Raw genomic sequence first — 57,671 nt, 5'->3', positions numbered from 1 at the left:
AAGGATTCGTTTGTCAATTAGAGGCCCATCTACCGGATTTGAACCAACGTCCAGATATACTTGTTTGGATAAATCAAACTAAGGCAATAGCCGTTGAATTCCAATGTAGTCCATTGCCTGTAAAAAGAATGCAAGAAAGAACCGAGGGGTATAAAACAAAAGGATACGAAGTTTTTTGGATAGTAGGATCTCAATTTAAACTTACAGATAGAGTGACTGCATTTCAGCGGCTTTTTATCTATAGTAATGCATACATTAGAAGAAGTCTTTTTTTTCTAGATGTTCCAAACAAAAAATTCTTTGTCTATTCAAATATTGACTACCAAAATTTAACGCAAGAAATAGAGTATGATAGGGTTACAATAAAATTAAATCAATTAATGCTAAGTAATGTATCTTCAGTAGTAAAAGAGTTAGCCAACAAAAATAGAATTCGAAAAAACAGAATTGTTCCACAACCAAAAGAACTAATTAAAAGTCATGACTATCTTAATCAAGGGAGAATGTATCGAAATCCAGAGATGGTCTCATTTCAAAAATATATCTACCAAAGAGGAGATTCATTGATTTCTCTTCCGATTGAAGTTTATTTTAAAGTTCAAGGTCAATTACTGATTAGGACACTTCCACATTTTTGGAAATACATTTTACTTAAATGGCTAACAAATAAATATATTGGATCAATAATTAATTTAAAAGAGCTAGACAACCAACTAAATAAGATGTTAGTTGATAAAACAGTAATCTTTTACACTATGCCTTTACTCACGATAGAAGAGCAAAAAAAACCGTTTTATGAGTATGTTAAGTTACTTGTGACAGTAGATATTTTAATGGAAACTAAAACTAATCAATGGATGTTAAAAAGAAAACCCTATTACTATAAGAATGAACAAGAAAAGATTAGTAGCTTTAAAAATGTACATTCTTTATTTAATTGAATAATATGGTAAAATTAAAAGTGGATAAAATATAGGGAGGTAAATTAATGAGCGATTTTAAAAAACTGCCAAAACGTAAAGACGTTCCTGAAAAATTAAGTTGGAATTTAAAGAATATTTTTGAAACAGATGAAGAATTTTATAAAGCTTATGAGGAATTAGAACAAAAGATAACACGTATATCAAATTTTAAGGGAAAACTAGGTCAAAGTTCGGACTTTCTTTTAGAAAGTCTTGAATGCATTTTAAAAATTTCAAATCAATTAGAAACAATTTATGTTTATGCTCACTTAAAAAATGATCAAGATACAACAAATTCGATTTATCAAGCGATGTTCGAACAATCCTCGCTTTTAGCAACGAAAATAAGCGAATCTACATCTTGGTTTGAGCCAGAAGTCCTAGAAATTCCAGAAGAAACGTTGAAGATATTTCTAAAAGAAAATAAAGACTTAAATATGTACCAACATTTTATTGATCAGTTGACTTCCTCAAGAAAGCATATTTTAACAGCTGAGGCAGAGTCTTTATTAGCAGGAGCAAGGGAGATATTTGGCGCTTCTAGTAAAACATTTAATGTTTTAAATAATGCGGATATACAGTTTCCTATTATAAACGATAAAGATGGCAAAGAGATCCAACTGACTCATGGTATATATGGTCAAGTAATGGAAAGTACAGATCGATTGCTGAGAGAAGCGGGTTATAAAGCTCTATACAAGGTTTATCAAGGGCTAAATAATACGTTTTCGAGCACTTTATCTTCTCATGTTAAGTACCATAATTATAACGCGACAGTTCACCATTATAAATCGGCAAGAGAAGCTGCGTTGGCTGCCGGACATATACCAGAAGCTGTCTACGACACATTACTAACAGTCGTTGATGATAATCTATTTTTGCTTCACCGCTACGTAAAATTAAGGAAAGAACTTCTTTCGGTTAATGAGTTGCATATGTACGATATGTATACACCAATTATGGGGGAAGCAACTCTTAAATTTACTTATGATGAGGCAAAAGAGACTGTTTTAGCAGCGCTAAAGCCATTGGGGGACGAATATCTGGCAGTATTAGAAAAAGCATTTGATGAACGCTGGATAGATGTAATAGAGAATGAAGGAAAAAGAAGTGGGGCATACTCATCAGGAGCCTATAGTACTAATCCCTATATATTATTAAATTGGCATGATTCATTAAACCATTTGTATACTTTGGTTCACGAATTGGGTCATAGCGTTCATAGCTACTTCACACGAAAAAATCAGCCGTATGTTTATGGAGATTATTCAATATTTTTAGCTGAGATAGCCTCAACAACTAATGAGAATCTTCTTACTGAATATTTATTGGAGACTCAAACTAAACCCGAGATACGTGCGTACATCTTAAATCACTATTTAGATGGATTCAAAGGAACAATTTTCAGACAAACACAGTTTGCAGATTTTGAGCATTTTATACATGAAGAATCAGCAAAGGGAACCCCATTAACTGCAGAATTTTTAAATCAGGCATACAAAAAACTGAATGAACGCTATTATGGCTCTGATGTTTCAGAAGATTCAGAAATTGCTTACGAGTGGTCTAGAATCCCTCATTTTTATTATAATTACTATGTTTATCAGTATTCTACAGGTTTCTCCGCAGCGACTGCGCTTGCTGATAAAATTTTAAAAGATAAATCTGGCAAGTCTTTAGAAAAATATTTAATTTATTTGAAATCTGGAAGTAGTGATTATCCAATCGATGTGATGAAAAAAGCAGGAGTGGATATGACTAAGAAAAACTATATACAAGAAGCGATGAATATTTTTAAAATTAGATTAGATGAATTGGAAAAAATTGCAAGTAATAAACTAACTAAATAATAGTTATTAATGTTGGTGTATAATCACCAACATCTATATATTTTATATAAAAAAAAAGCACCCCTCAGGTTGAAGGGTGCTTTTTTTAAAAACTATGATAGAGTGTATTTGTGTTGGAAATTAGAGAACATAAAAACTATTCTTTTTTTCAATTCCGTTTAAAAAAGTTGCTGGAAGATTATTATTGGTTTCATTACATAATAATTTCAGTGTATCAAAACTAATATCTTCTTCAATTAGTATACCATGGTTGGAACTCTGATCATTAAAAATCACACAGGAAGGATTAGAAAGAACGTGCATCTCACGAGCGACCTTTTGATCTGCTTCAAAAGCGGCTTTAGCAAATTCTGATTGTTTATCTTCAAAGAACATTTCAAGATCTAAGTTGCATTTAGTAGCGGTATCATGAAGTAATTTTTTTGAGAAAGGTTGTTTATCAACGGTAATTGCTTCTTGTAGACCCATTAAAAATAGACGACCTTTCTTTTTACCTTGCATTGATGCAGCAGCATACGCTAGGCATGCTTCATAAATTTGATAAAAATGCTTATTTCTTAATTCTAAGTCACTTTTCGGTAGTTTTTTTGCTTTCATATAATCAGAAAATGTTTTGAAATTGTGGACAGGGATAAAGTGAAAATGAATTTTATTTTCACTTGACTCGATAAAGTCCAACAATCCTTTTTCCGCTTGGTAACATGCAGATCCAATAGGGTTGATGAATAAATAAATTTCAGTCACTTGTTTAAATTGATTCCCTTTACTCGAATACATACGTGTCAACATGCTATTTCACCTTTACTTTGTATAGTATTAAAAACATTGTTGCTCTATTTGCAACACCCTTACTTTATCAAAGAATCAAAAAAAATAGTACCAAAAAGACTTAAGTTAAATTTTAATTTTTTTTTAGTAGTCACAGTTTTGCCACAATTTTACTTTTATTGATTCTTATTAGTCTTTAAGGATTCTTTAATCATCCTGACAATTTTATTTTGGGAAGGGGCTTTCTTTAAATGATGTTTCTTTAAAAATACTTCAAAATCAATTTTCCCAGTCATTGCATCCTTTACTTCGAATTCTAGTTCAAAATCTGTTTTGTTTCCGTAAAAACTTTGATCCAGTACGATTAAACCTTTTGAGGTTTGTTTTTCAAAGCGTTTAGTTTTTAATGAACCGATTAGATGAACAGTTGTAGGATCTATATTTAATTCTCTAAGTTTCTTAGCAACATGACCAGTAGAATCAATTTTATTTTTAAGTAACAAGGATTTAGACTCGGCTAATGATAAATAATCCGTTGTTTCTAATAAATGAGAGTTAAATGGAGTTTTAAGAGTTAATTCGCCAGAATTTTCAAGAATTCTAATTCTCAAACCGGCTTGTATCATCTTCAACTCCCAAAGAGCAGTATCGAAGTAATGGTTCTCTTGTTCGAAAAAATCTTTGTCTTCTACATTATAATAATCAAGAAGCTTATAATATTCTTGGGCGGTTAATTTATTTTTAAATTCTATTTCAAGTTCCTCGCTCATCGTTTTGACTCCTTTAATTGGTTTGATTATAAGATACTTTCTTTTATATTGAGTTATTTATAGGATAGCACATATCATAATTTAAGTGAATTTCGAATAGTTCTTATTTTTAACGGAATATGTTAAAATAAGTAAATATGCAATCTTTAAGCTAATGAGTTTAAAAATGAGTGATAAAGAAGGTTGAATTAATGGAAGAAGAAATGAATTGGAAAGAATTTTTAATACCTTACCAACAAGCAGTTGATGAATTGAAAGTTAAGTTAAAAGGAATTCGAAAGCAATTTGGGAAAGAAAATTTGCATACTCCAATTGAATTCGTTACTGGAAGAGTAAAACCGGTAGATAGTATCCTAGCTAAAGCAAAATTACGAAATGTCCCATTAAAACATTTAGAAACTGACATGCAAGATATAGCTGGATTAAGAATTATGTGTCAATTTGTAGAAGATATTCACGAAGTAGTACGTTTATTAAGAAACCGTAATGATATTAAGATTGTTGAAGAACGCGATTATATTACAAATAAAAAAGAAAGTGGTTATCGCTCATACCATATGGTTTTTGAATATCCGGTGCAAGTTATTGAGGGAGAAAAAATTATTTTGGCTGAAGTTCAAATAAGGACTCTGTCTATGAATTTTTGGGCTACTATTGAGCATTCTTTAAATTATAAATATCAAGGAGAGTTTCCAGAAGATATTAAAATACGATTAAAAAGAGCTGCAGAAGCAGTGTTTCAACTGGATGAAGAGATGTCTCAGATTAGAGAAGAAATCCAAGAAGCTCAGCAGATGTTTTCATATAATCAACGAGATAAAGAAAAGAACAAGCACACAAAATAACTATTATCTTGGCGGCATTAAGAGTGGAGGGAAGAGCTGTGAAAATAGCTATTGTTCATAACAATAACGAAAAGTCTTTAACATTAGCAGCAGAGTTAAGAATAATGTTAATCGAAAAGGGGATTCAAATAGATAGTAAAAGTCCCGATTTAGTTATTACTATAGGTGGTGACGGAACATTGCTATCGGCTTTCCATCGTTATGCGCATCTATTAGATCAAATTCGTTTTGTCGGAGTGCATACAGGACACTTAGGTTTTTACACAGACTGGCGTGATTATGAGCTTCCAGATCTAGTAGCAAGCTTGATTGAGGACAAAGGCGAAAGCATCAGTTATCCACTATTAGATATTAAAGTAACATACCAAGGAAAAAAAGAATCATCGCATTTTTTAGCATTAAATGAATCAACAATGAAACGTGTTGATGGAACGATGGTTTGTGATGTGTTCATTAAAGATGAGTTATTTGAAAGATTTAGAGGAGATGGGCTGTGTGTTTCAACTCCTACAGGTTCAACAGGATACAATAAGTCAGTCGGAGGCGCCATTATTCATCCTAGACTAGAAGCTATTCAGTTGGCAGAGATAGCTTCAATAAATAATCGGGTTTTTAGAACGTTGAGCTCACCCATGATTGTTGCTCCGGATGAATGGATTAGAATTAAACCTATCACAACAGATGGATTTATACTGACAGTTGATCAATTGTCATCATCTGAAAAAAATATCGTCGAATTACAATACCGAATAGCAAACGAGCGAATTCATTTTGCTCGATATAGGCATACCCATTTTTGGAGTAGAGTAGAAGACGCGTTTATTGGAGCGAAAAATAAATATGAAGTTTAATTGGTTATATGAGTTACCAGAAAAACAGCAAGTAAAAACATTTTTAAGAACTAAAGGTATTTCGAGAGGGTTATTAGCAAAAATAAAATTTCAAGGTGGTAAAATAGAGGTTAATGGTCATGAAGAAAATGCAGTCCATTATCTTGTAGCGAATGATAGAGTAGAAGTGACGATACCAGATGAAATTGGACACGAAACAACCGTTCCAATAAATATTCCTATAGATATCATATATGAAGATGCACATATCTTAGTTGTAAATAAACCCTATGGTGTGGCTTCAATACCCTCAAAAATCCACCCTGAAAATACAATGGCTAATCGAGTAAAAGGATATTATGTCCGACAAAATTATATTGACCAAGTGATTCATATCGTTACGCGTTTAGATAGAGATACAACTGGTTTAATGTTATTTGCTAAGCATGGTTATGCTCATGCTTTATTAGATAATGAACTAAAATTAAAGCAATTACATAAAAAGTATGTTGCTCTAGTAACTGGTAAAATGAGAGATAAAGGACATGGAATAATCCAAGAACCAATTGGTATGCCAGAAGATTCTATTATTAGAAGAATTGTTCATCCAAAAGGTAAAGCAGCTTTGACAGAGTATTGGACTAAAGAAAGCTTTGATGAAGCGACTCTTCTTGACGTCCAGCTACACACGGGAAGAACGCATCAAATCCGGGTTCATTTTTCGCATATTGGTTATCCTCTAGTTGGAGATGACCTTTACGGTGGTGAAAAGAATCAATTTATTAAAAGACAAGCTCTACATTGTCATCAATTAGATTTTATTCATCCGTTTACAGATGAAAAAATTTTACTGGAGTCAAATTATCCAGAAGATATAGCGGAATGGCTTAAATACAATAAATGAAAAAGTCTTTTAGAAAGGGGCGATATTATTGAATGAAGCACAATTAGAAATGGAAGAAAAATTAGCTTTGTTGAAGCTCTATCTAGAAGAAAAAAAACTAGAAGAATTTCGCTTGGAATTTTTATCGTTACATGTTTATGAACAAGGCCAATATTATTTGTCGTTAACTGAAAGAGAAAGACGACAAATGTATTTTTATCTCTCACCAAGAGAAATGGCAGATATGTTTGAAATTCTTGAAGAAGATGAAGAATCTGTTGAGGTTTATCTTAAAGAAATGGATCCTCAATATGCTGCTGACATGTTGAGTGAGATGTATACAGATAATGCAGTAGATATTTTAAATCAATTAGACAAAAAAGATTTACGTAAATATTTGAGTATGATGACCATCGATAATTCTGATGAAATTAAAGAATTGCTTCACTACGAAGATGAGACTGCTGGTTCAATAATGACAACTGAATATGTTTCGGTAACGGTAACGCAAACTATTGGAGAAGCTATGCGCACTTTAAAAAATAAGGCGTTAGAAGCTGAAACAATTTATTATATTTATGTTATCGATACGGCTGAGAAACTAGTAGGGGTCATTTCTTTAAGGGATTTGATTACTCATGAAGATAATGAATTAGTCTCTGATGTAATGGGAGATCGTCCAATTACAGTAAATGTAGCAGATGATCAAAACGATGTTGCTCAGACGATTAGAGATTATAACTTTCTAGCTGTTCCAGTTGTAGATAATGAAGATTATCTTTTAGGGATTATTACGGTTGATGACATCATTGATGTTATTGATGAAGAAGCTGCAAGTGATTACTCTGGTTTAGCCGGGGTTGATGTTGGCGAGCAATCAGAGAACCCTTTCGTAGCAGCTTCTAAACGGTTGCCTTGGCTAATTACACTATTATTTTTAGGAATGGGAACAGCAACGTTAATTAGTCGATATGAGGTTTTAGTAAGTGAAGCTAGTATTTTGGCTGTATTTATATCTCTAATTACGGGTACTGCTGGTAACGCAGGAACCCAGTCGTTAGCGGTAGCGGTTAGGAAATTAGCGGATAATGATGATAAAAATAAAAGTTTTGTACGTTTAGTTATTAGTGAAGCTTTAACGGGTGTTATAACTGGCTTAACAACAGGAATTACGATTTTTCTAGTAATTGGTATTTGGAAGCAAAATTTCATCTTAGGTTTTGTCATCGGAACAGCTATGCTTTTTGCAATAATTGTAGCAAACCTAGCAGGGAGCTTGATTCCAATTTTAATGGATCGTATAGGATTTGATCCTGCAGTTGCAAGTGGACCATTTATATCTACATTAAGTGATTTAACCAGTGTTTTGATTTACTTTAACATAGCAGCTTATTTTATGAATTTTTTTATCTAGCTATGATCTATAAACACGGAATAATAGAAAAAATAACAAGGCAACTTTCTTTATTGAAAGTTGTCTTTTAACAGTAAAGGATTGAAATAAAGTGGTTTATCGGAAAAAAAAGAGAAAACTAACGAAAAAGCAACAGAAGCAACAAAAGAAAATTACACTACTTGTTTCTATTATTCTTTTTTCTTTTATTTTTGGGTTATTTGTAGGGAAAAATGATAATCCAGGAAATACTCTCATTGAAAAAGCAGAACAACTTAAAAAAGAGTGGATAGCACTAATTCAAGAACGTTCTCCTAAAGTAAGTGAAAAAAATACAACAAAAAATCAAAAAGCTCAAATTCATTTTTTAGATGTAGAACAGGGATCCTCAACTCTAATTCAATCGGATGACGGAACGACTATCCTAATTGATACGGGTCGTTACGAAGATAAGGACAAAAGAATCATGACTTATTTAGATCATTATATTGGAACCGGTGGGAAAATTGATTTGCTTATTTTCACTCATAATGATTCAGATCATATTGGATATGGCGACTTAATACTGAAGTATTATGATGTTAAAGAAGTTTGGATGAATGGATATGATTCAACTAGTAAAATCTACGAACGTGTATTGGATGCAATCGAAAATAGTTCAACTCGGTATGTTGAACCTAAAAGTGGAGATACTCATCAAATAGGGCCATTCTACTTAGAAGTGTTTAATCCTACTCCTAAAGCAAGAAATAATCCTAATGATGACTCTATTGTAACGAAGATTTCATTTAATGAGTTCAGAGGACTGTTTAGTGGAGATGCTTCGTCTAGTGTTGAAAAAGATATAATAGAAACTAGGGAAAACTTAAATGCTGATTTACTTTTAATGGGACATCATGGGTCAAATACAAGCACGAGCGAAGAATGGATAAAAGCTATAAGCCCTGAAATTAGTATTTATTCAGCAGGGATAAATAATGGTTACCGTCACCCTGGACCAGAGGCAATTAGTCGGTTGGATGAGTTAAACATACCCACATATGGTACAAGTAAAGATGGAACTATTAGTATCGAAGTTAGTAAGAATGGAATGTTTACTATTGAAACTGAAAAGGAGGAATAAGTGATGCGAGCTATTTTTGAAGAAATAGAAGAGACTATTGCTCGATTGATTCCTGATGATGGAAGTAACCCAATAGAAATAAAAAGATGCGAATTACCAAAAGAAGCAGTTTTAGGTGATGTGTTTGAAATATATTTTGATTCAGAGCAAAGAATAATTAGTAATAAAATTTATTTGATTCCAAACGAAAGAATCCAACGGTTGGAAAAAATGAAGTTAAAAAGAGAAACTTTACTTAAAAAAAATAATGAAAAAGCTAAAAAATAAAGAATAAATTAAAAAAATTAATCTTAAACTAGCGTAAATAATAAATAAGAATAGAGGGTAAAAAATGAGAATCGCAATTATAGCGGCTATGGTAGAGGAAGTTAAGCCTTTACGCGAAAAGCTAGAAAATAAAAAAACGATTAAAATAGCTAACGCCATATTTGATCAAGGATTTCTAGATGGAAATGATGTTGTTTTAGTACAATCTAGAATTGGTAAAGCTAACGCTGCGATGTCAACAGCTATACTAATAGAACGTTTTGCACCTGATTTTATTATAAATACTGGTTCAGCAGGAGGAATGGATCGTTCTTTATCCATTGGAGATATTGTTGTCTCAACAGAATCAATTTTTAGCGATGTTGATGCAACGATCTTTAATTACGCTTTAGGACAAGTACCGGAAATGCCCGCTAGCTATAAAGTAGATACAAAGTATATTAAACTCGCGTTAGCTGTTTTTAAAAAAATGAAAACTAATAAAAAAATGGAATGTGGATTAATTCTCACAGCAGATTCATTTATGAGTAATAAAAAAAGAGTAGAAAATATCCGCAAACATTTTCCCACTGCGAAAGCATCAGAAATGGAAGGAGCTGCTATACACCAAACAGCCTATCACTATGGTATTCCGTTTATTAATATCAGAAGTTTATCTGATATAGCAGGTGAAAATGCAGGGTCAGATTTTGAAGAAAATGTAGATTTTGCGGCAGAATCAGCTATGCATTTTGTTGAAAATTATGTGGATGAATTAGTAAAAATAGGCAAATAAAAAAAGTGACGAGGATATTTCTCGTTACTTTTCATTTTTAATCATATATAAATTAACCTAACTGTTTAATCATATCGTGATGAGGAATTCCGGCATCTAAGTAGCCTTCACTATTAATTAGATAACCTAAAGAGGAATAGAATTCAATAGCATGATCTTGAGCACCTAAAATTAAAGATGTACGGTTATTTTCAATAGCAAAGCGTTCTATTTCAATCATAGTTTTTTTGCCTATTTGTTTACCACGGTAGTTTTTTAAGACTGCTACTCGCTGGACTTTGTAAGTTTGTTGATCCATTGGTAAAAGTCTAGCTGTAACAACTGGGATTGAGTCTAAATAGCCAATTACATAAGTGGTTAAAGCTTCATATTCGTCTACCTCCATTTCAGAGGGGACATTTTGTTCATCTACAAATACTTTATTTCGAATAGATAAAGAATCTTTATAGACGGTTGAATTTAAATCAGTTGACCAAGAATAAATCATAATGAACCTTCTTTCTAAGATAGTATGGGTCTAACAATAACATATAAAAAAAGATGTTTCTACAAAAATTGAAGGATGTGAATCATTCTTTATTTTGAACGATGAATAACATATAATAAGGATAATAGTGTAATGGAGGTAAGAAAATGAGCAATCAAACAATTGAGTGGATAAAATATTTAACAAGTATTCCTTCTCCAACTGGGAATACGAGTGAAATTATAAAAAATATAGAACGTATTATTTCAAATTTAGGATATGAGTCTTTTGAGAATAATAAAGGCAGTTTAATAATAACGGTGAAAGGGAAAAATCATAAAAAGCAGCGACTAGTAACAGCGCATGTAGATACACTTGGGGCGATGGTCCGTGCAATAAATCCAGACGGTCGATTGAAAATGGATCTGATAGGAGGATTTCGTTACAATGCAATCGAAGGAGAGTATTGTACTATCCATACTACTAAAGGTAAAACTTATACTGGCACAATACTTTTGCATCAAACAAGTGTACATGTTTATAAAGAGGCTGGTACTGTTCAAAGAGATCAGACAAATATGGAAATTCGAATTGACGAGAAAACTCAAAGTAAAGAAGAAACGCAACGATTAGGAATTGAAGTAGGAGATTTTATCAGTTTTGATCCACGTACCGAAGTAACAAAAAACGGTTTTATTAAATCACGTCATTTAGATGATAAAGTAAGTGTTGCAATTTTATTAACATTTTTAAAAAAAATAAAAGAAGAAAGAATTGAACTGCCTTATACAACTCATTTTTTTATTTCTAATAATGAAGAAATTGGTTATGGAGGGAATTCCAATATTTCTGAAAAAATCGTAGAATACTTAGCGGTGGATATGGGAGCGATAGGAGATGATCAACAAACAGATGAATACTCTGTGTCAATTTGCGTTAAAGATAGTAGTGGCCCCTATCATTACTCGCTAAGGAAACAATTAACAAATCTTTGTATAGAAAATACTATTCCTTATCGTCTAGACATTTATCCATTCTATGGAAGTGATGCCTCAGCTGCTATGAAGGCAGGAGCAGATGTGCGTCATGCTCTAATCGGTGCAGGTATTGATGCTAGTCATGCTTACGAAAGGACTCACACGTCTTCAATTGAATCGACAGAAAAGCTAGTAGAGAGCTATCTATTAAGTTCCATGATTGATTAACTATAAAAAAGGAGATAGAACAATGGAACTTTTTAAGAAATCGAAATTAATGTTTTGGTCTATTTGGTTATTAGTTATTGCTACTTTAATATTTATGTCAACAAAAATTGACTTTATATTCCAACCAATTACTACCTTTGTTTCAACTTTATTTACACCAATATTGGTAGCAGGATTTTTATACTACCTTTTGAATCCAATTATTAACTTAATGGCGAAAACAAAAATAAAACGTAAGCATGGGATCATAATTATTTTGCTTTTATTTATAGGAATTGTAGCAGTTTTAATCTTTTCCGTTTTGCCCGTATTAGTCAAACAAATTGGTGAATTTATATCAAATGTTCCAGAATTAATAAAAGCGCTTGAAGAATATTCTAGGGAACTAATTAAGCAACCATGGTTAAAAGATTTTAATATAGAAAAGTCAATGAATGAATTAGATTTATCAATTGGAAATATTGCAGATACTGTATTTTCGAGTATTACAAATAGTGTAGGATCAATCGTTGGGGCAGTAGCCAATACGACTATCGTTATTTTTACAACTCCTATCATTTTGTTTTATATGTTTAAAGATGGACAACATTTTAGACCAGCAGTAGCTAAGTTTTTTCCTAAAGAGTTTAGAGGACAGCTAATTGAATTACTTGGCCAAATGAATAATACAATTGCCTCTTATATCAGTGGACAATCATTAGTTTGTCTAATAGTTGGAATATTTACTTTTATTGGTTATTTAATTATTGGTATGCCTTATGCATTGCTGCTAGGAATTATTGCAGGAATTACGAATATTATTCCTTATGTCGGTCCGTATATTGGTGCTGCACCAGCAGTTATTATAGGTTTAACGATTTCTCCAACTAAAGCGATACTAGTAGCATTAGTTGTTGTGGTTGTTCAACAGGTAGATGGAAACTTTATATCACCAAACGTAATTGGAAAAACTTTAGCTATTCATCCTCTAACCATTATCGTGATTCTCTTAGTTGCTGGTAATTTAGCAGGTCTTTTAGGTATGATTCTAGGTGTACCATTTTATGCAGTTGTTAAAACCGTTATTGTTTATTTACATGATATGATAAATATTAAAAAAAGACATTTAAACTTACAAACAGATGATAGTAGAAAGTAATACAGTTTTTTTAAAGGATCATTTACTGTATATGGTTACTATAAAGAAGTATCTAAGTGTCATTAAAAAGACATTTTGATGCTTCTTTTTTTAAAAAAAAGACTCCATTTTATAGTAGAGATATGATTTTTTATAAGTGAAATGATTCTTTATGTTTCCATTTTTTCTATTATTGTGATATAGTCAACTAGTGTTTAGTGAATAATAATACCAACTAAATGGTGCCAATTTTATTAAACGAATCCAATAAAAAGTTAATATTAGGAGGAATTACAACATGAAAGTAATCGTAATTGGCTGTACTCATGCAGGAACATCGGCAGTAAAAACTATTTTAAATGAAAACCCATCAGCCGAAGTAGCCGTTTTTGAACGCAATGACAATATTTCATTTTTATCTTGTGGAATAGCATTATATGTAGGTGGAGTTGTAAAAGACCCAGCAGGTCTATTCTATTCAAATCCAGAGGAGTTAGCTTCTATGGGTGCTTCAGTGAAAATGGAACACAACGTTAAGGAAATTGATACAGTTGCGAAGAAAGTAATTGTTGAAGATATTAAGACTGGTGAAATATTTGAAGAGTCTTATGACAAATTAGTTAATACTACAGGTTCTTGGCCAATTATCCCTCCAATTCCAGGTATTGATCATAAAAACATTTTATTGTGTAAAAATTATAATCAAGCAAATGAATTAATTGCTAAGTCAAAAGATGCTAAAAAAATCACAATAGTTGGTGGTGGTTACATTGGTATTGAGTTAGTTGAAGCTTTTGCTGAATCAGGCAAAGATGTAACATTAATTGATGGTTTGGATCGTATTTTAAACAAATACCTTGATAAAGAATTTACAGATGTATTAGAAGCGGATTTACAAAATCGTGGAATCAAATTAGCATTAAACCAATCTGTTAATGGTTTTAATGCCAATGAAGCTGGAGAAGTTGTTTCTGTTCTTACTGCACAAGACGAGTATGAAACAGATTTAGTTATCATGTGTGTTGGCTTCCGTCCTAACAATGACTTGTTAAAAGGTAAAGTTGATATGTTACCTAATGGAGCGATTATCGTGGATGACTACATGAGAACTAGCAATCCCGATATTTATGCTGCAGGAGATAGCTGTGCGGTAAACTATAATCCAAATGGCGGACATGCTTATATTCCATTAGCTACAAATGCTGTACGTATGGGAACATTAGTTGGTAAAAATATTGTAGAACCAAAAGTTAAATACAGAGGAACTCAGTCAACTTCTGGTTTGTATTTATTTGGATTTAACATTGGGTCAACAGGAGTAACAACAAGTGGGGCGCCTCATTTTGATTTAGATGTACGTTCAGTCTTAGTTAAAGACAACTATCGTCCTGAGTTTATGCCAACAACAGAAGAAGTATTGATGCAACTAGTTTATGAAGTTGGAACAAATCGTATCGTTGGTGGGCAAATAATGTCTAAATATGATGTGACACAGTCTGCTAATACACTTTCATTAGCTATCCAAAATAAAATGACTATTGAGGACTTAGCATACGTTGATTTCTTCTTCCAACCACACTTCGACCGTCCATGGAACTACTTGAATATTTTAGCTCAAGCAGCGGTAGAACAAGAAAGAAAATTAGCTGAAAAATAAGTATAACGGGTATTTTTAGTACCTTGTTGAGAGGAAAGGACTAAAAGTCCTTTCCTCTCTCTTTTTTTAAGAAAAATGACTAGAGCATACCACGCCTAGTTAAAGAATAGTTAACTGCATCTTTCATCAAGATATTTTTTGTATTATAATAAAAATTAAACATGGCTAATGAATTTCTGGCTGTGAGAATAGATAGAAAAATAGGCTTAGCTGGTTTTTTTAAAGGGATGTGGGAAATTGAAGAAAAATATAAAACTACTTTCTGGTATAATAGCACTTCTTATTGCTTCAGCTGGAGGTTACGTTGTATCAGATTATTCAACTGGAAATTCGTATTCTGAAATTGAAGATAAAGAAATAGCGATAGAATTAACGAGAGTTATTGATGGGGATACAATTGAGTTTAATAGAAATGGTGAAAATAAAAAAATGCGTTTACTTTTGATAGATACTCCTGAAAGTACGACAACTAAAACAGGTTCAGCTCAGCCGTTTGGCAAAGAGTCGAAAGAATTTTTATCCGAATATTTGGTAGGAAAAAAATTATCGTTAGAATATGAACCTACTCAAGAACAAGAAGATCAGTATGGACGTACGCTAGCCTATCTATTTGCTGATGGGGAACTAGTTCAAGAAAAGCTTGTTGCAGAAGGATTAGCAAGAGTTGGTTATGAAAAAGGTCAAGAAATTTATCTCGATGATTTAAATGAAGCGGAGAAAAATGCGGAACTAGATAAAAAAAATATCTGGTCAATAAAAGATTATGTAGGAAAATATGGTTTCAATAATAAATAAAAAATCTTGATGAGTATGCTATAATTGTTTAGATTATACTAAAAAAGAGTGAAAATAGAAAAGGGTGTTGACATGTAGCTACATGCCAGTAAGCAAAACTACTAAATAATGATTTAAATGAGGGATACTAAAATGGAACAGAAATTAAAAGACGAAGTCGAATCAAGAAAAACATTTGCAATTATTTCCCATCCGGATGCAGGGAAAACAACGATTACTGAACAATTATTATTGTTTGGTGGAGCAATTCGACAAGCTGGAACAGTAAAAGGGAAAAAAACAGGGAAATTTGCAACTTCTGACTGGATGGAAATAGAAAAACAACGTGGAATTTCAGTTACTAGTTCAGTTATGCAGTTTGAGTATCATGGAAAGAAAATAAATATTTTAGACACACCAGGACATGAGGACTTTTCAGAAGATACTTATAGAACATTGATGGCTGTAGATAGCGCAGTTATGGTTATTGATAGTGGGAAGGGAATTGAACCTCAAACTAAAAAATTATTTCAAGTTTGTCGTATGCGTGGAATTCCAATTTTTACTTTTATTAATAAACTTGACCGTGATGGTAAAGAACCATTGGAATTATTAGAAGAATTAGAGGAAGTCTTAGAAATTGACTCATATCCAATGAATTGGCCTATTGGAATGGGAAGAGGTTTATTAGGGTTATACGATAATTATAATAAGCGAATTGAAATCCATCATCCTGATATAAATGGGATAAATGGAGAAAAAATTGTTGAGTTAAATGCAGAAGGTAAAATAGAAGGCGATCACCCCATTAAAAAATCTTCTCTATATGATCAAGCTCTAGATGATATAGAATTATTAAATGAAGCTGGAAATGAATTTTCTGAAGAAAAGATTATAAATGGTCAATTAACTCCAGTATTTTTTGGATCCGCATTAACAAATTTTGGAGTTCAAACATTTTTAGATACTTTTCTTAACTTTGCGCCAAGTCCATCTTCTCATAAAGATATTGATGGCAATAAAATTCCGGCTACAAATGATGAATTTTCAGGATTTATTTTTAAGATACAAGCGAATATGAATCCTGCTCATCGCGATCGCATAGCTTTCATCAGGATTTGTTCGGGTGAATTTGAACGTGGGATGGATGTAACTCTTGCTAGGACGAAAAAGAAAATAAAGTTATCTAACTCAACTCAATTTATGGCCGAGAGTCGTGAAATGGTTCAAAAAGCTGTTGCAGGAGACATCATCGGTTTATACGATACAGGGAACTTCCAAATTGGAGATACTATTTTTGAAGGTAAAAAAAGTGTTGAATTTGAAAAATTACCACAATTTACACCTGAAATCTTTATGAAAGTTTCAGCTAAAAATGTAATGAAACAAAAATCATTCCATAAAGGTGTTCAACAGTTAGTGCAAGAAGGTGCGATTCAACTCTATAAAACATTCCATACGGAAGATTATATTTTGGGAGCTGTAGGTCAATTACAATTCGAGGTATTTCAATATAGAATGCTTCATGAATACAATTCAGAAGTAATAATGACTCCAATGGGAAATAAAATTGCGCGTTGGATTAAACCAGAACAATTAGATACTAGTATGTCATCTAGTAGAAACTTACTGGTTAAGGATCGTTATGATCAACCTTTATTCTTATTTGAAAATCAATTTGCAATGCACTGGTTTGGAGATAAGTATCCAAATGTAGAATTAAAATCTTTACTTTAAAACTATTTAATAGGAAAAACCAAAGCAAAAACCCTATATTTTTAAATATAGGGTTTTTGCTTTGGTTTTTATCAGAAATAAGAATAATAAATTATTGCTTTACTAATACAGATAATTCAACGATGTTAGGAGCGTGTATGATATCTACTTGATCTATAGTAGTCTCTAAAATATTATCGATAGCGTATTTTATTTCAGCGTTCTTAATGTTGCGATTTTTGTTTAATAAAAGTACATCTTCATGAGTAGGAGCTCCCGAAAAAATTACAGTTGTTGGACCTAATGTATAAACTTTAATAAAGTTTGCATCAGTATTCCCTAATTGCTCGGTTACTAAATCTATGTGGCTATTTGTAACATCAATGAGCTTCATTTTTTCACCTCTTTTATAAATCTGCTATATTAAGACTATTATATAATTAATAAGTAGTAAATTCAAAGTATATTAACTAAACGATATCGGACAGAACATAATCGAAAGAAATATGTAAGTAAAAGAATGTCTAGATTTAATTCTAAACATCCTCCTACATAGCTAAAAATATCGACTTAGTTGGCGCTGTGATTAGCATTTGTTATTGCAGAAATCTCTTGTTTAGAGGTTACAATAATATCACCTTCATCATTAGTTAAGACGACTAAATTCTTAATTTCAGGGTAATCAATATAAAAATCTGCAATACGATCCTCTATTTGTTCTTGAATAACACGACGCAGAGGTCGCGCTCCTAGTTGAGAGTCGTATCCTAAATCTACTAATTTTTTCTTAGCAAGATCAGTTACTTCTATACTTATGCCTTGACTTTTAATCATATCATTAACGTCTTTTAACATTAAGTCGATAATTACAAGTAGATGCTCTTGTTCTAAAGAGTTGAATTCTACTATAGCGTCAAATCTATTAATAAATTCCGGTTTAAAGAAATCGGTTAAGTGAGATAACACAGATTTTTGGTTGCCCTTAGATGCTGCTGCAAAGCCTACATTTGCTTCTAGTGAACCCGTACCTGCATTGCTAGTCATAATGATGATAGTATCCTTAAAACTAACTGTACGACCTTGAGCGTCCGTTAGACGACCATCTTCAAGAACTTGCAAGAACATATGAAGAACATCAGGATGAGCTTTTTCGATTTCATCTAATAATAAAATGCTATATGGGTTGCGACGAACTTTTTCAGTTAGTTGTCCAGCTTCTTCATATCCTATATAGCCAGGAGGAGATCCAATTAACTTAGCAACGCTGTGCTTTTCCATGTATTCACTCATGTCAAAACGGATACAAGCTTCTTTATTTCCAAAAAGTTCTTGAGATAGTTGTTTAGCTAATTCTGTTTTACCTACACCTGTGGGTCCGACAAATAAAAATGAGCCGATTGGACGATTTTTCTTGTTTAGACCGATTCTACTCCTACGAATAGCTTTGGAGATTTTCTCAATTGCCTGATTTTGTCCAATAACGTGTTTGCGTAAGTCAGTTTCTAAGTTGCGAAGCTGTGTTTGTTCTTTTTCTTTAAGTTCGCCAACTGGTATACTTGTTTTTGTTTCAATGATATGGACCATATCTTTTTCAGTTACAACGGGTCGCTCTTGTGATTGGATAGTTTGTTTTTCGCGCATATTGGCAAACTTTATTGCTTGATCTCGATAGTATGCAGCTTTTTCATAATCTTCTTCTTGTAAGGCAGCTTGTTTTTGTGAAGCTGCTTCCGCCAATTTATCTTCAATGATCATAGGATCCATTATTTGAATAGTTAAGTTCTTTTTAGAACCTGATTCATCAAGCAAATCGATAGCTTTGTCTGGAAGGAAACGATCTTGAATATACCTATTTGATAAAAGAACGGCACTTTTTATTGCTTCATCACTATAAGTTACTTGGTGATAATCCTCGTATTTACTCTGAATACCTTTTAAAATATCAATAGATTCTTCAACCGAGGGCTCATTTACACGAACGGGTTGCAAACGACGTTCGAGTGCAGCGTCTTTTTCAATAGAACGGTATTCTTTTAAAGTAGTCGCTCCAACCATTTGAAGTTCACCACGTGCTAGAGCTGGTTTAAGCATGTTGCTTGCATCCATACTTCCTTCTGCACTACCGGCACCTACAATTTCATGTACTTCATCGATAAAAAGAATAATTTGAGGATTTTTTTTCATTTCATCCATTAATTGTTTCATTTTTTCTTCAAACTGACCACGTATGCCCGTTCCTTGGACTAAAGATGCGACATCTAATTGGATAACTTCTTTATTCATTAATTTTTGAGGTACTTCAGCATTAACAATTTTTAAAGCTAATCCTTCTACTACCGCAGTTTTACCAACACCTGGTTCACCAACTAAAACAGGATTATTTTTTGTACGACGATTCACTATTTCAATTACACGTTCTATCTCTTTATCTCGACCAATAATTGGATCAATAGAGCCGTTTCTAGCTAAATCAGTTAAATTCGTCCCATATTCACTTAATAGACCACTTATTTTGTTGGTAGGAGGACGTTTATTCCCCCCACCTTGGCTATTTTGAGTAGTAGGGAAATTTTGATTGCTCTGTTTAGAAGAATTTATTGAACGGAAAAATTCTTCTAAATTACCTAATCCAAAAGGATCTTGAGGGTTCTGACGATTATTTTGATTATTAGCTTCTTTTAAAATACGGTAACAATTTTGACAGATATCTAATTGGCCTTTTTGACCATCCATATTGGTATACAAATGGATGGTTGCATTTTGTTCATGACAATTTTGACATAACATAAAGCACACAACCTTTCGTTGTTTAAATTTTTAGGTAGATAAAAAGTCGGCATTGTTTGACCTTGCCTGACCTTCTTGGTTATTATACACTGACCTTGTCTGACATTCAAGAGAAATGCTCTATCTTTTGCTAATAAGTTGGAGTACAATTACGCTTGTTAACTGTAAATTGATTTTAGAAGGAGATAGCAACTAAATGGATACCAGACAAATTGAAGAAAACATTGAAAAGTTAATAAGTGGAGAAAAAGATGAGATTCTTATTAAAAAAGAAGATTTTATGAAGTTTAGAGAAATATGGTTAAATCATCCAGATAAAAACTCAATTATTGGTAAAGCAAATCATTTTGGAGAGGTTAGTTATTACTATAAATCAAATGAATAAAAGGTTAATAAAATAATATTCAATTAAGAAAAGATTAAAAGTAGTTGTAGAATCTTATTAAAAATGGTAACCTATGAAGATGAAAGGGTTATTTTTAAAAAGTGCGTTCTTTAGGCATAAATGTCTATTAACTCGTGGATAAAGAGAGCCCTCATAAAAAAATTTTTTTATTAAAAGGAGATCAAATATCATGGAAAAACGCGATTTTCACGTAATAGCTGAAACAGGAATTCACGCTCGTCCCGCAACTTTATTGGTGCAAACAGCAAGCAAATTTAGCTCAGATATCAACCTTGAGTATAAAGGTAAATCTGTTAACTTAAAATCTATCATGGGTGTAATGTCATTAGGCGTTGGCCAAGGTGCAGAAGTTGTTATTAGTGCAAACGGTACTGATGAAGCAGAAGCAATCACAAGTATCGAAGAAACAATGAAGAAAGAAGGTTTAGCTGAGTAATGGTTGAAAAATTAAAAGGGATCGCAGCAAGTGACGGCATTGCTACAGCAAAAGCTTATCTTCTTGTTCAACCCAATTTGTCTTTCGAAAAAACCTCAGTTGAAAATTCTGATTCAGAAATAGACCGTTTAAAAAATGCCTTGAATAAAGCTACTCAAGAACTTGAGCTGATTCGTACTAAAGCTGCTGAAGCTTTAGGCGAAGAAGAAGCTCAAGTTTTTGATGCACATTTGATGGTTCTTTCTGATCCTGAGTTAATTGGGAGTATCGAAAGTAACATAAGCGATAATAAAGTAAATGCTGAAAGCGCACTTAAAGAAGTAACGGATATGTTTATTGGTATCTTTGAAGGTATGGAAGACAATCCTTACATGCAAGAACGTGCTGCTGACATCAAAGACGTTACTAAGCGTGTATTGAGTCATCTTTTAGGGGTAAGGTTACCTAACCCATCAATGATTGATGAAGAAGTAATCGTTATCGCACATGACTTGACTCCGAGTGACACAGCTCAACTAAACCGTAAATATGTTAAGGCATTTGTGACGGATATTGGCGGACGTACTTCTCATTCAGCAATTATGGCACGATCTCTTGAAATTCCAGCAATAGTTGGAACTAAATCTATTACAGATTTAGTTAAAGAAAATGATATTATAATTGTTGACGGATTAGAAGGCGATGTATTAGTTCATCCGGATGAAGCGGACATTTCTTTTTACGAAGAAAAAGCTCAACAATTTGAAGACCAAAAAGTAGAATGGAATAAGTTGAAAAACGAAAAAACCTATACTGCAGATGGGAAACATATTGAACTAGCTGCTAATATTGGCACACCTAAAGACTTAGTAGGAGTTAAAGATAATGGCGGAGAAGCTATTGGATTATACCGTACTGAATTTCTTTATATGGATTCACCAGACTTTCCAACAGAAGATGCTCAGTTTGAAGCTTATAAAACAATCTTAGAAGGCATGGGAGATAAAGCTGTTGTTGTTAGAACAATGGATATCGGTGGAGATAAAGAGCTACCTTATCTAACATTGCCTCATGAGATGAATCCGTTTTTAGGTTACCGTGCAATCCGTATTTGCTTAGCAGAGCCAGAAATGTTTAAAACTCAACTGCGTGCATTATTACGTGCTTCTGTCTTTGGTAAATTACGTATTATGTTCCCAATGATTGCAACTTTAGGAGAGTTCCGTAAAGCGAAAGCTATGTTGCTTGAAGAAAAAGAAAACTTGAAAAATGAAGGCGTAGCAGTTTCAGAAGATATTGAAGTCGGTATCATGATTGAGATTCCTGCTGCAGCTGTTCTTGCCGATAAATTTGCTAAAGAAGTAGATTTCTTCAGTATTGGAACAAATGACTTGATTCAATATACTATGGCAGCAGACCGTATGAACGAACGAGTTTCTTATTTGTACCAACCATATAATCCATCAATTTTACGTTTAATTAAGAACGTTATTGATGCTTCTCATAAAGAAGGAAAATGGACAGGTATGTGTGGAGAAATGGCAGGAGATCAAACGGCTGTACCTTTGTTAATGGGACTTGGTCTTGATGAGTTTTCAATGAGTGCTTCAAGCATTCTGAAAACAAGAAGCTTGATGAAGCGTTTAGATTCCAATAAAATGGCGGAATTAGCAGATAGAGCAATTAATGATTGTGATACAGCTGAAGAAGTTGTTAGTTTAGTTGAAGAGTATACAAAATTAAATTAAAGAGTAAACCGTTGGAATTTTTAATTCCAACGGTTTTTTGTTTTTATAATTGTTTCTGAAGGTAGCTAGTTATAAAGGGTTATAATTTATGTTTTTATACAATACCAAGTATAATAATATAAAGGGGTGAAGCGAAATGAAAGTTGGAATTTTTACGGATACTTACTTTCCACAAATAAGTGGAGTAGCCAGCTCAATAAAAACACTAAAAAGTGAACTTGAGCGACAAGGTCATTCTGTCATCATTTTTACAACTACAGATCCTAAAGTAAAATATAATGAAGTTGGAATTATTCGGTTACCGAGTTTGCCTTTTTTATCATTTCAAGATCGTCGTGTTGCAATAAAAGGATTACACCGAGCACTAAAGATAGCTAAAGAACAATCCTTAGATATTATTCATACGCAAACAGAGTTTAGTCTAGGTTTAACAGGAAAATATATAGCTCATCAATTAAAAATCCCTTGTATCCATACTTATCATACAATGTACGAAGATTATCTTCACTACATTGGAAAAGGAAAAATCCTTCGTCCTAATCATGTTAAAATAGCATCGAAAATATTTTGTAATAAAGCCAATGGTATTATAGCACCAAGTAAAAAAGCAGCCCAACAATTATTAAATTATGACGTTACTTCAAAGATAGTCATTATCCCAACAGGTATTATCTTAACTAATTTTCTTGAAAAAGCAACAAGAGATATACGTGCAGAGTTATCTTTTAACTCTGATGAACCCTTACTTTTATTTTTAGGAAGGGTTGCTCAAGAAAAGAGTATTGATATTCTTATTAAGTCCATGCCTCAAGTTTTAGCTAAAAAACCAAAGGCGAAACTTTTAATTGTTGGAAATGGACCACAAAAGAAAGAATTAGAATATTTAGTCCAAAGTTTAGATTTAGCTAAATCAATTTTTTTTGTTGGAGAAGTAGAAAGTTCTCAAGTACAAGCGTATTATCAAGCTGCTGACTTATTTTTAAGTGCATCTGATTCTGAGTCACAGGGATTAACTTACATTGAGTCTATAGCTTCTGGAACGAATATTATAGCGAGATACAATGATTATACTGAAATATTGACTCAAAACGGAGACTTTGGAGAAACTTTTAGAAAAGATGAAGAATTAGCAGATGTCATCATTATGTCTATGATGAAAAACGAGTTTAATTTAGATAATAAAAAGAGAGAAGTAAATCGAGAGAGACTATTTAAACAGTTATCATCTGAATTGTTTGGAGAAAAAGTCATTCAGTTTTATGAGTTAATGATAGAAGAATATAAGGATGAAAAAAAATTAGTTATTCTTTCGAAACAACGTTAAAAGAGGAGTAGTAATTATGATACGAATAACGATGTTTTCTTCAGCGGACAAAATAGCTGGACAAGGAGTTGGTAGCGCTTATTTAGAACTAGTTCATTTATTGGGAAAGTACCATACAAGAAAGTTAGAAATTAGAATTAATGACTATAGTAGAACAGATATTAGTCATTACCACACAGTTAATCCTTCTTTTTTTCTAAGTACTTTTTTTAAGAAGCGAGTAGGTAGACGTATTGGTTATGTTCATTTTTTACCATCTACCTTAAAAGGAAGTATTCATTTGCCTCGTTTGATTGAATTATTTTTTTATACCTATGTCATTAAATTTTATAAACGAATGGATCACTTAGTTGTGGTTAATCCCGCTTTCATTAAAGAGTTAGAAAAATATGGAGTACCAAGGAAGAAAATAACGTATATTCCAAATTTTGTTTCTAATACCAAATTCCATCCTTTATGTAGCGATAAAAAAAATGAAATGAGAGCTAAGTTAGGTATCTTAGAAAATCAGTTTGTAGTTATGGGAGCTGGGCAAATACAAGAACGTAAAGGTATACTTGATTTTATTGATTTAGCAAAACAAATGCCAGATGTCCAGTTTTTATGGGTAGGTGGATTTTCGTTTGGTAAAATAACAGATGGCTATGATAAATTCACTAAAGTAATGAAGCAACCTCCTGAAAATTTGCGTTTTATAGGCATTGTAAAGAGAGAAGAAATGTGTAGTTTTTATAATCTGGCAGATGTTTTTTTATTGCCATCTTTTGAAGAACTATTTCCCATGTGTATTTTAGAGGCATTCTCCTGTGGTAAGCCTGTTATTTTAAGAGATTTAGATTTATATTTACCTATATTGGCAGGTTATTATGAGCCTGCACTTGATCGAAATAGAATGAAAACTATTATTGAAGAAATGATGAATAATCCAATTTTTTATAAAAGAGCTATTCAAAAGGCTGCTGCAGGAAGTAACTATTATTCAGAAGAAAGGCTTGCTGGAATATGGCTTGATTTTTATGAAAAGCAAATAAAAGTACAATGATTTTATAGTTTGACCAGTAGTATTAAGAGGTTTGATAAAAAGTTCCGTATATTAGTTTTTCATCTAGAATGTTATACTAAAATCATAAGGATTTGGGAAGGGTGTATGTATAAAATGAAAAAAATTGGTTTTATTGGAACAGGTGTAATGGGTAGCTCTATCGTGAAACATTTACTTAAGGCTGGGTATGAAGTAAATGTTTATAATAGAACAAAAAGTAAAACGGACGATTTAGTTTCTTTAGGTGCTAATTGGTGTGAAAATCCAGCAACAGTGACAGAAAAAAGTGAGATTATTATTACTATAGTAGGTTATCCTAAAGATGTTGAAGAAACCTATTTAGGAGAAAAAGGTATTTTTAAAACAGCTACGTCTAACCATATCTTAATCGATATGACTACGAGTACTCCTACTTTAGCGGCTAAGTTATATGAAGAAGGTAAAAAAAGAAATATCCCCGTACTTGATGCTCCAGTATCTGGTGGAGATTTGGGTGCTAAAAATGGAACATTAACAGTAATGGTTGGTGGGGATGAAGGTGTTTTTGAACTTGTTAAACCCATCCTTGATGTATTTTCAAGCAAAGTAAATCTACAAGGGTCAGCAGGTAAAGGTCAACACACAAAAATGGCCAACCAAATTATGGTAGCAGGAACGATGACAGGTTTGACAGAAATGTTGGTATATGCTGAAGCAGCTAATCTGAATTTAGAAAAAGTTATTGATACTGTGAGTGGAGGTAGTGCAAATAACTGGTCATTAGTAAACTATGGTCCCCGTATTTTGAGTGAAGACTATTCACCTGGTTTTTTTATAAAACATTTTGTTAAAGACTTGAATATTGCTTTAAATGAAGCCAAAATAATGAATATAGATTTACCTTTTACGTCATTAGCTCAACAATTTTATGAAAAACTTGAAATAGATGGACATGGGAATGATGGTACTCAAGCATTTATTAAATTATGGTGGCCTGAAGGGAAAAGATAAGCTATTTTAAATGGGTTTATGATTATTATAGTATTGATAATTACTTAATAAAAAAGGCGTTTCTTTAAGAAAATAAAAATTAAATGAATAAAAAAAGATAACTTTACTGTCTTTTGAAGAAAAATCTGTTAAAATAGTGACTGAGCCAAGTTTGAAAGGGGTACGAGATTATGAAACCTTCACAATTACAGGCAATCATTCGCCGATTGGAAGCTATGTTAGAAGATAAAGATAGTGAAGTTCAAGTACGTAGATTTGAAAAAGAAGGCAATGAACGTTGCTTAATTTCCTATGATGCTAAAACGACTACTTTTGAATTAGAAGATAGCTCGACACGTCAAGTTTATCAATTTGATGATTTAGATTTAGTTGCAATTGAAATTTTTGAATTGTTGCAAGACTAAAAAAAATAAAGAATGAGCTCAGTTATACTAGCTCATTCTTTTTTTGAAGATTTAACATTAGAAATTATATATATTATTAAATGGAAAACGAGTTTCTGCAGATTTGAATCATACAGAAACTCGTTTTACTTAATTTAATGGACCGACTATTTTTGTACCGTGAACTTCATTAACTCCCAAGTAATCAATCACACTTTGAGCATTCTCATCGTTTATTCCGCCTCCAGGAAGAATGATTATGCGCTTATCTGCGTAATCAACTAATTCCTTTAGTCTTGGCAAAGTTTTTTCAATAGAGACATCAGCATTTCCACCATGGGTTAAAATACGTTCTACACCGTGTTCAACTAACCAGTCAATCGCTTCAAATTGACGGATGTGTGGGATAGAATCGAAAGCCATATGGAAAGTTGTTTGTAAGCCGTAAGATTCCTCTAAAATTTGCTCCATTGCATCCTCGTCTAGCCAATTTTCCTTATTCAAGCATCCGACGACAATACCATCAATGCCAAGATTTTTAGCCTCTATAATATCGTATCCCATTATTTTTAATTCAGTATCATTATAAATAAAATTTCCGCTACGTGGACGGATAATGGCCATCACAGGAACTGAGTGCTCGCTGCAATAAGCTAACGTCTCTTGCATCACTCCTTTACTAACCGTTGTACCTCCGCTAGGCAAGTAATCGCAAAGTTCGACACGAGTTGCCCCTTTTGCAATAGCTGCAGGAACCATTGTATAATTTTCAACACAAACTTCTTTAAGAAACATTGTTTCACTCTCCATTTTCTTAACTTATTTTTTAAAGTATACCATGAAAAATAAAATTAGTTTACCGTCACTTGCTTTATTGAATATTGTTTGAGTCTTCGCTATAATAAAAATGAACTGGTAGTATAAAAAAGATTGAACTAATATAAGTGGAAATTAGAACAGATTGGTTATAGGAAGATTTAAATTTAAAGGATGGTATAAAATGAAAATTTTAGTTCAAAAATTTGGTGGAACATCAGTTAAAGATGACACTAGTCGTGCAGCAGCAGAAAAGCATATTTCTCATGCTATATCTTTAGGATATAAGGTAATCGTAGTTGTTTCAGCGATTGGACGTTTAGGAGACCCATACGCTACTGATTCTTTACTTTCGTTAATCGGAGGGACTCGAAGCTACTTAGATTTGCGTGAAAAAGACATGTTGCTTTCAGTAGGTGAGACTATCTCTACGGCTGTTTTCACAAATGGTTTAAAAAAGAATGGAATAGCTGCTGTTGGCTTAACTGGACAGGATGCTGGAATAGTTACGAATGAAGATTTTGGCAACGCTAAAGTAAAGAGAATTGATAAGACTGCGATTACTAATTATTTTAAATTTAATGATGTTGTAGTTGTTACTGGTTTTCAAGGCGTGAGTGAAAGTGGGCACATTACTACAATTGGACGCGGAGGAAGTGACACAACTGCAGCCTTTTTGGGATCTTCTTTTGATGCTGAAAGTATTGATATATTTACAGATGTTTCAGGGATGATGACTGCGGATCCTCGTTTAGTTGATAATGCTCAATTTTTAGAAGTAGTCAGTTACCGAGAAGTAAGCAATATGGCCCATGAAGGAGCAAAAGTAATTGATCCACGAGCTGTTGAAATTGCCATGCAGGCTGGAATACCATTACGAATTCGCTCAACTCTCCAACCCGTTACCGATACAGGAACGTTGGTTACACATATCGAAAGTCAAATAGAGCATTACCGTTTAGTCACAGGGATTGCTCATGTTCCAAATTTAGTACAATTTAAAGTTGAAGCTAACCGGAAGACACAGGAAAAAATATTTAACTCATTAGCTAGGTTAGGAATTAGTGTTGACTTCATCAATATTTTTCCGGAACAAATTGTTTTCACATTACCCCAAACAGCTTTAGAGAGCGCACAAAATTTATTTGAAAAACAAGGAGTTACTTACTCCAACATAGAAAACTGTGCAAAAGTTGCAATTGTTGGAGCGGGTATCACAGGAGTACCAGGTATTGTTTCTAAAATAGTGACAACCTTGGCTAATAATCAAGTACCTATTTATCAATCGGCAGATAGTTACACGACTATTTGGATTTTAGTTGCGGAATCAGATTTAAAAGTTGCGGTTAATTCCTTGCATACTGCCTTTTTACAAAATGAGAATCCAACTAAAAACAATTGAGTTTGATTGCTATTTCGTGGTTTTAACGTATAATTGACTAGATAGTAAACAAGAGGGAGTACTGGAGAAGTACTCCTATTTTAATGAGTAGGGAGAAACTATGCTGAATATATTTAAACCAACATGGATGATAGAAGCTATATACCAGTTAACGCCAGAACAATTAAAAAAACAAAATGTAAAAGCCGTTCTAACAGATTTAGATAATACTCTTATTGCTTGGAATAATCCTGATGGGACCCAAGAGCTTATAGAGTGGATTAAAGTAATGAAAGATGCTGGTATTCCAGTTATTATATTATCGAATAATAGTGCGCCACGTGTTGAGAAAGTAGCCAAAATACTAGATTTGGAATACGTTTCTAGAGCTATAAAACCAACAGTAATAGGATTTAAAAAAGCAGAAGAAAAATTGAATCTCCCGAAAGAAGATATTTTAATGGTAGGAGATCAAATTATGACTGATGTATGGGGAGCTAATTTAGCAGGTATCCGTACAGTGTTAGTTAAGCCTATTATTGATAGTGATGCTTGGAACACAAAACTCAATCGTTATATGGAACTGCATATTATGAATTACTTGATTAAAAAAGATCCAAATATGAGATGGAGGAAGTCATTACATGACGAAAGAATTAATGAATGAAGAAGAGTTAAGGTGTATTGGTTGCGGAGCAGTTATTCAGACAACTGACAAAGAACAGTCTGGATATACGCCAGAGTCTGCATTAAAAAAAGGTTTAGAAAAAGAAGAAGTGTATTGCCAACGCTGTTTTAGATTGCGTCACTACAATGAAATCCAAGATGTCCATTTAACAGATGATGATTTTTTGAAATTATTAAATGAATTAGGAACAAAAGATGCTTTAATCATAAATGTTATCGACATTTTTGATTTTAATGGCAGTATGATTCCTGGGCTTCACCGTTTTGTTGGAGATAATCCAGTTCTGTTAGTGGGGAATAAAGTCGATTTGCTACCAAAGTCTTTAAAACGTGGGAAAATGACACAGTGGTTGAGAGAAAGAGCATTTGAAGAAGGGTTACGTCCACAAGATGTTATTTTGACAAGTGCTGTTAAACCTAAAGAGATGGAAGACTTACTGGCGACCATTGAAAAACATCGTAAAGGACGTGATGTTTTTGTAGTCGGGGTAACAAATGTAGGGAAATCAACTTTAATCAATCAAATTATTCATCTGACTGCAGGAGTACAAGATTTAATTACAACATCTCAATTTCCTGGAACGACACTAGACAGAATTGAAATACCTTTAGAAGACGGAAAATTCTTAATCGATACTCCAGGAATTATCCATCGTCACCAGATGGCACATGTCTTGGGAGATAAAGATTTGAAATTGATTGCGCCAAAAAAAGAGATAAAACCAATGGTTTACCAACTAAATGAAGGGCAAACTTTATTCTTTGGTGGTGTGGCAAGGTTTGATTACTTGAAAGGTGAAAGACGATCTTTTACTTGTTTTACATCTAATGATTTAAAAATTCATAGAACTAAATTGGAAAAAGCAGATGAATTGTACCAAAAACAAGTTGGGAAATTATTGCAGCCTCCACGTGAAGATGAAGTTACAGGCTTTCCAGATTTGGTTCGTTTTGAGTTTACCGTTAAAGAAAAAGCAGACATTGTCTTTGCTGGTTTGGGATGGGTGACCATTAACGAACCTGGAGCAATAGTAGCAGGTTGGGCTCCAAAAGGTGTAGATGTTATTATTAGAAAATCATTGATTTAATAAAAATTGGAATCGAGAGATCGATTTAACTGGAGTGGGAAAATGGATTTAACAGGAAAGCAAAAACGTTTTTTAAGAAGTAAGGCACATCACTTAAATCCTATTTTCCAGATTGGGAAAAACGGTTTGAATAAAGAAGTTATTATTCAAATAGGTGAAGCACTTGAAAAAAGAGAACTACTAAAAATTAGTTTACTACAAAATACAGATGAAACAGCCCAAGAAGTAGCCAATAAGATTGAAGCAGATTTAGGATGTGAAGTAGTCCAAATTATTGGTCGAGTCATTGTGTTATTTCAGCCTTCTACACAAGAAAAGTATCAACGAATTTCAACACAAATTCCGACAAAAAGAAAAAAATAATTCGGTGAGGAAAGGTGATTATTTTGAAAAGGCAAGCAGTTTCTTTTAATCAAACAGAGGACTTACTAAATAGAAATCCTTTGGAAATTGAGCGAAAAAAAGTAGGGATTTTAGGTGGAACCTTTAATCCTCCACATGTAGGCCACTTAATAATTGCTGATCAAGTTTGCCGACAACTTGATTTAGATAAAATTTTTTTCATGCCAAGCTTCATTCCTCCGCATCAAGATAAAAAAAGAACAATTGATGCTGTTTATCGCTTAGAAATGGTAGAAGCAGCTATTCAAGATAATCCTTTTTTTTACGTTGAAAAAACGGAAATTGATCGTGGTGGAAAAAGCTTCACTTACGAAACGATGATTCAATTAGCAGAACAGCATCCGGATACCGATTACTATTTTATTATCGGTGGGGATATGGTTGAATATTTACCGAAATGGTACAAGATTGATCAGTTAAAACAGTTAGTTCAGTTTGTAGGGGTAAACCGTCCTGGTTATGCTTTAATGACTGATTATCCTCTTATCTGGGTTGATGTGCCGTCAGTTGATATCAGTTCGACAATGTTAAGAGAAAAAATAAAAAGTAATTGTTCTGTAAAGTATTTGATTCCAGAAAAAACATTAAAATACATTCAAGAGAAGGGATTATATCAAAATGATGATAAAATCAACTGACGTATTTTATAGCAGCGACTATACTCAGCTCACGAGAGATGAATTAATTAATAAGGTTCAGTCACAAATGAGTGAGATACGTTTTAAACACGTGCTTGGAGTTGAAGAAGTTGCTGTCGAGTTAGCACAACTTTACAATGTTTCGATTGAAGCAGCGAGTATAGCCGCGTTAACTCATGACTACGCTAAAGAAAGAAACCCGCAAGAAATGCAGGATTTAATCATTAGTGAAAGTTTGGATTTAGATTTGCTGCAGTATGGTAGTGAGATTTGGCATGGACCTGTAGGAGCAATTTTAGTGAAGAAAGAATTACGTATTGAAGACGAAGAGATAGTAAACGCTATTCGTTATCATACAGTGGGTTCTCCTAAAATGGGTTTGTTGGAACAAATTATTTATGTTGCTGACTACGTAGAGCCAAGCCGTGATTTTCCTGGCGTAGATGAAGCAAGGAAATTAGCTAAAAGTGATTTAGCACAAGCTGTGGCATTTGAAACAAAACACACATTACAGTATCTAATTTCAAAACAAAGAGAGATTTATCCAAAGGCTATTGAAACGTATAATACGTGGGTAGCAAAAAACTAGGAGGAACAACATGACAGCAACAAGCGAAAAAATATTAGGATTAGTAGTAAAAGCAGCAGATGATAAGCGTGCAGAAGATATCATGGCTATGGACGTCAGAGGAGTTTCGATTTTAGCAGACTATTTCGTAGTTATGCACGGAAATAGTGAAAAGCAAGTTCAAGCTATTGCAGAAGAAATTATCAGTCTGTCACAAAAAGCCGGCTACGAAGTAAAACGAGTTGAAGGTAGAGATTCAGCAAAATGGTTATTAATTGATTTAGGCGATGTTGTAGTTCACGTTTTCCATTATTCAGAGCGTGCGTTTTATAATCTTGAAAAATTATGGAGTGATGCACCGTTAGTTGACATCACGGAAATGGTTTAATAAAAATGAGCTATCAAACCTTTGCTCAAGTTTATGATGCTATTATGGATGACTCACTTTATGAACGTTGGGGACATTACGTAGACCAACAGTTACAAAATAAAGGTCAAAGATTATTGGAATTAGCATGTGGTACTGGTGCTTTAGCGGTAACGTTAAAAAAGCGAGGTTATGATGTAACGGGATTAGATCTATCACCTAATATGCTTAGCCTTGCAAATGAACGGGCGTTGTCAGCTGGGCTACAATTGCCTCTAATTGAAGGAGATATGCTAGATTTATCTGAAGTAGGAGAGTTCGAGGTTGTTACTTGTTTTTCAGACTCTATCTGCTATATGCCAGATGAGGAAGCTGTTTTAGGTGTTTTTAAAGAAGTATCTAAAATTTTAGGTTCGACGGGGACGTTTCTTTTTGATGTTCATTCTACTTATCAAGTAGATGAAATTTTTCCGGGATATATGTATAATGACCAATCAGAAGAGATTAGTTTTCTTTGGAAAAGTTATTCAGGAGAAACAAAGCATTCTATTGAGCATGATTTAACTTTTTTCGTTTACGATAAAGAAACTGACCTTTATGAGCGTTACGATGAAACACATAAAGAACGGACGTACTCATTACAAACCTATTATGAGATGCTTAAACAAGCTGGGTTCAGCTCAATAAAAGCTTATTCTAATTTTGGTGATTGCGAAGTAGAAAAAGAATCAGTACGTTGGTTTTTTGCCTGTTCAAAATAAGTAAGTGTGAGTATTAAGTTACTAGTCGCTTCAAAAAAACAGGAAAATCGATACTGATTTTTCTGTTTTTTAATCTATCAGATAAAATATATGTTTATAAAAATGGAGGGTTAAATTATGCTTGAAAAAGCCCGACAATTGTTACAAGAAATTTATGGATACAACGAGTTTAGATCGGGACAAACAGAAGTAATAGAAAATGTTTTAAATGGAAAGGATTCTTTAGCCATTATGCCAACAGGCGGCGGGAAATCGATATGCTACCAAATTCCTGCCTTAATTTTCGATGGTATTACAATCGTTATTTCTCCTCTTATTTCATTAATGAAAGATCAAGTAGATGCGTTAACTGAACTAGGTATATCGGCGACATTCCTAAATAGTACATTGACTACTCAAGAAATGAATGAACGCTTAAGAAATGCTAGTAATGGAGACTACAAGTTAGTTTATGTGGCTCCTGAACGATTTCAAACCGAGGAAATATTTTATTTAATGCAATCAATTAAAGTTTCGGTTATTGCAATAGATGAAGCGCATTGTATATCTCAATGGGGACATGATTTTAGGCCTAGTTATTTATCTTTGTGTGAGACAATCCAACATTTTTCGTATCGACCAACTATCTTAGCCTTGACTGCGACAGCGACACCAATTGTATCAAATGATATCCTTCAGCTATTAAACATTGATGAGGAAAATTATGTCAACACTGGATTTGTACGAACTAATTTAGCTTTTCAAGTTGTTAAAGGACAAGAGCGTAATCGTTATTTATTAGATTATTTGAAAATAAATGAGGGACAATCTGGCATTATTTACGCTAGTACCCGTAAAGAAGTTGAAAGAATTTATGAATTATTGCAATCAAAGAAAATACCTGTAGGAAAATACCATGGCGGGATGAAAGAAAATGAACGAAATGAATGGCAGGAAAAATTTCTTTATGATGAAGTAACGGTAATGGTGGCAACGAACGCTTTTGGAATGGGTATAGATAAGAGTAATGTACGATTTGTTATTCATTATCAGATACCGAAAAATATCGAAGCTTACTACCAAGAAGCCGGTCGTGCAGGACGTGATGGATTACCTAGTGATGCGATTTTATTGTTTTCACCACAAGATATACAAATTCAATATTATTTTGTTGAGCAATCAGACATGGACGAAGAGCATAAAAAATTAGAATATACAAAAATAAGAGAAATGGCTCAATATGGCTCAACTCAAATGTGTCTACAGTGTTATATTGTTCACTATTTTGGTGATCAATGTACTGAATGTGGACAATGTACTAATTGTTTAGATGAACGTGAAGCTATTGACATCACTAAAGATACCCAAAAAGTATTATCTTGTGTTAAGCGAATGGGAGAAACGTTTGGGAAGTCTATGGTTATGAAAGTTTTAACAGGTTCAAAAGATCAGAAAATAAAGCAATGGAAATTTGAAGAGCTATCAACATATGGTTTAATGAACGGGATGCCACAAAAAGAAGTAACACAACTTATTGACTATCTAACGGCAGAAAAATACTTAACACCAACTGATGGACAATACCCCTTATTAAGAATTACTGAAAAAGGTGCTTTGGTACTAAAGGGAAAAAGTAAAGTTACGCGTAAACAAGCTCAGAAAGCTCATAAAGTTGCAATAGATGATCGTTTGTTTGATCGTTTACGTGAAATTAGAAAAGGATTAGCAACATTACAAAAAGTACCACCTTATCTTATTTTTTCAGATGAAACCCTGAAACAAATGTGCCAGGCAATGCCTCAAACTGACAAAGAGTTATTATTGGTTAAAGGCGTAGGAGAAAATAAATTAGAAAAATATGGATCCGTATTTCTTGAAGCATTAAGAGAAATATCAGTTATCAGCTAAAGTGAGGATGTAAAATGAAGAGTTGCGGTCTTATTGTAGAATATAATCCATTTCATAACGGTCATCTTTATCATATCGAACAAGCTAAAAAAAATACAAATGCGGAAATCATTATTGTTGTAATGAGTGGTAATTTTTTACAGCGAGGAGAGCCAGCAATTGTAGATAAGTGGACCCGTGCGCAAATGGCTTTATCTAGTGGAGCCGACTTAGTCGTTGAACTTCCAATAGCTTTTAGTGTCCAACCAGCGGATTATTTTGCTAGAGGAGGCATAGCTTTGCTTCATGCACTAGGTTGTCAGAACTTTTGCTTTGGAGCAGAAACTGGAAAGGCTATCGATTATTACACTATGGTAGAGAAACTTAATAAAAAAGATTCGGATATAGAAGAACGTTTCAATGAACTGAAAAATAATGGTTCTAGCTATGCTTTTCAAATGAACCAAATAATGCAAGAATATCTTCCGGAAACACCTCTTGACTTAACATCTCCTAATACGATATTAGGTCTTGCCTACGCGAAAGAAAATGCTAAATACGCTGATCCAATGAAGTTATTTCCTATTAAACGGATAAAATCTTCATACCACGATAAAGAGATAACGAAGAATCAGGGAATAGCCAGTGCTACTGCTATTCGGATGGAGTTAACTGATACCATAGATAAAGAAAAATCAGTATCTAGTTTAAGAGAATTCCTACCAGAATCTAGCCATAAGTTATTAGTTGAGTCTGAATGGGTAACCTGGGAAAAATATTGGCCTCTGCTCAAGTATCAACTAATTAATCAATCAGTTGAAGAATTAGGTTTAGTTTACCAAATGAAAGAAGGAATTGAATTCCGATTAAAACAAAAAGTTAAGGAGTCAGATAATTTTAAAGATTTTATTTCATTAGTAAAAAATAAACGTTATACTTGGGTGAGGTTGCAACGATTATGTGTATATATCTTATTAAATATTAAAGATGCAGAAATAAAACCACAGATAGACTTGCCTAGAGCGATACATCTATTAGGTTTTAATAAAACTGGTCAGGCTTATCTAAAACAAGTAAAGAAAACTGTTCATTTGCCTATAATTAATAATATAAATAAAAAAAATTCTTCTCTTTGGGAATTAGATATTAAAGCAGGAGAGATTTATAATTTAGGTTATACTACTATAATGCGACCCCAAGATTATCGAAGACAACCAATAATCTTAATTTAATTTTTATTTTCACATGAAAATTTATATGAAAACAAGTATTACAAGCTTTTTAGTGTAAGGTAAAATACGTTGACAAAGGTATGTTAGACTAGTATAATTACCTTTGTTGCTTTAGGAGTGATGAAAAATGAAATGGTCATTAAACGAATTGCAAAAATACCGCTTTGAACCGCTTGTTTTTTCTGAGACAGTTGATTTGAAAAAGTCATTGACAAAGAGAGATAAAGAAATTTTAGACGTATCTCCAATTCTTTTGGAAGGAAATCTAATTGTTCAAGAAAACGAGATCTTGCTTCATATGGTTGTTTCATTAAATGTGACACTACCTTCCGCAAGATCATTAGAACCAGTATTAATACCTTTATCTTTAGAGGTAGACGAGATTTATATTCCAGAAAATGTAGCAAGTCGCGAATTTGATGAAGAAGAAGGAACGGTTATTCAACTAGAGAATGATTGGCTCGACTTATCCGAAGCAATAGAAGATGCGGTCTTGTTAAATATTCCGATTCAGGTGTTTACTGAAGAAGAAGAAGAGGAAAATAAAATGCCAAGTGGAAATGATTGGGTTGTTATGTCTGAGGATGATTTTATATCAGAAAAAGCAGCACAAAAAGCTGAAACTTTAGATCCTCGTTTTGCAGGTTTGAAAGATTTATTTAAAAATGAATCTGATGATAAGAAGTTAGATTAGAGCTTAAATCTTCTCTTTTCAAACTAACAAATAAAGAGCAGAAGAAATTTTAAGGAGGTGTAGATAATGGCAGTACCAAAAAGAAGAACATCAAAAGCTAAGAAAAACAGACGCCGTACGCATTTTAAATTAGAAGTGCCTGGCATGAATGCTTGTCCTAACTGTAGTGAATTGAAAAAAAGTCACCACGTTTGTGCAGCATGTGGCCACTACGATGGAAAAGAAGTAGTAAGTAAAGAAGCATAATACTAACAGTATCTTGAGATAATGTTAAAAACACCCTTGAGACCATGGCTCAAGGGTGTTTTACTTTGCAGAAAAATACATATGATTAACTTAAAGGACCCAAATAGTATAACTATACAAAAATACAAAATTAATGTAAATTGAACAAGAGATCAATTTAAAAGGTAGAATTATTATTTTAATTGAAAGGAGAATAAACTTGAATCAATCTATGTTTAAGTTAGCGGATATTGTTCTTTATATTATACCAATTTTATTACTATATATTTTTAGCAAAAGTATTAATAATCATTTTAAGAAACAAGAAATTAGAATTAAGCTTGCAGATTTGATGGTCCCTTATTTGATGATGGGTATCCAAATTCTAAGTATACAAACTTTCAACATGTCTATCTTTCCTTACTATTTAATTATTCTATTTAGTTTAGGTATGATTATTGCGATTTTTCTAGCTTATAAAAAAGGAGAAATTATTTATAGTCGCTTTTTTAAAACATATTGGCGCTTTGTATTTATATTTTCTTTATTCACATATTATTCTTTAGTAGGAGTTAATATTTTAAATAAATTACTGATTTTTTAAGTAGTAAGATGGATTTTTTAATCTATCTTACTACTTTTTTGTTTTTTATTTGGGAAAAGTCACCACCTAGGTATTTACTATATGTTTCTTTTGTTTAAGATAAACAACCAACAAATAGTTCAATAGTCTTTTTTTTTTGAAATGTATCTTATTATTGTGGTGGAAAGTGGGGCAATGTGGTAGACTAAAAACATCTACTGATGGTGGGGTGAGTTTAGACATGTTAATGGGTGAATATAAACATAATATTGATGCAAAAGGTCGATTAATTATGCCCGCTAAGTTTCGTAATGACTTAGGGACAACTTTCATTTTAACCAGAGGATTAGATGGTTGTCTATTTGGTTACCCAAAAAACGAATGGTCTATACTTGAAGAAAAGCTTAAACAGCTCCCATTAGCAAAAAAAGAAGCTCGCGCGTTTACGAGATTTTTTTATTCCGCAGCAACAGAGTGTGAATTAGATAAACAGGGAAGAATTAACATACCTCAAACATTAAGAGAACACGCTGATTTACAAAAAGTTTGTCATGTCATAGGAGTATCGGATCGTATTGAAATTTGGAGCGAAAGAAAGTGGAATGATTTTTCAACTGAAGCAGAAGAATCATTTGATGAAATCGCTGAAAATATGATTGATTTTGGATTTTAAGAACGTATCATAAATTAGTTTAAGAGCTAGGTGGGGAAAAAATGACAGAATTTAATCATGAAACAGTCTTACTTCACGAAACAATAGATAAATTATCTATTGTACCAGATGGAATCTATGTTGATTGTACATTAGGTGGAGCGGGTCATAGCGAATATTTACTTTCACAACTAAGTGAAGACGGTCATTTATATGCTTTTGATCAAGATTCGAGAGCTATTGAAAATGCTGAAATTCGATTAGCTAGTTATGTAGAAAAAGGAATGGTCACATTTATTAAATCAAATTTTCGCTTTATAAAAGAAGAGTTAAATGCTCTTGGAATAAATGAAGTAGATGGAATATATTATGACTTAGGAGTCTCATCACCACAATTAGATGAAGCCCAAAGAGGTTTTAGCTATCATCAAGACGCTCCTCTAGACATGAGAATGGACACAGATGCACCATTAACCGCAAAAGAAGTCGTTAATTCTTGGACTTACCAAGATTTAGTACGCATTTTTTATCGTTATGGTGAGGAGAAATTCTCAAAAAATATTGCGCGTAAGATAGAAGCATCAAGGGAAGAGAAAACGATTGAAACAACTGGAGAATTAGTTGAAATCATTAAAAGTGGTATTCCAGCACCAGCTAGAAGAAAAGGCGGACATCCTGCAAAGAGAGTTTTCCAAGCGATAAGAATCGCCGTTAATGATGAATTATCTTCTGTAGAAGACTCACTTGAAGAAGCGATTAGTTTATTAAAAGTAGGAGGCAGAATTAGCGTAATCACATTTCATTCATTAGAAGATCGAATTGTAAAATCAATTTTTAGAGAATACGCTAAAGGACCAGAATTACCACCAGGATTGCCAGTTATCCCAAAAGAATATATAGCTGAACTAAAGTTAATTACTCGAAAACCAATCTTGCCAAGTGAGAATGAATTAGAAATGAATAACCGTTCTAGAAGTGCAAAGTTAAGAGTAGCAGAAAAACAAAGAAAATAGGAACTTTAAATAGGGGTTAGGAAGGAAGTTATTTAAATGTCTTTTAATAGTAATCTAGCTAGAAAAGTTGAAATGGAAATCCCTCTACAGTCGCCACTTATCACTCCTGAGCAAACAATTAGATCTGTACATAAACCGACATCTAAACAGACACTTGTATCTCGGACAGAAAAGATGTTAATTGGTATGATTATGGCTATAGCCTTCACCTTAATTGCAGTTAGCATTTCCTTAGAAATTAATATAGCAAGTACCAATCGCAGTCTACAAGATACTAAAAATTCTATTATAAATACAACAGCAGTAAATAATAATTTGGAACAAGAAGTCCAAGAATTGTCTAGATATGATCGTATCTACAAGATTGCTAATAATCAAGGGTTAAAAATGAATGAAGCGAATGTAAGGAATGTTATTAAATGAAAAATAAAAATCCTTTAAAAAACAGAAAAAAAATAACGATCCTACTTTTTTTCGTTACCTTAACGACATTTATGGTATTTGTGGGACGTTTTACTTATATTATGGTAAAAGGAGAAATTAACGGAGAAGATTTATCTCAAAATGTTAATAACCTCTATACAAGAAGTAGCGTACTCGAAGCAAACAGGGGAGCCATTTATGATATGGGCGGCAATCCTGTTGCCGTGGATGCTACTTCTTATTCGTTAATTGCTGTTTTGACAGATAAGTGGTCAAATACACCTGAGAAACCCCAACATGTAGTAGATAAGCAAAAAACAGCGAGAGCCTTAGCTAAATACATCGCGATGAGTGAAGAAGAAATTTTGAAAAAATTAAATCAAAAAAATGTAAATCAAGTCGAATTTGGTTCAGTTGGGAAAAAATTAACGTACGATATTAAATCTTCAATAGAAGAAGAAAAATTACCAGGAATTATTTTTAATGAAACGCCAACTAGGTTGTATCCAAATGGGATATTTGCATCACACATTGTAGGATATGCAGAATTACCTACAAATGAAGACGGTGAAGTTAGTGAAGATTCCTCAAATGCTGATTTATCTGGTTTAATGGGGATTGAACAAGCATACAATGATGTGTTGACGGGTAAAGACGGAGCGATTGAATATCAGAAAGACAGTTTTGGTTACGTCTTACCTAATTCTACTATAAAGTCCACAGATCCAGTAGATGGTAAAGATATTTATTTAACTTTAGATAAAAGGATGCAAGTTTATTTAGAAAGTATTATGACTGAAGTTAATGATAAGTATAAACCAGTTGGCATGACTGCGACGCTAATGAATCCAGAAACGGGAGCGATTATAGCGGCTTCTCAAAGACCTTCATTTAACGGAACAACTAAAGAAGGAATTGGTGATTTATGGCAGAACTTGCTGGTCGAAAATACATTTGAACCTGGTTCAACAATGAAAGTATTAACACTTGCGGCAGCCGTTAATGAAGGGGTATTTAATCCTAATGAAACTTATATGTCGGGTTCAAAAAAAATTGAAGGCGGGAAAGTAAACGATCATAACGTAAATGGTTGGGGTCAAATCAGTTATTTAGAAGGTTTAGAACGATCTAGTAACGTAGCCTTTGTAAACCTAATGGAAAAAATGGGGACTGAAAATTGGAAAGAATATCTGGATAAATTTGGTATGGGGAAAACAACATCTACCGGTCTACCAAATGAACAAGAAGGATTCAATCCTTACATGTGGCCTCTTGAAAAAGCTAATACATCATTTGGACAAGGATTAACAGTAACGGTTATGCAAATGATGCAAGCTTATTCAGCTGTAGCAAATGAAGGTAAAATGATGAAGCCACAATTTATAAGCAAAATTGTAGATCCTGCAACAGGTAAGGAAACAATTATTGAACCTGAAGTAGTAAGTGAACCTATTTCTAAAGAGTCAGCAGATCAAACTTTAAATTATTTAAAAGAAGTTGTTTACAGTGAAAATGGTACTGGACAAGCGTATAAAATCGAAGGTCATGAGATTGCAGCTAAAACTGGGACGGCACAAATTGTAAATCCCGACACAAAGATGTATTATAGCGGTGGTAACAATTATGTTTATTCCGTCGTTGGAATGGCGCCAGCTGATGATCCTAAAGTTGTATTGTACGTGACAGTGCAACAACCAACAATTAATGATCCTTCTATAATTGGAGGAGATGTAGTAAAAGCAGTTTTTAATCCTGTGATGAAAAGAGCTCTAGAATACCAACATTTAACTGATAAATCCCAAGTTCAAAATTTAAATCAGATCGATATGCCAAAAGTAACGGGTATTTCTAAAGTAGATGCATTAGAGAAATTAAATGAAACAAAAGTAGATGTAACAATCATTGGAAATGGCGATACTGTAGTTCAACAATTGCCGCTACCTCAGGAAACTATTATAAAAAATCAACGTATTATAGTAATGACGAATGGGGCAATGACAATGCCTGATATGAGCGGATGGTCAAAAAACGATGTTCTAAAGGTATCTGAAATTACAGGAATAAAATTTACATTTAAAGGAGAAGGGTATGTAGTCGAACAGAGCCTCATGCCTCAATCTAATATGCAGAATGAAGAAACCATTACTGTCACATTAGCATCTCCTTAAGAATAGAAAAGGTGGATATTATGAAAGCTATTGAATTAATTGCACCACTAGTTATTAAAGGAACCTCTATTAAGATTTCACAAGAGTTATCCATTTCTAAAATAACACAAGATACAAGAGAAGTTGAAAAAGGTTCATTATTTATCTGTATTGTGGGAGCCTTGCAAGATGGTCATAATTTAGTAGAAGAAGCGGTTGGTAAAGGAGCTGCTTTAATTGTGGCTAGTGAAAAAGTAAATGCAGCAGTACCAGTTGTTTATGTGGGAGATACTACAAAAGCGATGGCTATTCTAGCAGATCGCTTTTACCATCAACCTAGTCAAAAATTAAGAGTTATTGGAGTAACTGGTACAAATGGGAAAACAACAGTTACACATCTATTAGATCAAATTTTTAGAAATCATGGAGAAACTACAGGAGTTATTGGTACGATGTATCGACGAATTGGAGACGACCTGTTTACAACTAAAAATACAACACCAGATAGTATTACTTTACAAAAAACATTAAGTGAAATGAATCATGCCGGAGTGACTACCTGTTCTATGGAAGTGTCATCCCATTCTTTAGTACAAGGAAGAGTGTGGGGAACTGATTTTGATATCGCAGTATTTACAAATTTAAGTCAAGATCATTTAGAATATCACCATACAATGGAAGAATATGCACATGCAAAAGAGTTGCTCTTTTCTCAATTAGGAAATAGTTACAAAAACTCACATCCTAAATATGCGATTTTAAATGTGGATGATTCAGTTGGTAGGAGCTACAAAAATAAAACTGCTGCACAAATTTATTCATACGGTATTGAAGTTGAAGCAGATTTTAGAGCACTTAATTTAAAAACAACAAATAAAGGAACTAGTTTTACATTGCTATTTCAAGAAAAAGATTATCCTGTCCATATGCAAATGATAGGTAAGTTTAATGTATCGAATGCTCTAGCTGCTATAGCAACTGCATATGCATCAGGTATGGAATTGTCCAGTATTATTGATTCAATGGAAAAAATTAAAGGAGTAAGAGGACGTTTTGAAGTTGTGCAAGGCGATCAGGACTATACAGTTATTGTCGATTATGCGCACACACCGGATGGATTGTTAAATGTCTTGGGTGCAGTAAATGAAATCAAAAAAGGGGAAGTCTATTGTATAGTAGGGTGTGGTGGAGACCGCGATAGAACGAAACGACCTATTATGGCTGAAGTAGCCTATACTCACTCAGATCATGTTATTTTCACATCTGATAATCCTAGAACTGAGGATCCACAAGAAATTCTTAACGAAATGGTGGTAAACTTAGAAGTTGGAAGCTATCAAATGATTAAAGATCGTAGAAAAGCTATACAAACAGCTATTAACCAAGCAACAACAAATGATATTATTTTAATTGCTGGTAAAGGACACGAGGATTACCAAATTATAGGAACTGAGAAAATTCACTTTGATGACGTTGAAGAAGTAGAAAAAGCAATCAAACTAAAAAATTAAAGAAATTTAGGAGCGATTAAGTATGCATTGGACAGAAATGTTATTGTCAGTCGTTAGTAGTTTTTCATTAACTATTATGGCGATGCCAATTGTTATTGGCTATTTTAGAACAAAACAATTAGGGCAAACAACAAGAGACGAAGGGCCGAAATGGCATGAAGTTAAAACTGGAACACCTACAATGGGGGGGGTTGTCTTTTTGATAGCGTCCGTCATCTCGGCGGTTTGGGTTGGTATTTGGCAAAAAAGTTTTACAATAAGTCTGAGTTTATTATTGTTTATTACACTGCTCTATGGACTACTTGGTTTCTTAGATGATTTTATTAAAATTTTTAGAAAACGTAACTTAGGATTAACTTCTAAGCAAAAATTAATTGGTCAGTTAGTTGGAGGGATTTTATTCTTTATTGTTTATCAATCTAATAATCTTTCAACGGACTTATCGTTTCCTCTTATAGGTTCTATTGATTTAGGGTGGTTCTATGGTGTTTTTTCTTTGTTTTGGTTAGTAGGGTTTTCTAACGCGGTTAACTTGACTGACGGGTTAGATGGGCTAGTTGCGGGGACAGCTGGAATTGCTTACACTGCCTATGCATTTATTGCATGGAATCAACAACAAATAGATGTATTCATTTTTTGTTTAACTGTTGTTGGTGGTTTAGTAGGATTCTTCTTCTTTAATAAAAAACCAGCTAAAATATTTATGGGCGATGTTGGATCATTAGCATTAGGTGGTGGATTAGCAGCAGTATCTATATTGCTAAAACAAGAGTGGTCATTACTTTTGATTGGTTTAATCTTTGTGATCGAAACAGCTAGTGTTATGATTCAAGTTACTTCGTTTAAACTAACAGGGAAAAGAGTCTTTAAAATGAGTCCTATACACCATCATTTTGAAATGAGTGGTTGGAGTGAATGGCGCGTTGTATTAACATTTTGGTTTATCAGCCTTGTTACGGCAGCACTAAGCCTATGGTTCATTATATACTAAATTTTTATAGTACAGATTAAGTAAAAAAACTCTGCTGAAAAGAGGATTGAAGATGAAAAATATTAAACGGTACGAAAATACTAAAGTATTGGTTTTAGGATTAGCTTTAAGTGGCGTTAATGCGGCGAAGCTACTTCATTCTTTAGGTGCTTTAGTAACAGTGAACGATTATAAAAATTTCGATGAAAATCCTGAAGCTCAGGAATTGTTAGAATCTGGAATTAGAGTAGTAACAGGAGGACACCCTGTAGAATTGTTAGATGAGGATTTTGAATGGATTGTAAAAAATCCTGGAATTATGTATACAAATCCTATTATCGTACGGGCTATTGAAAAAGGAATACCAGTTATAACAGAAGTTGAACTTGCTTATGAAGTATCCGAAAGCACACTTATAGGAATTACTGGAACAAATGGAAAAACAACAACAACGACAATGGTTGCAGATATTTTAAATAAAAATCGTGAGACGGGGTATGCCTACGTTGCAGGAAATATTGGGACTCCAGCCAGTCTAGTAGCACAAACAGCTACAAAAGATGATGAGATTATTATGGAACTATCTAGCTTTCAATTAATGGGGATAACGGAATTAAAACCTCATATTGCAATAATCACAAATATTTATTCAGCGCATCTTGATTATCATGGAACAAGAGATGAATATGTTGAAGCTAAAATGAGAATTACTGAAAATCAAACGGAATCAGATTATTTAATTATTAATTGGGACCAACCCGAATTAAGAGAATTAGTAAAAACAAGTAAAGCTCAAATTATTCCTTTTTCAAGGTTAGAACGACTGGAAAATGGGGTTTATTTAGATAATAACGTTATTTTTTATCAAAATGAACCGATTATGAATAAAGCATCCATATTAGTACCAGGCGAGCACAATGTAGAGAATGCTATGGCTGCTATTGCTGTAACAAAATTATTGGGTAAAAAAAATGGTGAAATCAGAGAGTGTCTTGAACTATTTACAGGAGTTAAGCATAGAACTCAATTTGTAAGAGAGTTTAAAGAAAGACGGTTTTATAATGATTCAAAAGCTACTAATAGTTTAGCCACTAAGAACGCTTTAATAGGTTTTAAAGTTCCGACTATTTTACTTGCTGGAGGATTAGACAGAGGAAATAATTTCGATGAGTTAATACCAGAACTAAAAAATGTTAAAGCTTTGATTGTTTTTGGAGAAACAGCGACAAAATTAGCGGAAACTGGTGAAAAAGCTGGAATTAAAACGATTAAGGCTGTTCAGAATGTAGAAGCAGCGGTCCCTATCGCATTTGAATTAAGCGAGCCCGGAGATGTCATTTTGTTGTCCCCAGCATGTGCAAGTTGGGATCAGTACCGTAGCTTTGAAGTACGTGGTGATGTCTTTATCCAATCAATAGATCAATTAGTTGATGAAATAAAAGAAGAGGGGGAGTAGACCAACTGGGTCTGACATAATAATGAAAATTTTATTATCAGGTGGAGGAACAGGTGGACATATTTATCCTGCTTTAGCTCTAATCAAAAGAATAAAACAAGTACATCCGTCTTCTGAAATTATGTACATCGGGACAGAAAAAGGACTCGAAAGTAAAATTGTAAGAAATGCAGCTATTGCATTTAAATCTATCGAAATTCAAGGGTTTAAACGTTCACTATCTATTAGTAATTTAAAAACGATACTATTGTTTTTTATAAGTATAAAGAAATCAAAAAAAATAATTAAAGATTTTCAACCGGATGTTGTCATTGGGACCGGTGGATATGTATGTGCACCAGTAATTTATGCTGCATCGAAGCTTAAAATCCCAACGATTATCCATGAACAAAATAGTGTAGCAGGTGTTACAAATAAGTTTTTAGCTCGCTATGCAACTAAGATAGCAGTGTGTTTTGAAGAAGCTAGAGCTGAATTTAGTCGTTACTCAGACAAAGTTAGCTATACAGGAAATCCAAGAGCGCAAGAAGTAGTTGGTATAAAACCATCTACGATACTAAAAGATTATCATTTAGCTGTTAATCAACCAACAGTGCTAATTTTCGGGGGAAGTCGAGGGGCGAGAAGTTTAAACGAAGCTTTTATTGCAGCCTTACCCGAATTGAACAAAAAAAAATATCAAGTATTGTTTGCGACCGGAGACGTTCACTACGAGAGAATTAAAAAACAAGTTGAACCTCAAATAAAAGAAAATCTTTCTATCTCAGTAGTACCCTATATTGAAAATATGCCTGAAGTATTTGCTAACGTTGATTTGGTAGTATCTAGAAGTGGTGCAACAACACTGGCAGAGCTGACGGCGTTGGGTTTACCAAGTATCTTGGTACCTAGTCCGTATGTAACCAATGATCATCAAACTAAAAATGCTGAGAGTTTAACTAAACGTGGAGCTGCAAAAATGATAACAGAAGATCAGTTAACTGGAAAAAGTTTAATAAAAGCAATTGATGAATTAATGCTACATGAAGAAATAAGGAATAACATGGCGAAAGCCGCCAAACAATTAGGATTACCTGAAGCAGCAGATCATTTAATTCAAATGATAAAAGAAATTATCCGTTAAAAAGAGATGATAAAAGGAGGACGGCGTATGGCAAACAAAAAAGAATTAAATAAAAAGAAGGGGAAATTGTCAGCGCAATGGTCTTCTTGGAAAAATAAATCAACTAAAGATAAAACGAAAAAGTCCCGAACATTAGAAGATAAATTACCTAAATTAAAAGAACAAAGGCGAAAAAAAATGAAACAACGATTAGCTGTATTGCTTTTGTTATTTTCATTTGCGATTTTAATAGTAGTCTATTTTATATCACCATTAAGTAAAATTGAAAAAATAAGTGTTGCAGGAGCTAGCGAAGTTACAGATCAATCGGTCATTAGCGCGAGTCAAATTAAATCTGGAGAGTCTTTATGGGAAACCTTTTTTTCGAAAAAAGAAAAAGAAGTACTAGTGAAAAAAAAATTATCTCAAGTGAAATCCATGGATTTAAAATTTGATAGTATAAATTCTTATGAATTAGCTATTACAGAATATAAAACTGTAGCCTATCTAGAAAAAAACGAAACTTATCATAACATCCTTGAAAATGGAAAAATTGTAAATGAAAGTAGAAAAGTATCTATTGGAAATCAACCGATATTTATAAATTTTAAAGAGGGAAAAGTATTAAATAAAATGGTTGAAGAATACGCTTTACTTAAAGAAAATATACACAACAGTATATCAGAAATTGAATACACGCCAAGTAAAACAGACCCATATTTAATAAAAATATATATGAACGATGGAAATCAAGTAGTTGCATCGATAACGTCTTTTGCTGAAAAAATGGCTTATTATCCAGATATTGTTCAAAAAATTGGTAAACAAAAAGGAATAATTAATATTGAAGTTGGTATCTATTTTTTACCTTTTGAAAAGGTAGTGCCGGAAAAAAGTGACGTTGATAAAAATAAAGAAGAATAATTAAAATAAATAGAAAACAAGAATTTAATAAAGCTATTAAAACCTTCGTAAATTAAGCATTCTTATGGTAAAATCAAAGATAAGTATTATAAACTAAAAATTAAAAACTGAAAATGAAGTTTAAGGAGGTTTCAATGAATGAAAAATACTGGAATGTATGTAAGTCTAGATATTGGAACCACTTCAATAAAAGTTGTTGTAGCTGAGTTTATTAACGGTGAAATGAATATTATTGGAGTAGGAAATGAAAAATCAGAAGGTTTAAGCAGAGGAATTATCGTTGATATAGATAAAACGGTGGAATCAATTAATAAAGCCATTAAGCAAGCTGAACAAAAAGCAAACGTTGACATTAATAAAGTAATTGTTGGTATTCCAGCAAATAATATTGAAATTGAACCTTGTCACGGTATGATTGCTGTATCAGGCGAGAACAAAGAAATTACAAAAGAGGACGTACAGAACGTACTTTCTGCAGCAATGGTCAAATCAGTTCCACCAGAAAAAGAAATTTTAGCAATCTTACCGGAAGAATTTATTGTCGATGGGTTTGATGGCATTAAAGATCCTCGTGGAATGATTGGGGTTAGACTGGAAATGCACGCAACTATGATTACTGGTCCAAAAACTATTATACACAATACAAAAAAATGTGTTGAAAAAGCTGGACTCCAAATTGAAGATATAGTTCTACAACCATTAGCAACAAGCAGTATTGCGATGTCTAAAGGAGAAAGTGATTTTGGTACTATTGTAATTGACATGGGTGGTGGACAAACAACCGCTTCTGTTATGCATGATAGTCAGCTGAAATTTGCTTACGCTAATCAAGAAGGTGGAGAATACGTAACAAAAGATATTTCCGTTGTTTTAAATACATCTTTCGAGAATGCCGAGAGAATTAAACGAGACTACGGTTACGCCCTTCCTGAGGAAGCATCAGCAGATGAGGATTTTCCAGTTGATGTGATTGGACAAAGCAAACCAGTTAACGTAGATGAACAGTATCTTTCTGAAATTATAGAAGCACGATTAGTTCAAATTTTTGAAAAAATTAAGAGTGAACTAGATCATGTGCAAGCGCGAGATTTACCAGGAGGAATCATTTTGACTGGTGGAGCAGCAGCACTTCCAGGAATTGTTGAATTAGCTGAGGATATTTTTGAAATTAATGTTAAATTGTACGTCCCTGATCAAATGGGGATGCGTTATCCGACGTTTACGACTAGTATTGGTTTGGTGAATTATGAATCACAATTAGATGATATACATCAAATTATAAAAAGTTTTTCGTTAAATCAAAGTGATTTCAAAGGAAATAATAGTACAGCAAAACAAACTCAAATAGTAGACTATCAAGAACAAGAATATGAGTACAATGAGAAACCGACCAAACAAGAAAAGCGTAAAGAAGATACTTTGGTTTTTAAAGCTAAGAGTTTCTTCTCGAATTTTTTTGATTAAATACACTATAAAAGTGTAAGTAGGAGGAAGTAGAATGGATTTAGAATTTGATACAAACCCGTTAAATGGAGCAATAATAAAAGTAATCGGTGTAGGCGGAGCAGGAAATAATGCTGTTAATCGTATGATTGATGAAGGTGTTAAAGGTGTAGAGTTTATCGTTGCCAACACGGATGTTCAAGCGTTAGCTGGATCTAATGCAGAAGTTAAGATACAATTGGGACCTAAACTTACTCGCGGACTCGGAGCAGGAGCTAATCCTGAAATCGGACGTAAAGCAGCTGAAGAAAGCGAAGAACAAATCGCTGACGCTTTAAGAGGAGCGGACATGATTTTTGTTACAGCTGGAATGGGTGGAGGAACCGGTACTGGAGCGGCAGCTATCGTTGCTCGTATCGCGAAAGAGCAAGGTGCTTTAACAGTAGGAGTTATTACTCGACCATTTACTTTTGAAGGACCTAAGCGTGGGCGTTTTGCTGCTGAAGGTGTTGCTCAGATGAAAGAGCATGTAGATACATTGGTTATCATATCTAATAACCGTTTGTTAGAAATTGTTGATAAAAAAACACCTATGCTTGAAGCTTTTCATGAGGCTGACAATGTGTTACGCCAAGGAGTACAAGGGATTTCTGACCTGATAACTGCACCAGGATATGTGAATTTAGATTTTGCAGACGTTAAGACAGTCATGGAAAATCAAGGATCAGCATTAATGGGAATCGGTATGGCTAGTGGAGAGAATAGAACTGCAGAAGCTACAAAGAAAGCTATATCTTCTCCATTACTTGAAGTTTCGATTGATGGAGCCGAATCAGTTTTATTAAACATAACTGGTGGCTCAGATTTAACATTGTATGAAGCTCAAGATGCCTCAGACATCGTTTCTTCAGCTTCTACAACAGAAGTAAATATTATCTTTGGAACATCTATTAACGAAAACTTAGGCGATGAAGTTATCGTTACAGTTATTGCAACAGGAATTGATACAACTAAAAAAGCAGATACTCGTCCAAAGTCTTCTGGAAGAAATCGTGGTATGGACTTAAATGATTCTCCAAATCGTGGAGAAGCTGTTCAATCAAGAGCCACAAAAGATCCCTTTGGTGACTGGGATATTCGTAAAGAGCCAAACGTTCGCGATCAAAATGTTTCTAGCTCTCAATCAGAGGTATTTTCTGAAAAAGAAAAATCAGATTTTGATTTTTTCAAAAAAGAAGAAAAACAAGAACGTAGTCAAAAATCAGAAGATGAAAACCTTGAGACACCACCATTTTTTAGAAGACGTCGTAAATAAATTAGATGGTAAATATAAAACAAGCAATTTCTGATTTTGAAAAAAAATTTAATAGCACTTTAGAAAAAACAAACCGAAAAAAATCTTCTGTACAAGTAGTTGCAGTGACTAAAAATAGATCAATACAAGAGACTAAAGAAATAATTCAAGGAGGTTTCTTCCATTTAGCAGAAAATCGATCTGAAGGACTCCTTGAGAAGCAAAAGGAACTTTCGGTCTATGATATTACTTGGCATTTTATTGGGAATCTTCAAACTAGGAAAGTAAAAGAAATCATTAATCGAATTGATTATTTACATTCTCTAGATCGCTTATCTTTAGCTAAAGAAATTGAAAAAAGAGCGCAAGACAGCGTGAGATGTTTTGTACAAGTTAATGTTAGTGGAGAAGATACCAAAAGTGGAATAGCTCCTGAAAAGCTAGAAGAGTTTATTTTAGAGTTAGCTACTTTTAGTAAAATAAAAGTAGTAGGTCTAATGACAATGGCTCCTAAAAATTCGAATGAAGAGGTTATTCGTTTAATATTCTCAAAATTAAAGAACTATCAAAAGCAAATAGAAAGAAAAAAAATACCTCATGCTCCGTGTACTGAGCTTAGTATGGGAATGAGTGGAGATTATCAAGTTGCTATTGAAGAAGGTGCAACTTATATTCGTATAGGTAGTTTATTTTTCCAAGAGTGATTTATCGTGTTAATACCATTTATTCATTAAGGGGGATTAAAATGGGAATGAAAAATAAATTTAGTCGCTTTTTTGAACTAGATGAAGAAGATGAGTTAGATACAATGTATAATCAAGAATCTCATTCTTTTTCTAAAGGTGGAGACTCTAAGTTGGTTGATGCAAAAACTATTCCTATCATCAATGCCAAGCGAGAAAAAATAAATAGTAAAGTTGTATCATTTAACCAACAATCTTCAATGAAACAAGCTAAAATTACTATTATTGAACCTCGTGTCTACTCAGAAGTACAGGGAATTGCAGATATTCTATTAAAAGAACAATCAGTTGTATTGAACTTTGTTCGAATGGATGAAGAACAAGCAAAAAGAATAGTAGATTTTTTAACAGGTACAGTCTATGCTTTAGGTGGAGATATTCAGCGCATTGGAGATGAGATATTCTTGTGCACGCCAGAAAATGTGAGCATTGACGGGACATTGAATGATATTATGCGTGAAAAAGATTTATATTAGAAAAGAGGAATAGTTTAAACGTTATGGATATTTTATATTTAGTTTATCTTGTATTATCGAGATTGATTCAAGCTTATTCAACCCTCATCATTATCTATATACTAATGTCTTGGTTTCCAGGGGCCTACCAATCTAAGATCGGTCAAATTATTGTACGTCTCTGTGAACCTTATTTAGGCTTTTTTAGACGCTTTATTCCGCCAATTGGTATGATTAGCGTTTCTGGTATAGTAGCTATTCTAGTGTTAAATTTAGCTCAGAGAGGTTTATTCTCGCTTTACCAAATTATAGCAAGATTAATTGTAGGCTTCTAAACTAGGAGGTATTTTGATGATTGAGAATGTTTATCAACATTTTAGAAAAGAAGAACGTCCTTTTATCGATCAAGTTACCGATTGGATTAGAGAATGCGAAGATCAATATACTCCTTATCTGACTAATTTTTTAGATCCCAGACAAGCTTATATAGTCGAAACAATTGTAGGGAAGAGAAGTGGGATAAAAATCTATTCTTTCGGTGGCTATCAAGCTGCCGAAAGGAATAGACTTTATATATGTCCCGAATACTTTGTACCTGTACAAGATGATTTTGAAGTAGCTCTTTTTGAAATCCGTTATCCAATTAAGTTTACTAACCTTTCCCATGGGAAAATTTTAGGAACCTTACTTTCAACAGGGTTAAAAAGAGATTTTTTTGGAGATATCATTTCTGATGGAGAACGTTGGCAGTTTTTCATTGGTGAAAGTATGAAGCCGTTTGTCCAAAATCAAGTTGAAAAAATGGGTAACGTCTCTATACGTTTGATAGAAAAATCCTATTTAGATCTTTTAAAACCACTTGATGATTGGACTATAGTTCATGAAACAGTTTCTTCTATGAGGTTAGATACAATAATAGCTAGTTTATTTAATATATCTAGACAACGATCTAAACAAATGATTGAGTCTGGAAAAATTAAATTAAATTGGTCAGAAATAACTCAACCAGATTTTGAATTAGGCGTTTTAGATATTGTCTCTATACGTGGATTTGGTAGGCTACAAGTTCAAGAAATAGAGGGGAAAACAAAAAAAGATAAATGGCGTATAAAATTTGGAGTCTTGCATAAGTAAACTAATTTAGGTATTCTAGTATTGAATCATTTAATATCAAATCAAAGATAAAAAAAATCAGATGATGGAGGTGTCTTATATGGTGTTAACTCCTTTAGATATACATAATAAAGAGTTCCCTGTCAAGATGCGTGGATATGACCAAGACGAAGTAAATGATTATTTGGATCAGATTATTAAAGATTATGAAATGGTTCTGAAAGAAAATCGTGAATTAGAAAAAAATCTGAAGTTTTCTGAAGAAAAAGTAACACATTATAATAACCTGCAAGATGCGTTAAATAAATCTATCATTGTTGCTCAAGATGCTGCAGATAGACTTAAAGAAAATGCAGTAAAAGAAGCTGAATTAATTGGTTTAGAAGCCGGCAAAAATGCAGATCGGTTACTGGATGAAGCAGTTGCTAAAGCTAAAAAAATTACAACTGAAACTGATGAATTAAGAAAACAAAGTAGAATCTTTAAACAACGTTTACAATTAATGATTGAATCTCAATTAGAGATGGTCAAAAATGAAGAATGGGAAGATATTCTAAAACCCTCACAAGAAGAAGCTCTAGAAATACCTACTTTAAAGGCATTGCTTTCAGAGATGGAAGAAAAAAATAGTCATGAAGAGTCAACTGAACTAGCTACTGATGAAGAAGTTGAAAATGATGAAAATCAAATTGCTGAAGGCACAACTCCTGCAATTGAATTACCATAGTATTTAAAACTATGATTGGAATAGAAAGCAATAAAATATTTTTAGCGAGTTAGAAAATGGTGAAAGTCTAACAATCCCTTTTATTGTAAGATCCTCCAAGAGTGCTGATTTGAAAAAATTGTAAAATTAGCCGGCTGATAACCGTTACCAATTGCTTGAGAGGAATATGAACACTGTTCATTCCTAAACTTGGGTGGTATCACGAATTCACTTCGTCCCTTATAAGGGAGGAGTGTTTTTTTGTATACTGAATTTGCATTTTTAAAGTTTAAGCAGTACGCTAATAAACAGTAGATTGATAAGAAAATGGAGGAATAAATAATGAAAATGAAAGAAACATTGCAATTAGGGAAAACAGCTTTTCCAATGCGCGGAAACTTACCAATACGTGAACTTGAATGGCAAAAAGAATGGGAAGAAAAAGATATTTATGGTCAACGACAAGAATTAAATAAAGAAAAACCAACTTTTATTTTACATGACGGACCTCCTTATGCTAATGGAAATATTCATATTGGCCACGCGCTAAATAAAATCAGCAAAGATATCATTGTTCGTTATAAATCGATGACAGGTTTTCGTTCTCCATATGTCCCGGGATGGGATACACACGGTCTACCTATTGAGCAAGCATTAACTAATAAAGGTGTTAAGCGCAAAGAAATGTCTATAGCTAAATTTCGCGAATTATGTGAAGAATACGCTTGGGAACAAATAAATAAACAACGTGAAGACTTTAAACGTTTGGGTGTTGCAGGTGAATGGGATAATCCTTATGTGACATTGACACCTGATTATGAAGAAGCACAAATTCGTGTTTTTGGTAAAATGGCTGAAAAAGGATATATCTATAAAGGATTAAAACCAATTTATTGGTCACCATCAAGTGAATCTGCTTTAGCAGAAGCAGAAATTGAGTATAAAGACGTTAAATCTGCAAGTATTTATGTTGCTTTTAAAATTATTGATGGCAAAGGATTGATTGATGATTCTACATCACTAATTATTTGGACTACAACACCATGGACTATTCCGTCGAATTTAGGTATTGCTGTTCATCCTAACTACGATTACGTGACTATCTTAGCTGATGGCAAAAAATTTGTTTTAGCGAAAGATTTAGTTGATACAGTAACTCAAGAAATTGGTTGGGAAAGTGTAGAAATTATTAGTGAACTTAAAGGAAAAGATATGGAATTAATGACAGCACAACATCCTATGTATGATCGTACTTCGCTAGTTATTTTAGGAGACCATGTTACTTTAGAAGCTGGTACTGGTTTAGTTCATACTGCTCCTGGGCATGGGGATGACGATTACATTGTCGGCCAAAAATATAAACTAGGTGTTTTATCACCAGTCGATGATAAAGGGTGTTTTACAGATGAGGCTCCTGGGTTAGAAGGGGTATTTTATGACAAAGGAAATAAACTAATTACAGAAATCCTAAAAGAAAAAGGCGCTTTACTGAAATTGGACTTCTTTATGCATAGTTACCCACATGATTGGCGTACTAAAAAACCCGTTATTTTCCGTGCAACACCACAGTGGTTTGCTTCTATTGATCTATTCAGAGAACAAATATTAGAAGCAATTAAAAATGTAAATTGGACTCAACAATGGGGAATGCAACGTCTCTATAATATGGTTCGTGATCGTGGCGACTGGGTTATTTCTCGCCAACGGGCTTGGGGTGTACCTCTACCGATTTTTTACGGTGAAAATAATGAGCCTATTATTACACCAGAAACAATTGATCATGTTGCACAATTATTTGGAGAATTTGGTTCAAACGTTTGGTTTGAACGTGAAGCCATTGACCTATTGCCAGCTGGATTTACTCATCCATCCAGTCCTAATAATATCTTTACCAAAGAAACAGATATAATGGACGTATGGTTTGATTCTGGGTCTTCTCATGAAGCTGTATTAAAGGAAAGAGAAAACTTGACATTCCCAGCTGACATGTATTTAGAAGGGTCAGATCAGTATCGTGGCTGGTTTAACTCAAGTATCACAACGAGTATCGCAATAAATGGTGAAGCTCCTTATAAAACAGTTTTGTCACAAGGTATGGTATTAGATGGTGACGGGCGTAAAATGAGTAAGTCACTTGGAAATACGATGTCTCCTGATAAAGTAACAAAACAAATGGGTGCAGATATTATTCGTTTGTGGGTTTCTAGTGTTGATTCTCAAGCAGATGTACGAGTAAGTGATGAAATATTAAAACAAGTCTCAGAAGTATATCGTAAAATTCGCAATACGATGCGTTTCTTATTAGCCAATACATCTGATTTCCAAGTTTCAGAACATGCAATTAATTTTGAAGATTTACGTTCAGTAGATAAATATATGATGGTTCGCTTGAATCAACTCGTTGAAAAAGTAGAAATGAATTATGAAAAATATGAATTTCCAGCGATTTATCAATTAATTAATAATTTCTGTACAGTTGATTTATCTCAATTTTATTTAGATTTTGCTAAGGATGTTGTTTATATTGAATCAGAAAACTCATATGATCGTAGAGCTATGCAAACAGTGTTCTACGAAGTACTTGTTAAGTTAACTAAACTTTTAACACCAATTTTACCTCATACAGCAGAAGAAATTTGGAGTTTGTTAGGTGAAGATGAAGAATACGTTCAGTTAGCTGAGATGCCACATGTTGAAACCTATGAAAATGAAATAGAATTAATGGATATGTGGAATGCCTTTATGGATATTCGTCAAGATGTTCAAAAAGCATTGGAAGAGGCACGTAACGATAAAAAAATTGGTAAGTCTTTTGAAGCTAAGTTAACTATTTATCCTACTGCACCTACAAGAGATTTATTTGTATCATTAAATAGTAATATTGAGCAATTATTAATTGTCTCAGACTTGAATATTGCAGGAGATAAAACAGAAGCTCCAGAAACAGCCTTACAGTTTGATTCTCTAGCAATCGTAGTAGAACATGCTCATGGTGAGACTTGCGAGAGATGTCGTGCGATTAAAGAAGATGTAGGGGCAAATACAATAGCTCCATCTCTTTGTGAACGATGTTCTGAAATTGTTTCAAAAAATTTCCCGGAGGCTTTAGTACCGGAACAATAAAATATAATTATCTTATTTAAAATAAAAAACTTCTATTAGATAATTTAGGAAAATTAATTTTCCTAAATTATCTTTTTAGAAAGTTTTTTTATTTATTTTCTAAAGTCACTTTTACTTCATTTAAAATATTTTTAGCCCACGAATCTTTAAGTGAAGGTAAAAGAGGAGTAAGGAGTAAAAATTTTCTTCCTTTTAAATGAAGCTCTAACGAAATCTCTAATTTTATAATATCATCAGACTTAGGTAAAACAATTAATTCACCTAAGCCGGTAATATGATTATTTTTTGAAGAAAAAGTAAAATGAACTTCATTAAATTTTATTTCTGGTTCGAAATAAAATATTAAGGTTGTCTCATGAGTAAAAGAACCTAATGGTAGAGAAGTTTTTACAGAATAACTATAATCGGAAAGTTGATTGAGTTTACTAAAACCTGGTAAGAAAGGCAACCAAAAAGTAGGTTCTTTTACTTTTTTGCTAGATTCTTTGAATGGTGCATGTATGTTGATTGAATAGTGTTCTAATGACATGATATATCCCCTTTTTATAGTTAATTTAAAAAAAGTAAAAACACTTTGAGATATAGTCTCAAAGTGTTTCTACTGAAGCGTTAAATACAATTAACCTTTGCGTCTTCCCATGATAAGTGAAAAGATAAAGATTAGTGCTACAGCACCAATTAATGCAGGTATAATAGCAAACCCACCGATGACAGGTCCAAAACTACCAAATAATGAAGACCCAAGCCATGATCCGATGAATCCTACGATAATATTACCAATAATTCCTCCTG

59 protein-coding genes and 1 other annotated feature (1 of these 60 running past the window's edge) are annotated in these 57,671 nt (G+C 33.2%); of the genes, 51 read left to right on the top strand and 8 right to left on the bottom strand.

What is annotated here, in order from left to right:
- Positions 1-941, top strand: partial view of a competence protein CoiA gene (locus WBF61_RS03095; protein WP_424253803.1) — the 3' portion only. It extends 241 nt beyond the left edge of the window; 941 of the gene's 1,182 nt are visible here — the last part of the coding sequence; its start codon lies beyond the left edge, outside the window; the stop codon is at positions 939-941.
- A 47-nt stretch (positions 942-988) separates the two neighbouring features.
- On the top strand, positions 989-2,812 hold the full coding sequence (pepF, locus tag WBF61_RS03090; RefSeq protein WP_424253801.1) for an oligoendopeptidase F: 1,824 nt from the start codon (positions 989-991) through the stop codon (positions 2,810-2,812).
- A gap of 120 nt (positions 2,813-2,932) precedes the next feature.
- Here pepF and WBF61_RS03085 read toward each other — a convergent pair whose 3' ends face one another.
- Both WBF61_RS03085 and WBF61_RS03080 read right to left on the bottom strand, forming a co-directional pair.
- Complete coding sequence (locus WBF61_RS03085) at positions 2,933-3,601, bottom strand: DsbA family protein (RefSeq protein ID WP_424253799.1); 669 nt, start codon at positions 3,599-3,601, stop codon at positions 2,933-2,935.
- A gap of 155 nt (positions 3,602-3,756) precedes the next feature.
- Positions 3,757-4,350: a CYTH domain-containing protein gene (locus tag WBF61_RS03080; RefSeq protein WP_424253797.1), complete on the bottom strand. Its 594-nt coding sequence runs from the start codon at positions 4,348-4,350 to the stop codon at positions 3,757-3,759.
- Between the two features lie 191 nt (positions 4,351-4,541).
- On the opposite strand from WBF61_RS03080, the gene WBF61_RS03075 reads away from it, so the two are divergent.
- The 7 genes from WBF61_RS03075 (at position 4,542) to WBF61_RS03045 (ending at position 10,466) form a co-directional block, all read left to right on the top strand.
- The gene (locus tag WBF61_RS03075) at positions 4,542-5,195 is read left to right on the top strand and encodes a GTP pyrophosphokinase (protein WP_424253796.1); all 654 of its coding nucleotides are present in this window, start codon (positions 4,542-4,544) and stop codon (positions 5,193-5,195) included.
- Positions 5,196-5,233: 38 nt separating this feature from the next.
- A complete protein-coding gene (locus tag WBF61_RS03070) occupies positions 5,234-6,046 on the top strand; it encodes an NAD kinase (protein WP_424253794.1) in 813 nt (270 codons plus the stop codon).
- Entirely contained in the window at positions 6,036-6,929 is an 894-nt protein-coding gene (locus tag WBF61_RS03065; RefSeq protein ID WP_424253792.1) for an RluA family pseudouridine synthase, read from the top strand. The genes WBF61_RS03070 and WBF61_RS03065 overlap by 11 nt, the downstream gene beginning before the upstream one ends.
- A gap of 28 nt (positions 6,930-6,957) precedes the next feature.
- Positions 6,958-8,322 (top strand): magnesium transporter, encoded by a 1,365-nt coding sequence (gene mgtE / locus WBF61_RS03060; protein ID WP_424253790.1) that lies wholly within the window; start codon positions 6,958-6,960, stop codon positions 8,320-8,322.
- Positions 8,323-8,413: 91 nt separating this feature from the next.
- Positions 8,414-9,424 carry a ComEC/Rec2 family competence protein gene (locus tag WBF61_RS03055; protein ID WP_424253788.1) on the top strand — a complete coding sequence of 337 codons (1,011 nt, stop codon included), beginning with the start codon at positions 8,414-8,416 and terminating at the stop codon, positions 9,422-9,424.
- 3 nt (positions 9,425-9,427) lie between these two features.
- Positions 9,428-9,691 carry a hypothetical protein gene (locus WBF61_RS03050; RefSeq protein WP_424253786.1) on the top strand — a complete coding sequence of 88 codons (264 nt, stop codon included), beginning with the start codon at positions 9,428-9,430 and terminating at the stop codon, positions 9,689-9,691.
- Positions 9,692-9,755: 64 nt separating this feature from the next.
- Positions 9,756-10,466 carry a 5'-methylthioadenosine/adenosylhomocysteine nucleosidase gene (locus tag WBF61_RS03045; protein ID WP_424253784.1) on the top strand — a complete coding sequence of 237 codons (711 nt, stop codon included), beginning with the start codon at positions 9,756-9,758 and terminating at the stop codon, positions 10,464-10,466.
- Between the two features lie 52 nt (positions 10,467-10,518).
- Here WBF61_RS03045 and WBF61_RS03040 read toward each other — a convergent pair whose 3' ends face one another.
- On the bottom strand, positions 10,519-10,953 hold the full coding sequence (locus tag WBF61_RS03040) for a GNAT family N-acetyltransferase (RefSeq protein ID WP_424253782.1): 435 nt from the start codon (positions 10,951-10,953) through the stop codon (positions 10,519-10,521).
- Between the two features lie 146 nt (positions 10,954-11,099).
- Between WBF61_RS03040 and WBF61_RS03035 the strand changes: the two genes are divergently transcribed.
- The 5 genes from WBF61_RS03035 (at position 11,100) to WBF61_RS03015 (ending at position 17,422) form a co-directional block, all read left to right on the top strand.
- Positions 11,100-12,137, top strand: coding sequence for a M42 family metallopeptidase (locus tag WBF61_RS03035; RefSeq protein ID WP_424253780.1), 1,038 nt, complete (start codon positions 11,100-11,102; stop codon positions 12,135-12,137).
- 22 nt (positions 12,138-12,159) lie between these two features.
- Positions 12,160-13,275, top strand: a complete 1,116-nt coding sequence (locus tag WBF61_RS03030; RefSeq protein WP_424253778.1) for an AI-2E family transporter — start codon at positions 12,160-12,162, stop codon at positions 13,273-13,275.
- Positions 13,276-13,552: 277 nt separating this feature from the next.
- Entirely contained in the window at positions 13,553-14,911 is a 1,359-nt protein-coding gene (locus tag WBF61_RS03025) for an FAD-dependent oxidoreductase (RefSeq protein ID WP_424253777.1), read from the top strand.
- A gap of 237 nt (positions 14,912-15,148) precedes the next feature.
- Positions 15,149-15,706 carry a thermonuclease family protein gene (locus WBF61_RS03020; RefSeq protein WP_424253775.1) on the top strand — a complete coding sequence of 186 codons (558 nt, stop codon included), beginning with the start codon at positions 15,149-15,151 and terminating at the stop codon, positions 15,704-15,706.
- Positions 15,707-15,838: 132 nt separating this feature from the next.
- Positions 15,839-17,422: a peptide chain release factor 3 gene (locus WBF61_RS03015; protein WP_424253773.1), complete on the top strand. Its 1,584-nt coding sequence runs from the start codon at positions 15,839-15,841 to the stop codon at positions 17,420-17,422.
- A 91-nt stretch (positions 17,423-17,513) separates the two neighbouring features.
- Here WBF61_RS03015 and WBF61_RS03010 read toward each other — a convergent pair whose 3' ends face one another.
- Complete coding sequence (locus WBF61_RS03010) at positions 17,514-17,795, bottom strand: DUF1827 family protein (protein WP_424253772.1); 282 nt, start codon at positions 17,793-17,795, stop codon at positions 17,514-17,516.
- Between the two features lie 176 nt (positions 17,796-17,971).
- Positions 17,972-20,188 carry an AAA family ATPase gene (locus WBF61_RS03005; protein ID WP_424253770.1) on the bottom strand — a complete coding sequence of 739 codons (2,217 nt, stop codon included), beginning with the start codon at positions 20,186-20,188 and terminating at the stop codon, positions 17,972-17,974.
- 196 nt (positions 20,189-20,384) lie between these two features.
- Here WBF61_RS03005 and WBF61_RS03000 point away from each other — a divergent pair, with 196 nt between their 5' ends.
- The 7 genes from WBF61_RS03000 (at position 20,385) to WBF61_RS02970 (ending at position 26,517) form a co-directional block, all read left to right on the top strand.
- Positions 20,385-20,573 (top strand): hypothetical protein, encoded by a 189-nt coding sequence (locus WBF61_RS03000; protein ID WP_424253768.1) that lies wholly within the window; start codon positions 20,385-20,387, stop codon positions 20,571-20,573.
- A gap of 190 nt (positions 20,574-20,763) precedes the next feature.
- Positions 20,764-21,030, top strand: a complete 267-nt coding sequence (locus WBF61_RS02995) for a phosphocarrier protein HPr (RefSeq protein WP_424253766.1) — start codon at positions 20,764-20,766, stop codon at positions 21,028-21,030.
- Positions 21,030-22,757 carry a phosphoenolpyruvate--protein phosphotransferase gene (ptsP, locus tag WBF61_RS02990; RefSeq protein WP_424253764.1) on the top strand — a complete coding sequence of 576 codons (1,728 nt, stop codon included), beginning with the start codon at positions 21,030-21,032 and terminating at the stop codon, positions 22,755-22,757. The genes WBF61_RS02995 and ptsP overlap by 1 nt, the downstream gene beginning before the upstream one ends.
- A 136-nt stretch (positions 22,758-22,893) precedes the next feature.
- Entirely contained in the window at positions 22,894-24,081 is a 1,188-nt protein-coding gene (locus WBF61_RS02985) for a glycosyltransferase family 4 protein (protein ID WP_424253762.1), read from the top strand.
- Between the two features lie 16 nt (positions 24,082-24,097).
- Complete coding sequence (locus tag WBF61_RS02980) at positions 24,098-25,123, top strand: glycosyltransferase family 4 protein (protein WP_424253760.1); 1,026 nt, start codon at positions 24,098-24,100, stop codon at positions 25,121-25,123.
- Between the two features lie 105 nt (positions 25,124-25,228).
- Positions 25,229-26,113 (top strand): NAD(P)-dependent oxidoreductase, encoded by an 885-nt coding sequence (locus WBF61_RS02975; RefSeq protein ID WP_424253758.1) that lies wholly within the window; start codon positions 25,229-25,231, stop codon positions 26,111-26,113.
- Positions 26,114-26,283: 170 nt separating this feature from the next.
- Complete coding sequence (locus WBF61_RS02970; protein ID WP_085560292.1) at positions 26,284-26,517, top strand: YkuJ family protein; 234 nt, start codon at positions 26,284-26,286, stop codon at positions 26,515-26,517.
- 129 nt (positions 26,518-26,646) lie between these two features.
- On the opposite strand, the gene WBF61_RS02965 is transcribed toward WBF61_RS02970, so the two are convergent.
- Complete coding sequence (locus WBF61_RS02965) at positions 26,647-27,291, bottom strand: copper homeostasis protein CutC (RefSeq protein ID WP_424253755.1); 645 nt, start codon at positions 27,289-27,291, stop codon at positions 26,647-26,649.
- A gap of 205 nt (positions 27,292-27,496) precedes the next feature.
- Between WBF61_RS02965 and dapG the strand changes: the two genes are divergently transcribed.
- The 30 genes from dapG (at position 27,497) to ileS (ending at position 56,879) form a co-directional block, all read left to right on the top strand.
- A complete protein-coding gene (gene dapG, locus WBF61_RS02960; protein WP_424253753.1) occupies positions 27,497-28,714 on the top strand; it encodes an aspartate kinase in 1,218 nt (405 codons plus the stop codon).
- A gap of 100 nt (positions 28,715-28,814) precedes the next feature.
- Positions 28,815-29,360 (top strand): YqeG family HAD IIIA-type phosphatase, encoded by a 546-nt coding sequence (locus WBF61_RS02955; RefSeq protein ID WP_424253751.1) that lies wholly within the window; start codon positions 28,815-28,817, stop codon positions 29,358-29,360.
- Positions 29,353-30,468 carry a ribosome biogenesis GTPase YqeH gene (yqeH, locus tag WBF61_RS02950; RefSeq protein WP_424253850.1) on the top strand — a complete coding sequence of 372 codons (1,116 nt, stop codon included), beginning with the start codon at positions 29,353-29,355 and terminating at the stop codon, positions 30,466-30,468. Before WBF61_RS02955 ends, yqeH begins: the two co-directional genes overlap by 8 nt.
- 42 nt (positions 30,469-30,510) lie before the next feature.
- A complete protein-coding gene (gene yhbY / locus WBF61_RS02945) occupies positions 30,511-30,831 on the top strand; it encodes a ribosome assembly RNA-binding protein YhbY (protein WP_424253750.1) in 321 nt (106 codons plus the stop codon).
- Between the two features lie 20 nt (positions 30,832-30,851).
- Complete coding sequence (locus WBF61_RS02940; RefSeq protein WP_424253849.1) at positions 30,852-31,508, top strand: nicotinate-nucleotide adenylyltransferase; 657 nt, start codon at positions 30,852-30,854, stop codon at positions 31,506-31,508.
- On the top strand, positions 31,492-32,097 hold the full coding sequence (gene yqeK, locus WBF61_RS02935) for a bis(5'-nucleosyl)-tetraphosphatase (symmetrical) YqeK (RefSeq protein ID WP_424253847.1): 606 nt from the start codon (positions 31,492-31,494) through the stop codon (positions 32,095-32,097). The genes WBF61_RS02940 and yqeK overlap by 17 nt, the downstream gene beginning before the upstream one ends.
- 10 nt (positions 32,098-32,107) lie before the next feature.
- On the top strand, positions 32,108-32,464 hold the full coding sequence (gene rsfS, locus WBF61_RS02930; RefSeq protein ID WP_424253748.1) for a ribosome silencing factor: 357 nt from the start codon (positions 32,108-32,110) through the stop codon (positions 32,462-32,464).
- 5 nt (positions 32,465-32,469) lie between these two features.
- The gene (locus tag WBF61_RS02925; RefSeq protein WP_424253746.1) at positions 32,470-33,204 is read left to right on the top strand and encodes a class I SAM-dependent DNA methyltransferase; all 735 of its coding nucleotides are present in this window, start codon (positions 32,470-32,472) and stop codon (positions 33,202-33,204) included.
- A gap of 117 nt (positions 33,205-33,321) precedes the next feature.
- Positions 33,322-35,091, top strand: coding sequence for a DNA helicase RecQ (gene recQ, locus WBF61_RS02920; protein WP_424253744.1), 1,770 nt, complete (start codon positions 33,322-33,324; stop codon positions 35,089-35,091).
- A gap of 14 nt (positions 35,092-35,105) precedes the next feature.
- The gene (locus tag WBF61_RS02915) at positions 35,106-36,302 is read left to right on the top strand and encodes a nucleotidyltransferase (RefSeq protein WP_424253742.1); all 1,197 of its coding nucleotides are present in this window, start codon (positions 35,106-35,108) and stop codon (positions 36,300-36,302) included.
- A 127-nt stretch (positions 36,303-36,429) separates the two neighbouring features.
- Entirely contained in the window at positions 36,430-36,996 is a 567-nt protein-coding gene (locus WBF61_RS02910; RefSeq protein ID WP_424253740.1) for a YceD family protein, read from the top strand.
- 66 nt (positions 36,997-37,062) lie between these two features.
- The gene (gene rpmF / locus WBF61_RS02905) at positions 37,063-37,242 is read left to right on the top strand and encodes a 50S ribosomal protein L32 (protein WP_085560280.1); all 180 of its coding nucleotides are present in this window, start codon (positions 37,063-37,065) and stop codon (positions 37,240-37,242) included.
- A 199-nt stretch (positions 37,243-37,441) separates the two neighbouring features.
- The gene (locus WBF61_RS02900) at positions 37,442-37,825 is read left to right on the top strand and encodes a DUF3397 domain-containing protein (protein ID WP_424253739.1); all 384 of its coding nucleotides are present in this window, start codon (positions 37,442-37,444) and stop codon (positions 37,823-37,825) included.
- A gap of 220 nt (positions 37,826-38,045) precedes the next feature.
- Positions 38,046-38,477 (top strand): division/cell wall cluster transcriptional repressor MraZ, encoded by a 432-nt coding sequence (mraZ, locus tag WBF61_RS02895; protein ID WP_424253737.1) that lies wholly within the window; start codon positions 38,046-38,048, stop codon positions 38,475-38,477.
- Between the two features lie 41 nt (positions 38,478-38,518).
- Positions 38,519-39,469, top strand: a complete 951-nt coding sequence (gene rsmH, locus WBF61_RS02890; RefSeq protein ID WP_424253735.1) for a 16S rRNA (cytosine(1402)-N(4))-methyltransferase RsmH — start codon at positions 38,519-38,521, stop codon at positions 39,467-39,469.
- Between the two features lie 36 nt (positions 39,470-39,505).
- Complete coding sequence (gene ftsL, locus WBF61_RS02885) at positions 39,506-39,892, top strand: cell division protein FtsL (protein ID WP_424253734.1); 387 nt, start codon at positions 39,506-39,508, stop codon at positions 39,890-39,892.
- A complete protein-coding gene (locus WBF61_RS02880; RefSeq protein WP_424253732.1) occupies positions 39,889-42,060 on the top strand; it encodes a penicillin-binding protein in 2,172 nt (723 codons plus the stop codon). Before ftsL ends, WBF61_RS02880 begins: the two co-directional genes overlap by 4 nt.
- 20 nt (positions 42,061-42,080) lie before the next feature.
- Positions 42,081-43,550, top strand: a complete 1,470-nt coding sequence (locus tag WBF61_RS02875) for a UDP-N-acetylmuramoyl-L-alanyl-D-glutamate--2,6-diaminopimelate ligase (RefSeq protein WP_424253731.1) — start codon at positions 42,081-42,083, stop codon at positions 43,548-43,550.
- Positions 43,551-43,572: 22 nt separating this feature from the next.
- Entirely contained in the window at positions 43,573-44,541 is a 969-nt protein-coding gene (gene mraY, locus WBF61_RS02870) for a phospho-N-acetylmuramoyl-pentapeptide-transferase (protein ID WP_424253729.1), read from the top strand.
- Positions 44,542-44,593: 52 nt separating this feature from the next.
- The gene (gene murD, locus WBF61_RS02865; protein ID WP_424253727.1) at positions 44,594-45,976 is read left to right on the top strand and encodes a UDP-N-acetylmuramoyl-L-alanine--D-glutamate ligase; all 1,383 of its coding nucleotides are present in this window, start codon (positions 44,594-44,596) and stop codon (positions 45,974-45,976) included.
- A 22-nt stretch (positions 45,977-45,998) separates the two neighbouring features.
- Complete coding sequence (murG, locus tag WBF61_RS02860) at positions 45,999-47,099, top strand: undecaprenyldiphospho-muramoylpentapeptide beta-N-acetylglucosaminyltransferase (RefSeq protein WP_424253725.1); 1,101 nt, start codon at positions 45,999-46,001, stop codon at positions 47,097-47,099.
- Positions 47,100-47,126: 27 nt separating this feature from the next.
- The gene (locus tag WBF61_RS02855) at positions 47,127-48,002 is read left to right on the top strand and encodes a cell division protein FtsQ/DivIB (RefSeq protein ID WP_424253724.1); all 876 of its coding nucleotides are present in this window, start codon (positions 47,127-47,129) and stop codon (positions 48,000-48,002) included.
- 138 nt (positions 48,003-48,140) lie between these two features.
- A complete protein-coding gene (gene ftsA, locus WBF61_RS02850) occupies positions 48,141-49,466 on the top strand; it encodes a cell division protein FtsA (RefSeq protein ID WP_424253722.1) in 1,326 nt (441 codons plus the stop codon).
- A gap of 34 nt (positions 49,467-49,500) precedes the next feature.
- A complete protein-coding gene (ftsZ, locus tag WBF61_RS02845; protein WP_424253720.1) occupies positions 49,501-50,760 on the top strand; it encodes a cell division protein FtsZ in 1,260 nt (419 codons plus the stop codon).
- A gap of 5 nt (positions 50,761-50,765) precedes the next feature.
- Positions 50,766-51,443 (top strand): YggS family pyridoxal phosphate-dependent enzyme, encoded by a 678-nt coding sequence (locus WBF61_RS02840; protein ID WP_424253719.1) that lies wholly within the window; start codon positions 50,766-50,768, stop codon positions 51,441-51,443.
- A gap of 41 nt (positions 51,444-51,484) precedes the next feature.
- On the top strand, positions 51,485-51,958 hold the full coding sequence (locus tag WBF61_RS02835) for a cell division protein SepF (protein WP_424253717.1): 474 nt from the start codon (positions 51,485-51,487) through the stop codon (positions 51,956-51,958).
- A gap of 23 nt (positions 51,959-51,981) precedes the next feature.
- Positions 51,982-52,272 carry a YggT family protein gene (locus tag WBF61_RS02830; protein ID WP_424253715.1) on the top strand — a complete coding sequence of 97 codons (291 nt, stop codon included), beginning with the start codon at positions 51,982-51,984 and terminating at the stop codon, positions 52,270-52,272.
- Positions 52,273-52,288: 16 nt separating this feature from the next.
- A complete protein-coding gene (locus WBF61_RS02825) occupies positions 52,289-53,071 on the top strand; it encodes an RNA-binding protein (RefSeq protein WP_424253713.1) in 783 nt (260 codons plus the stop codon).
- Positions 53,072-53,150: 79 nt separating this feature from the next.
- Positions 53,151-53,777: a DivIVA domain-containing protein gene (locus tag WBF61_RS02820; protein WP_424253711.1), complete on the top strand. Its 627-nt coding sequence runs from the start codon at positions 53,151-53,153 to the stop codon at positions 53,775-53,777.
- A gap of 2 nt (positions 53,778-53,779) precedes the next feature.
- Positions 53,780-54,000, top strand: a binding site (T-box leader).
- 98 nt (positions 54,001-54,098) lie between these two features.
- Complete coding sequence (gene ileS, locus WBF61_RS02815; RefSeq protein ID WP_424253709.1) at positions 54,099-56,879, top strand: isoleucine--tRNA ligase; 2,781 nt, start codon at positions 54,099-54,101, stop codon at positions 56,877-56,879.
- A gap of 88 nt (positions 56,880-56,967) precedes the next feature.
- On the opposite strand, the gene WBF61_RS02810 is transcribed toward ileS, so the two are convergent.
- Positions 56,968-57,408 (bottom strand): hypothetical protein, encoded by a 441-nt coding sequence (locus tag WBF61_RS02810; protein WP_424253707.1) that lies wholly within the window; start codon positions 57,406-57,408, stop codon positions 56,968-56,970.
- 90 nt (positions 57,409-57,498) lie between these two features.
- On the bottom strand, positions 57,499-57,671 hold a 173-nt coding region (locus WBF61_RS02805), incomplete at its 5' end, for a GlsB/YeaQ/YmgE family stress response membrane protein (protein WP_424253845.1).

The sequence above is a fragment of the Carnobacterium sp. genome, from assembly GCF_049673005.1.
Taxonomy (GTDB): domain Bacteria; phylum Bacillota; class Bacilli; order Lactobacillales; family Carnobacteriaceae; genus Carnobacterium_A.
This window is presented reverse-complemented; position numbering and strand designations above follow the sequence as displayed.

Bases quoted from the DNA above. Each gene is read 5' to 3' on its own strand.
- pepF (WP_424253801.1), top strand. From the start codon at position 989: ATGAGCGATTTTAAAAAACTGCCAAAACGTAAAGACGTTCCTGAAAAA.
- WBF61_RS03085 (WP_424253799.1), bottom strand. From the start codon at position 3,601: ATGTTGACACGTATGTATTCGAGTAAAGGGAATCAATTTAAACAAGTG.
- WBF61_RS03080 (WP_424253797.1), bottom strand. From the start codon at position 4,350: ATGAGCGAGGAACTTGAAATAGAATTTAAAAATAAATTAACCGCCCAA.
- WBF61_RS03075 (WP_424253796.1), top strand. From the start codon at position 4,542: ATGGAAGAAGAAATGAATTGGAAAGAATTTTTAATACCTTACCAACAA.
- WBF61_RS03065 (WP_424253792.1), top strand. From the start codon at position 6,036: ATGAAGTTTAATTGGTTATATGAGTTACCAGAAAAACAGCAAGTAAAA.
- WBF61_RS03050 (WP_424253786.1), top strand. From the start codon at position 9,428: ATGCGAGCTATTTTTGAAGAAATAGAAGAGACTATTGCTCGATTGATT.
- WBF61_RS03045 (WP_424253784.1), top strand. From the start codon at position 9,756: ATGAGAATCGCAATTATAGCGGCTATGGTAGAGGAAGTTAAGCCTTTA.
- WBF61_RS03040 (WP_424253782.1), bottom strand. From the start codon at position 10,953: ATGATTTATTCTTGGTCAACTGATTTAAATTCAACCGTCTATAAAGAT.
- WBF61_RS03035 (WP_424253780.1), top strand. From the start codon at position 11,100: ATGAGCAATCAAACAATTGAGTGGATAAAATATTTAACAAGTATTCCT.
- WBF61_RS03030 (WP_424253778.1), top strand. From the start codon at position 12,160: ATGGAACTTTTTAAGAAATCGAAATTAATGTTTTGGTCTATTTGGTTA.
- WBF61_RS03025 (WP_424253777.1), top strand. From the start codon at position 13,553: ATGAAAGTAATCGTAATTGGCTGTACTCATGCAGGAACATCGGCAGTA.
- WBF61_RS03015 (WP_424253773.1), top strand. From the start codon at position 15,839: ATGGAACAGAAATTAAAAGACGAAGTCGAATCAAGAAAAACATTTGCA.
- WBF61_RS03010 (WP_424253772.1), bottom strand. From the start codon at position 17,795: ATGAAGCTCATTGATGTTACAAATAGCCACATAGATTTAGTAACCGAG.
- WBF61_RS03005 (WP_424253770.1), bottom strand. From the start codon at position 20,188: ATGTTATGTCAAAATTGTCATGAACAAAATGCAACCATCCATTTGTAT.
- WBF61_RS03000 (WP_424253768.1), top strand. From the start codon at position 20,385: ATGGATACCAGACAAATTGAAGAAAACATTGAAAAGTTAATAAGTGGA.
- WBF61_RS02995 (WP_424253766.1), top strand. From the start codon at position 20,764: ATGGAAAAACGCGATTTTCACGTAATAGCTGAAACAGGAATTCACGCT.
- ptsP (WP_424253764.1), top strand. From the start codon at position 21,030: ATGGTTGAAAAATTAAAAGGGATCGCAGCAAGTGACGGCATTGCTACA.
- WBF61_RS02985 (WP_424253762.1), top strand. From the start codon at position 22,894: ATGAAAGTTGGAATTTTTACGGATACTTACTTTCCACAAATAAGTGGA.
- WBF61_RS02980 (WP_424253760.1), top strand. From the start codon at position 24,098: ATGATACGAATAACGATGTTTTCTTCAGCGGACAAAATAGCTGGACAA.
- WBF61_RS02975 (WP_424253758.1), top strand. From the start codon at position 25,229: ATGTATAAAATGAAAAAAATTGGTTTTATTGGAACAGGTGTAATGGGT.
- WBF61_RS02970 (WP_085560292.1), top strand. From the start codon at position 26,284: ATGAAACCTTCACAATTACAGGCAATCATTCGCCGATTGGAAGCTATG.
- WBF61_RS02965 (WP_424253755.1), bottom strand. From the start codon at position 27,291: ATGTTTCTTAAAGAAGTTTGTGTTGAAAATTATACAATGGTTCCTGCA.
- dapG (WP_424253753.1), top strand. From the start codon at position 27,497: ATGAAAATTTTAGTTCAAAAATTTGGTGGAACATCAGTTAAAGATGAC.
- WBF61_RS02955 (WP_424253751.1), top strand. From the start codon at position 28,815: ATGCTGAATATATTTAAACCAACATGGATGATAGAAGCTATATACCAG.
- yqeH (WP_424253850.1), top strand. From the start codon at position 29,353: ATGAATGAAGAAGAGTTAAGGTGTATTGGTTGCGGAGCAGTTATTCAG.
- yhbY (WP_424253750.1), top strand. From the start codon at position 30,511: ATGGATTTAACAGGAAAGCAAAAACGTTTTTTAAGAAGTAAGGCACAT.
- yqeK (WP_424253847.1), top strand. From the start codon at position 31,492: ATGATAAAATCAACTGACGTATTTTATAGCAGCGACTATACTCAGCTC.
- rsfS (WP_424253748.1), top strand. From the start codon at position 32,108: ATGACAGCAACAAGCGAAAAAATATTAGGATTAGTAGTAAAAGCAGCA.
- WBF61_RS02925 (WP_424253746.1), top strand. From the start codon at position 32,470: ATGAGCTATCAAACCTTTGCTCAAGTTTATGATGCTATTATGGATGAC.
- recQ (WP_424253744.1), top strand. From the start codon at position 33,322: ATGCTTGAAAAAGCCCGACAATTGTTACAAGAAATTTATGGATACAAC.
- WBF61_RS02915 (WP_424253742.1), top strand. From the start codon at position 35,106: ATGAAGAGTTGCGGTCTTATTGTAGAATATAATCCATTTCATAACGGT.
- WBF61_RS02910 (WP_424253740.1), top strand. From the start codon at position 36,430: ATGAAATGGTCATTAAACGAATTGCAAAAATACCGCTTTGAACCGCTT.
- rpmF (WP_085560280.1), top strand. From the start codon at position 37,063: ATGGCAGTACCAAAAAGAAGAACATCAAAAGCTAAGAAAAACAGACGC.
- mraZ (WP_424253737.1), top strand. From the start codon at position 38,046: ATGTTAATGGGTGAATATAAACATAATATTGATGCAAAAGGTCGATTA.
- rsmH (WP_424253735.1), top strand. From the start codon at position 38,519: ATGACAGAATTTAATCATGAAACAGTCTTACTTCACGAAACAATAGAT.
- ftsL (WP_424253734.1), top strand. From the start codon at position 39,506: ATGTCTTTTAATAGTAATCTAGCTAGAAAAGTTGAAATGGAAATCCCT.
- WBF61_RS02880 (WP_424253732.1), top strand. From the start codon at position 39,889: ATGAAAAATAAAAATCCTTTAAAAAACAGAAAAAAAATAACGATCCTA.
- WBF61_RS02875 (WP_424253731.1), top strand. From the start codon at position 42,081: ATGAAAGCTATTGAATTAATTGCACCACTAGTTATTAAAGGAACCTCT.
- mraY (WP_424253729.1), top strand. From the start codon at position 43,573: ATGCATTGGACAGAAATGTTATTGTCAGTCGTTAGTAGTTTTTCATTA.
- murD (WP_424253727.1), top strand. From the start codon at position 44,594: ATGAAAAATATTAAACGGTACGAAAATACTAAAGTATTGGTTTTAGGA.
- murG (WP_424253725.1), top strand. From the start codon at position 45,999: ATGAAAATTTTATTATCAGGTGGAGGAACAGGTGGACATATTTATCCT.
- WBF61_RS02855 (WP_424253724.1), top strand. From the start codon at position 47,127: ATGGCAAACAAAAAAGAATTAAATAAAAAGAAGGGGAAATTGTCAGCG.
- ftsA (WP_424253722.1), top strand. From the start codon at position 48,141: ATGAAAAATACTGGAATGTATGTAAGTCTAGATATTGGAACCACTTCA.
- ftsZ (WP_424253720.1), top strand. From the start codon at position 49,501: ATGGATTTAGAATTTGATACAAACCCGTTAAATGGAGCAATAATAAAA.
- WBF61_RS02840 (WP_424253719.1), top strand. From the start codon at position 50,766: ATGGTAAATATAAAACAAGCAATTTCTGATTTTGAAAAAAAATTTAAT.
- WBF61_RS02835 (WP_424253717.1), top strand. From the start codon at position 51,485: ATGGGAATGAAAAATAAATTTAGTCGCTTTTTTGAACTAGATGAAGAA.
- WBF61_RS02830 (WP_424253715.1), top strand. From the start codon at position 51,982: ATGGATATTTTATATTTAGTTTATCTTGTATTATCGAGATTGATTCAA.
- WBF61_RS02825 (WP_424253713.1), top strand. From the start codon at position 52,289: ATGATTGAGAATGTTTATCAACATTTTAGAAAAGAAGAACGTCCTTTT.
- WBF61_RS02820 (WP_424253711.1), top strand. From the start codon at position 53,151: ATGGTGTTAACTCCTTTAGATATACATAATAAAGAGTTCCCTGTCAAG.
- ileS (WP_424253709.1), top strand. From the start codon at position 54,099: ATGAAAATGAAAGAAACATTGCAATTAGGGAAAACAGCTTTTCCAATG.
- WBF61_RS02810 (WP_424253707.1), bottom strand. From the start codon at position 57,408: ATGTCATTAGAACACTATTCAATCAACATACATGCACCATTCAAAGAA.